Genomic DNA, 53,770 nt, shown 5'->3' on the forward strand with positions numbered 1-53,770 from the left:
ACGACGTACGTCCACCCGATAACGCGAGGACATGGAGGTGTAGTGGCGGACGTTGACCGACGCGCAGAGGAACCCGGCGAGGAAGTCGGGGTCGAGCACCTCGGGATCCGGCCGCAGCAGGGACAGATAGGGGCCGAGCAGGGCGTCGCCCTTCCTCAGCACCCGCGCGACCGGGGCGGCCACGACCTGCGGCACCACGACGTCGCCGGGCCGCGTGACGATCGGCCTCGCCCCGGCCTGCTCAGAGGATCCCGACGCGGGCCGGTCTTCGAGCACGTCCTCGACGGTGAGCACCGGCGCCCCCCGAGGGGGTTCCTCCCCCGGCCGGGCCGGCGTCTGCTGCTCCAGGACGAGCATGCCGCGCCGCACCAGCTCGGGCAGCGGGACCAGGGCGAGCTCGTCCGGCGGCGCCGCCACGGCGGACGGCAGCAGCCCGGAGACGGTCCGCAACACCTCGGCGAGCCGGGAACGGGCTCCGGCGATCCGCTCCGGTGACAGGTCGTCGGCGGCCGTGGACAGGTAGCGGGCGGGTGTGAGGTCCACGTCCTCGTCGAGCAGGTCGACGAGCGGCACCGACCTGCTCACACCCGGCTCGTCCAGCTCGCGCCCCGCGCCGAACTCCCGCCACGCCTCGACGGCCACCCCGGCGTAGTCGTCCGGTCTGCCGGAGGTGTCGACCATCAGCACATGGCTGGGCGTGCCGCCTTCGGCGGGCTGGCACAGGATCCACAGCGTCAGGCCGACCGCCACGTTGGGCACGGCGCCCTGCGGGAGCGTGATGACCGCGCGCAACGCGCCGCGCCGCAGCAGCTGGGACCTGATCCGCCGGCCCGACCTCCGGCTGGCGACGGCCGGGGGCATGAGGAGCACGGCCACGCCTCCCGGCGCCAGGTGGGCGAGCGCGTGCTGCACCCAGGCCAGCTCCGGCTCCACCCGTGGCGGCAGGCCGTACTCCCACCGGGGGTCGGCCGTCAGCTCCTCGTATCCCCAGTTGCGGTCGTTGAACGGCGGGTTGCACACCACCGCGTCCACCAGTTCGCCGGGGAAGGCGTCCGCGCGCAGGGAGTCTCCCGGCCTGATCCGTGCGTTGTCGCAGCGCAGCGCGAGCCGTACGGCGGTGAGCCGGGCGGCCACCGGATCGACGTCCTGGCCGAGCAGCCGGGCCCCGGGCGAGCGCTCCAGCGCGCGGCCGAGGATGCGGCCCGAGCCGCAGGCCGGGTCGAGGACGGAGCCGAACCTGTCGCCCACGAGGTCAAGCGTGAGCGTGACGATCTCGGCGGGGGTGGAGTAGACGCGCCGGGTGTGCACCTCGAAGTACCGCTCGCGCAGGAACTCGAAGGTGTCGCGGACGCCTCGTTCCGCGGCCAGCCGGGCGATCGAGCGGACCAGCGGCACGCGGGTCGCCGGAACGGTCTCGGGGAACGCCTGCGCGCTGACGGTCTTCGCGCACGCCGCGCGCACCCGGGCCGGAAGCTCCCGCGCCACCTCCTCGTCGGTCCCGGCCGAGAGGCTGTCCCAGTCGTCCGCCTCGTGCCGCACGTACACCAGGAAGGCCCCGAGGTCGGCGATCAGGTCGGCGAGGTCGTCGTCGTCGACGGTGGTGCGCAGGTCCTGCCAGAGCCACTCGTCCGGGGGGAGGTCCCTGCCCTCGGCGTGGCCGCGCAGCCACTCCCGGATCTCCGCGAGTGAGAACGCCGGACTGGTGGACGTGCCTCCCACGGGCTCGGGGAAGTCGTCGTGCCTGCGCCGCCAGTTGCTGACCGCCGCACGTCCCACGCCGGCCAGACGGGCGATGTCCGCCGCGGTGACGTGTACGTCTCGCCGCACGCCGCTCCGCCTCCCGCCAGTTCTCCGATCAGACCGGACCATATCCGATGCCTAGGACATGGGCAACGTCGCGCCAAGTACTGGTTGATTGTGTCAACACATGCTCTAATGGACGCCAGGAGTTGACATGGAAGGGAGCAAGGATCGTGAGCACTCCCATCACACGCCTCAGGTCACTGCGTCGCGGGCGCGCGATCCATCTCCTGGACATCGAGAACCTGACCGGGTCCCCCCTCCCGACCACCCACGACGTACGGCGGGTGATGAGCGCCTACCAGCACACGGTGCCGGTCGGGCCGCTGGACCAGTTCATCGTGGCGGTCAACCACAACGCGCTCGTTTCCGTGGGGATCGCGCTGCGCGGGGTGCAGTTGCTGGCCCGCTCGGGACCCGACGGCGCCGACCACGCCCTTGACGAGGCGGCTCGTACGGCCCGGGTGGACCTGCGGTTCGAGCGGGCGGTCATCGGGTCGGGGGACGGCTACTTCGCCGACCTGGCCCTCTGGCTGGCGGGCCGCGGCCTGCACGTCACCGTCGTCTCCCAGCGCGACCACCTGAGCTGGCGGCTCTACACCGCGGTCCCCGACACCGTCACCTTCGAGCTACCCGTCGCCCGGGCCGCGTGAGGCCTACCCTCGCCGGAGCGGCGTGGGCAAGATGAGGGAATGATCGACTATTTGGTGATCGGGGCCGGGTCGGCCGGATGCGTCCTGGCCAACCGGCTGTCGGAGGATCCGTCCGTCCGCGTGCTGCTCGTCGAGGCGGGCGGCGCCGACCGCCACCCGCTCTACCAGGTGCCCAAGGGGTTCGGGAAGCTCTTCGACGATCCGCGGAAGGTCTGGCACTACCGGACACAGCCGTTCGGTCCCGACGGGCAGGCCGAGATATGGCCGCGCGGCCGGGTTCTCGGCGGGTCGAGCTCCATCAACGGCATGGTGTACAACCGCGGCCACCGCGCCGACTACGACGAGCTCGTACGGCTCGGCAATCCCGGCTGGGGCTGGGACACGATCCTGCCGATCTTCCGGGCGATGGAGGACAACGCCCTCGGCGCCACGGCGACCCGCGGAGCGGGCGGCCCGCTGCACGTGTCCCCTCCGCGCGACCCCGATCCCCTGTGCGACGAGATGATCGCCTCCGGTGCGTCGCTCGGCCTGACCCCGATGCCGGACGTCAACGAGTCCGACGACGAACGCGTCGGCCACGCGATGGCGACCATCAAGGACGGCCGGCGGTTCAGCGCGGCCCGGGCCTTCCTGCACCCCGTACGCGACCGGAGCAACCTCACCGTCGTGACCGGGACGACGGTCACCGGGTTGCTGTTCGACGGCGACAAGGTCGTCGGGGTCACCGCCCGGGACGCCGGCGGCGCCGTGGTCGAGTATCGCGCCGCCCGGGAGGTCGTCCTGTCCCTGGGCAGCCTGGGCACGCCGAAGCTGCTGCAGTCGTCCGGCATCGGCCCGGCGGAGGTGCTGCGGGCGGCCGGGGTGGAGGTCAGGCTGGACCGGCCGATGGTCGGCGCCAGAATGCGCGAGCACCGGTGCCTCGCGCTGAAGTTCCGGCTGAAGGACGACCTCGGCTACAACCGCATGCTGTCCACGCCGCTGCGGCAGGGCGTCACCGCGCTGCGCTACCTGCTCAACCACAAGGGACCGCTGGCCGCGCCGGCCTACGACGTGATCGCCTTCCTCAAGACCCGGCCCGAGCTGGACCGGCCGGACGCCCAACTGCTGATGGGGCCGTGGTCGGTGGCCACCTACCGGGCAGGTGAGACGGTCACGGTCGAGCGGCAGCCCGGGGTCTCGGTCGTCGCCGAGATCCTCCGCCCGACCGCGGAGGGCAGCGTGGCCATCACCTCCGCCGACCCCGGCGCGCCGCTGCGCATCGAGCCCAACTACTTCGGCTCGGAGCACGACCGGCGCGTCGGCGTCGACCTGTTCCGCCGGATGCGGGAGTACTTCGCCCAGGAGCCGATCGCCGGACGGCTGGCGTCCGAGACGTTCCCCGGGCCCCAGGTCGGCTCCGACGAGGAGATCATCGACGCGGCGCTGGGCGGCGGCTACTGCGGCTACCACGCCATGGGCACCTGCGCCATGGGCCCGGGAGACGACGACGTGGTGGACTCCCGACTGCGCGTGCGGGGCCTCGACAACCTGCGGATCGTCGACTGCTCGGTGCTGCCCACCATGATCTCGGGCAACCTGAACGGCCCCATCATGGCGATGGCCTGGCACGCCGCGGACCTCATCCTCGGCAGGGCCTGACCGCTCAACGCCGCGCCAACTCGGTGCGGACTGGGGCATCCTCGTCCGGCCGTTCCCGGCTCTTGGCCGATGTCCTCGCTTATGCACTCACTGATCACAACCGTGAGACCGGGCGACAGGAGATACGGAAGGATACTCATCGTGACGGAGACCAAGCGCGCGTTGCTCAGCAGTGATTCCATCGGCGCGATCGCCGACATCACAGGGTCGATCGCGGACGCCGAACGGGTCCTCGCGGCGGTGGGCATAACGCTGAAGCGCAGGCCCATGACGCGACACGAGGACGCGGTGATCGTCCCCAGCACCTCCAGCCACGTGTCGCACACCCTTCGGCTTCTCGATCTCACCGATGTCGGGGTGGTGAGCGCCGTCTTACAGGCGGCGGCCCGGTTCGCGGAGATCTACGAGGCACAGCCGTCGGCGGACCGAGGTCGGCTCGTCCGTCTCCGCCACTGCCTGGCCCTCGATGGATTCCCGCTCGATCCCACCGGCGACCCCATCGCAGCCATCCGTGCCCTGGGCCTTGCGGCGTCGAACGTCCTCGTCGACGCCTCGGCCATCCGGGTGGAGCTCGCCCGCCTGGAGCGGTCGCTCGACGAGGATCCAAGCCTTGCCATCGGCAAGGCCAAGAACCTCATCGAGGCGACCGCCAAGGCCGTCCTTCTGCAGCGGGGACGGCCCGTCCACGGAAGCCCGAATGTGCCGACCCTGGTGAACGACGCGATGACCGCGCTCGGAGTGCACCCCGACCAGGCCGATGCCACAGGCTCTCCGGTGGTCCGTGAGATGCTGGCCGGGCTGCGTGACGTCGCCCTCAAGGTGGGGACCCTCCGCAACAAACTGGGGGACGGCCATGGCCCCACGTCCGCGGTCACGGGCGTCTCCGCCAAGGAGAGCCGTCTCGCCGTCCGCGCCGCCATCGCCTGGTCCGCCTATATGCTGGACGCCCTGAGTGAGCCGGCAGCGAACTCAGTTTGAGGTCATCCGGCGAACGAACTCCTCACGAAGATCGGCGAGAAGCGTCAGGCCGCTCTCCGTCTCGGCGTGCCAGAACTCCCAGCCGTTCAGCTTCCCGCCGCCGGTCGCAGCACCGGCGGCACCCGACGGACTGTCGAAGATCTCACCGTCAAGCTCGATTCTGCCCTCTGACGTGACGATGGCTGTCGTTTCCGTTCCCCGCTTGAGGTTCACGAGCCGGGCCCCGACATCGAGGAGTCCCTCATCGATCAGGTGCGAGAGGGTCGCGCCGAAGACCTCCGTGCGCTTGGGGGCGGGTCCCGGGTCGCCGGGCGCCGGATATTCGGGCTGGTACGAGGAATTGGCGAGTAATGCGAACGCGTCCCGCGTAACCTGCGCCATCAACCGGCGCCTCTCGGCGAGGAACGCCGGGTAGTCCATCTCCGTCCAGCCGTCGGGGAGGGCGTGCAGATAGGACTGCCGGGACAGTTCAGTGGCGGACAGACCCGCCTCGGCGACCTCCTCCGGCCAGTACGCGGACGGCGCCTTGTCGGAGATGGCGATGTTTGTGTGCCACTCCACGAGGGCCATGTTGGCGATCTGATTGATCTTGCCGGTGTCGGCCATCTTGAGGTTCTGACGCAGATGCTTGCGCGGGAACAGGTGGTGACGTTCGAGGCCCTTCTTCGCCGTGATCGCCGGGTCGAGCCGCGTACGGACGCCGATCCGCGACAATAGCGCGGGGGCGTCGTGGATGTTGAGGGCCGCGATGTAGGCCATGAGCGCCGGCGACTTCGACGCGGAGGTGGCCAGGTCGTTGGGGAGCCTGATGGTCCAGAAGTCGTTCGTCAACGTGTCGTTGATCGTCTTGTCGACCACCGCACAGAAACCCTCGGCGTCGCCGGGAGTCACGGCGTCGAGGAGGGCGAAGTCGCGTTCCGCCTGCGTCTCGAAGGATCCCGAGTAACGGCTCGTCATGTGCGCCATGAAGAACCACCGCGCGATGAGCTCGCGGAGACGGCGGATCGGCACCTGGTAATGCACCCTACCGAAGAGCCACATCGCGTAGCTGAAGAGGATGGCGTTGTCGCTAGTGATCATCTTGCTGCCCCGGAAACCGGCGCGTTCCAGGCAGAGAAGGAATTCCTGCCAGTGCGTGAGGTTCAGAACGTGCTTCTGCGCCTCTTCCAGCCGGGCGAACTGGGCCTGTCTGCCTTCCGGTGAAAGGTCTCCCGATGCCAGATCACGCCCGCGCAGCAGGGTGTAGACGTTCTTGAGCACCGCCCGCCGGAACGCGAGCGCGACGGTGACGCGGAGAAGCTGCGGCGGCTGGGGCTGGATGTACCAGTTGAAGGGGGATGCCGTATCGAGCTCCGGTTTCTTGCTCAGCCGGCTGAAGTCCTCCAACTCCCGGCGGCCCTTCTCCCAGAACACGCTCATCAGGGTCAGAATGAAGTCGGCCTGGTTGAGTGTGACGCCCTCGCTGTTGATGCGCACGAAGATCTCGGCCACCCGCTCCTCGTCGACCGACCGGGCGAGCTCCGTCACGTTGAACACGTAGTTGCTCAGTTCATGCACCCGGTGAAGGCGGTCCTCGATGCGGTCGCGCTCCTCGACGTCGATCTCGCGGCGCGACTCAAGCCGGTGGAGGAACTCCCGGACCGTCTGTCGGATGTTGGGGGTCGTCCACATCACGCTGATGTCCGGGACGAACTCGGGGTCCTTCTCGATCGCCGCGTCGGTGACGGCGAACGTCTCGTCGGAGGGGCGGAAGGCGATCCGGATGCGGGTCTTCGTATAGTCCTCCCGCAGGACCTCCTTCCCCTCCATGACGGCGTAGAGCGAGGTGAGCCGCTGCTGGCCGTCGACGATGAGATAACGGGGCACCTTCCGGGCCGAGCCGATCTGCCGGGCGCCTGGATCGGCGTCGGTCTCCCAGAACAGCAGGAACCCCACCGGGAACCCCTTGTACATGGAGTCGAACAGCGAGCGGACCTTCGTCGCCTGCCAGACGAAGGGCCGCTGGATGTCGGGCAGCGCGATATCCCCGTGATCGATGGCCTGAACGAGAAAGCTGACGGAATAAGTGGCGTTCCGATAGAGCACCACGGCCATGATCACCTGCCTTCGAGACGACAAAACACGGTGATCATGACTCTAATTGGCGAACTCCTTACTCTGCCGTGACTGTCTCCGGACTGATCGCCTGGGACTCCAAGAAAATCAGACCTCCGTGACGGCCAGGGAGCGGCCCGGTAGGTCGAGAACGTCGTCGGTCAGGCGGGCGGACTCGTCGGAGGCGAGCAGGATCCGCGACGCGGCCAGCCGTACGGGGACCGGGCCTTCGGCGAAGTTGGCGGCGATCCGCAGCGAGCCGCGTTCGATCACCAGGACGCGCCGCTCCTCGTCCACCTCGACCCGCACCCGGTCGAGACGGGGATCGGTGAGATCGGGATGAGACTTGCGGAGCGCGAGCAGGTCGCGATACCAGCCCAGCAGCGAGGCGTGCTCGTCCTTGGCCAGCTCCTCCCAGTCGAGCTTGGAGCGCAGGAAGGTCGTCTCCTCGCCCGGCTCGGGGGCCTTCCAGTCGTAGCCGAAGCCCTCGAACTCCTTCCTGCGCCGTTCGCCCTCGCCCTCCGCCAGGTGCGGCTCGAAGTGGTCGGTGAAGAAGTAGAACGGGGTGGTCGCGCCCCACTCCTCGCCCATGAACAGCATCGGGGTGAACGGCGAGGTCAGCAGCAGCCCGGAGGCGAGGCGGAGCTGCTCGGGCCGCATGCGGTCGCCCTCGGGCCGGTTGCCGATCTGGTCGTGGTTCTGCGCGCAGCAGACGAACCGGTGCCCGGGAATCCCGGTCGCCGGCCTGCCGTGCGAGCGCCCCCGGAACGTCGAATAGGTGCCGTCGTGGAAGTAGCCGGACGTCAGCACCTTGGCCAGGGACGACAGGGTGGCGAAGTCGCCGTAGTAGGCGTTGGTCTCCCCGGTGACGTTCGCGTGGATGGCGTGGTGGACGTCGTCGTTCCAGCTCGCGTCCATGCCGAGGCCGCCGGCCTCGCGCGGGGTGACCATGCGGGGGTCGTTGAGGTCCGACTCGGCGATGAGCGTCAGCGGGCGGCCGACCGCGGCGGACAGCACGTCGACCTCGGCCGACAGCTCCTCGAGGAAGTGGACGGCGCGCTTGTCGTGCAGGGCGTGCACGGCGTCGAGGCGCAGCCCGTCGATGTGGTAGTCACGCAGCCACTGCAGGGCGTTCTCGATGAAGTAGCGCCGCACCTCGTCCGAGCCCGGCCCGTCCAGGTTGACCGCGTCGCCCCAGTAGGACCCCTTCGCGTCGTGGAAGTAGGGCCCGAACTTGGCGAGGTAGTTGCCCGAAGGCCCGAGGTGGTTGTAGACGACGTCGAGGATCACGCCGAGACCGGCCCGGTGGCAGGCGTCCACCAGGCTCTTGAGCCCGTCCGGCCCGCCGTACTCCTCGAAGACCGCGTACAGGTCGACGCCGTCGTACCCCCAGTTGCGACGGCCGGGGACGGGCGGGACCGGCATGATCTCGACGAAGTCGACGCCGAGGTCCACCAGGTGCTCCAGCCGGTCGGCCACTCCCCGGAAGGTGCCCTCGGGCGAGAACGTGCCGACGTGCAGCTCGTAGATCACCCCGCCGCGCAGGTCGCGGCCGAGCCAGTCCTGGTCTCTCCAGGTGAACCTGTCGTGGTGGTAGACCCGGCTCGGGCCGTTCACCCCGTACGGCTGCCGCCGCGTCCGGGGGTCGGGGAACGGCCCGTCGCCGTCCACGAAGAAGGCGTAGTCGAGGTCGTGCTCGTCGCCGGGGGCGGTCCACCAGCCGCCCTCCCCCCGGGACATCATGTGCCGGGCGCCGCCGTACTCGACCTGGACCCGCACCGCCTCGGGCGCCCACACCTCGAACATGCGCATCTCCCCCTATCGGACGAAGCCGTCAGCCTTCGAGAATCGCGACCGGGTACGCGGACAGCAGGTCGGCCATCCGCACCTCACCCGCGTGCTCGGCGCCGGTGAGCAGGTCGCGCCAGCGCCCCGGCGGCAGCGTGATCGTCTCACTCCCCCAGCCGCCCCTGCGCTCCAGCCCGACCGGCAGCCGGGTCGCGACCACGACCGCGGCCGTCCCCTGCCCGGGAACGCCACGCGTGAACGCGATCGCGTGCTCCCCCGCCTCGACCGGCGCGTACGGCGCCTCGGGGTCGAGCCGCTGCCGCAGGCGGAGCGCGGCGGCGGTGACGCGGATCTTCTGGCCGTCCCAGCTGTCGTCGGGCTCGGCCAGCAGTCGGCGGCGCCGCTCGAAGTCCACCGGCCGCCGGTTGTCCGGGTCGACCAGCGAGAAGTCGGTGATCTCGTTGCCCTGGTAGACGTCCGGGATGCCCGGCATGAGGAGCTGGACGGCCTTCTGCGCCAGCGAGTTGACCCGGGCGTACCGGTCCACGACCTCGGTGAACGAGGCGACCGAGTAGCCGCAGGCGTCGATGGCCCGCCGGGCGAAGTCCCTGATCCCCTCCTCGTACGCCGGGTCGGGGTTCAGCCAGGAGATGGACGTCTTGGCCTCGCGCGCGGCCTTGAGCAGGTAGTCGGTGAAGCGGTCGAGGCCGATCGGCCAGGCCGCCATCAGCGACTGCCAGGCGAGGTAGTCGAGCTTGGGGTCGAACGACACGGCCGCCGTCCAGGAGTCGACGGCCATCGTCCACTCCTCGGGCATCTCCGACAGCACCGCGAGACGGGCGCGCACGTCCTCCGACCGCTTGGTGTCGTGGGTGGACAGCGTGGTCATCGTCCGCGGCGGCAGCCCGGCGCAGAACTCGTGGAACTCGGCGGGCGACACCCCGAACCTGTCGGGCTCCCCGCCCACCTCGTTGAGGCAGGCCAGCGGATACCAGCGGTAGAGCGCGGTGTCCTCCACCCCCTTGGCCATGACCGGCCCGCAGGTCTGCTGGAAGCGGGTGACCGCCTCGGGCGGGCCGTACAGGACGAGGTTGGCGGCCTTGGCCACCGCGTCGGGGTCGGTCCTGGTGGCCGCCAGCCCGGCCGCCTCCTGGATGATCGCCTCGGATTCGGCGGACGGCTGCTCGCCCGGGTTCACGTACGCCCGGTAGACGGGCATCGCGGCCAGCAGTTCCACGACGGCGTCGCGCAGCTCCGGGTCGCCGAGATCGTCGGTCAGCCGGTCGACCTCCCCGCGGAAGAACAGGTCGATGACGTACTTCTTGGAGTCGTGGCGCACGGTCTCGTAGTCGTCGCGTACGCCGGTGTGGCGGCCGAACGTCTCGATCAGCGCGTCGCGGCCGGCCGGGTCGACGAACAGCCGGGTGACCATGTTGAGCGCGTCGTACCCCGTGGTGCCGTCGCACGGCCAGTCGGCGGGCAGCCGTTCGCCGTCGATGAGGATCTTCTCCACCCACAGCGGGCCGGGCACGTGCGGGCGCAGCCACCGCAGGTAGCCGCGGGGGTCGGCCAGGCCGTCCGGGTGGTCGACGCGCAGCCCGTGGATCACGCCCTCGTCGATGAGGCGGAAGGTGACGGCGTGAGTGGCCTCGAAGACCTCGGGGTCCTCCACACGCAGGCCCATCAGCGACGACACGTCGAAGAACCGCCGGTAGCCGGGGCTCTCGCGCCAGTGGGCCAGCCGGTAGTGCTGGGCCTCCAGCAGCTCCGGCAGCGGCAGGTGCTCGGTGCCCGGCCTGATCGGGAACGCGTGGTCGTGGTAGCGCAGCACCTGACCGTCCACGCCGTCGTCCACACGCAGCGCCTCGTCGGCGTCGTCGCCGAGCAGCGGGAGGGTGACCGGCCACTGGAAGTCGAACCACCGGGAGGCCGGCGACCCCGGACCGTCCCGCAGCGCCGCCCACAGCTGGGCGTTGTCCGACTCCGGCACCGGCACGGTCATGTGGTTGGGCACGATGTCGGAGACCAGCGGCATGCCCTCGGCCGCCAGCGCCCGCAGGCCCTCCTCGCCGCCGAACTCCTCGCGTACGCGGCCGTGGTCGGTCACGTCGTACCCGTGCTGGGACTCCCGGCAGGCCTGGAGGATCGGCGACAGGTAGAGGTGGCCTGCCCCCAGGTCACGGAGGTATCCGACGAGGCTCGCGGCCTGGGCGAATCCGAAGTCGGGCGTCAGCTGCACCCGATAGGTAGAAGTCACCGAACCGCCTTTCGCAGCGCGTTTCCGGAGGTCGTGTTCATAGTGCACGTCACGAGCGCGCCCCGGCCAGCACCGCGACGGCCAGGAGAAGCGACGGACGGGAGGAGCGAGGGACGGGAACCCCTCTTGCCCGGTGCGACGCGGACTAACGCCGCATCGCACTCTATTCGGGCATCGGTGCTGGTCAGGACCCCAGCACGGGCCCGACCCGGCGCAGCACCCGCACCGACCGGCCGCTCACGGGCACGGCCTCGCCGGCCCGGCACACGCGCGACTCGCTCAGCACCGGCATCGCCGTGTCCAGCTCGGTCGCCCACAGCTCGCCGTAGTCGTCGGGGATCGTGAATTTGATGACCTCGTGGTGGGCGTTGAACAGCAGCAGGAACGAGTCGTCGCGGATCCGCCGGCCGCGCCGGTCGGGCTCGGTGATGGCGTCGCCGTTCAGGAACACCGCCAGCGCCTTGGCGTAGCCGTTCGTCCAGTCGGCGTCGGCCATCTCGGTGCCGGACGGCGTGAGCCAGGCGATGTCGCTCAGCTCGTCGTGCGATCCGCGTACGGGCCGGCCGTAGAAGAAGCGGCGGCGGCGGAAGACCGGGTGGTCGCGGCGCAGCCGGGCCAGGCGCCGGGTGAAGTCGAGGAGCTGGCGCTTCTCCCTGGTTCCCGCGTCGTCCCCGGTGGCGGAGTTTCGGGCGCCGGCCTCGAGGATCGTGCCCCAGTCGACCCAGCTGATCTCGTTGTCCTGGCAGTAGGAGTTGTTGTTGCCCTGCTGGGTGCGGCCGATCTCGTCGCCGTGCGACAGCATCGGCACGCCCTGCGACAGGAACAGCGTGGCCAGGAAGTTGCGCTTCTGCCGCTCGCGGAGCTGGGCGACCGGGCCGGTGGCCGGGCCCTCCACCCCGCAGTTCCAGGAGCGGTTGTCGTCCGCGCCGTCGCGGTTGTCCTCGCCGTTGGCCTCGTTGTGCTTGTCGTTGTACGACACCAGGTCCTGAAGCGTGAAGCCGTCGTGGCAGGTGACGAAGTTGATCGACGCGGCGGGGCGGCGGCTGTCGTCCTGGTAGAGGTCGCTCGACCCGGTGAGGCGGCTGGCGAATTCCGGCAGCGCGGCGGGCTCGCCCCGCCACAGGTCGCGGATCGTGTCGCGGTAGCGGCCGTTCCACTCGGTCCAGCGGGCCGGGAAGTTGCCGACCTGGTAGCCGCCGGGTCCGACGTCCCACGGCTCGGCGATGAGCTTGACCTGCGACAGCACCGGGTCCTGCTGGACGAGGTCGAAGAACGCGCTCAGCCGGTCGACCTCGTGCAGCTCACGGGCGAGGGAGGCCGCGAGGTCGAAGCGGAAGCCGTCCACGTGCATGTCGCGCACCCAGTAGCGCAGCGAGTCCATGATCAGCTGCAGCGCGTGCGGGCTGCGCATCAGCAGGCTGTTGCCGGTGCCGGTGGTGTCCATGTAGTAGCGCCGGTCGTCCTCGACCAGCCGGTAGTAGTTGGCGTTGTCGATGCCGCGCATCGACAGGGTCGGGCCCAGGTGGTTGCCCTCCGCCGTGTGGTTGTAGACGACGTCGAGGATCACCTCGATGCCCGCCTCGTGCAGGGCCTTCACCATCGCCTTGAACTCCAGCACCTGCCCGCCGCGCTGCCCGGAGCTGGAGTACGCGTTGTGCGGCGCGAAGAAGCCGATCGTGTTGTAGCCCCAGTAGTTGGACAGCCCCCGCTTCTCCAGCATGTGGTCGGTCACGAACTGGTGGACCGGCATGAGCTCGATCGCGGTGACGCCGAGCGAGGTGAGGTGGTCGATGATCTCGGGGTGGCCGAGCGCGGCGTACGTGCCCCGGATCCGCTCCGGGATCTTCGGGTGGCTGATCGTGAGGCCGCGCACGTGCGCCTCGTAGATCACCGTGTCGTGGTACGGCGTGGCCGGCGGCCGGTCGTGCCCCCAGCCGAAGAAGGGGTTGACGACGATCGACCTCGGCACGTACGGCGCCGAGTCGCTGTCGTCCCGGCTGTCCGGCTCGCCGAAGCGGTAGCCGTACACCGCCTGGTCCCAGCTGACCGAGCCCTCCACCGCCTTGGCGTACGGGTCGATCAGCAGCTTGTTGGGGTTGCAGCGCAGGCCGTCGCCGGGCGAGTAGGGCCCGTGGACGCGGTAGCCGTACCGCTGGCCCGGACCCACCCCGGGCAGGTAGCAGTGCCAGACGAAGCCGTCCACCTCGCTCAGCGTGACGCGCTCCTCGTTGCCGTCGTCGTCGAACAGGCACAGCTCGACGCGCTCGGCCACCTCGGAGAAGAGCGCGAAGTTGGTGCCCGCGCCGTCGTACGTCGCCCCGAGCGGATAGGAATCCCCCGGCCAGATCTCCCTCACTGGACCTCCTCGCCCTCCGGCTCGGCGGTCACGCCGGGAAGGTCCCGGAGCCCACCGGCTCTATGGTCGCGCTCGCTCACGGTCCGGCCCCTCCCGGGAACCCCGCCTGCGAGATCGTGGTGCTGGATGTCGTTCACAAGACATCGTGCCTGCCCAGAAAAGGCTTCGACAGTCCCGCCACGTTAACTGCGTGTATGGCAACGGGTGGAACCGCCCATCAACGAGCAAAGCACCGGTGACCTGGACCGACTCTCCGCCTACGGAGGCGGGCGTCCGTCCCGCCCGTCACGGACCGCAGTCGTCCGCGCGGTTGACTCACCCGGGATCGGACCTGCCGGCGAGGCCGCGTACGGCGCCGATCACCCGGGCGACGCGGTCCCCGGTCGCGGTGGGCCCGTGAGCCGAGGCGATCGCGATGATCTCCATGGCCGCGAGCCGGTCGACGTGGCGGCCGAAGATCCGCGGGTCGAGCCAGCGGTGCCAGGGGCTGAGCCCGGCGCCGAAGGCGCGCACGGCCTCCAGGTAGTCCTCCATCGGGAGGTCACCCGCGTCCGCGGTCGCGACCGGCGTCCCGGCCCCGAAGCAGTCGGCCGCCCAGTAAACGCCGCTGCGGTCGTCGTACAGCCCTCGGGTCGCGGGCGCGTCGTAGAGCGGGGGCCGGACCGCGGTCAGCCGCCGGTCGCCCGCGTCGAACGACTCGTCGTCGGCGATCCGGCGTGTACGGCCCGGCGGCGGCACGAAGCCGCGCCCGGGACGCGGGGGCGAGCCGGTGACCAGCGTCGCGTCCGGGCACATCTCCAGGGCGACCTCCAGGTTGCCCGCGTGGTCGGGGTCGTCGTGGCTCAGGAAGATCCAGCGCACGTCGCGCGGCTCCACGACGGAGAAGACGTCCTCGGTCCAGCGCTCGCGGTGCTCGGCCGCGCCGGTGTCCACGATCACCGGTTCGCGCCCGGTGATGACCATCGAGTTGACGTGCGCGTATCCCGCCGCCGCGGGTTCGATCACCGGGACGAGCACCACGTCGGGCGCGATCCGCCAGGGACCTGTCAGCTGTGTCTCCATGCCTCACAGGCTCGGCGGGCGGTCTTGTTCCGAACTTGGCGCGGGCTTGCCGGGGTTCAGCGGCCCTCGTGGCGCTCCCGGGCGGCGACGACCTCGGGCATGCGCTCCTCCGTCCAGGCGATGAGGGGAAGCAGGCGCTCGGCGGCCTCACGGCCGAGCGGGGTGAGGCTGTACTCGACCCGCGGCGGGATCGTGTGCTCGGCCTCCCGCAGCACCATGCCGTCGCGTTCCAGCGCCTGGAGGGTCTGGGACAGCATCTTCTCGCTCACCCCGTCCACGCGGCGGCGCAGGGCGTTGAAGCGGTAGGGCCCTTCGTACAGGGCCGCCAGCGCCAGGATCGCCCACCGGCCGGTGATCGTCTCCAGCACGGTGCGCGAGGTGCACTTCCGCGAGAAGACGTCGGCGACGAGGTCCTCGAACTCCTCCATGGCCGCCAGCTTACGCTCTCGAAGTACTTTCTGATAGAAAGCACTAACCACTAGAAAGCGCTGTGGAGGAGAAACCATGATTGTCGTGACCGGAGCCACCGGGCACCTCGGCCGGCTGGTCGTCGAGGACCTCGCCGCGCGCGTCCCCGCCTCGCGGATCGTCGCGGCGGTGCGCAGCCCGGAGAAGGCGGCCGACCTGGCCGAGCGGGGCGTCCAGGTGCGCGAGGCGGACTACGACCGCCCCGCCACCCTGGAAGCGGCGTTGGAAGGCGCCACCAGGGTCCTGCTCGTGTCCGGCACCGATCCCGGCCGGCGGGTCGGCCAGCACAAGGCCGTGGTGGACGCCGCCCGGGCGGCCGGCGTCGAGCTGCTCGCCTACACGAGCATCCCGCGCGCCGACACCACCCCGCTGGGCCTCGCGCCCGACCACAAGGCGACCGAGGAGTACATCCGCGCGAGCGGGCTGCCCTTCGCCTTCCTGCGCAACGGCTGGTATCACGAGAACTACGTCGCGGCGGCCCGGCAGGGCGCGCAGAGCGGCGTCATCCCCGGCAGCGCCCGCGACGGCCGCGTCGCCTCGGCGGCGCGCGCCGACTTCGCCGCCGCCGCGGCCGCCGTCCTGGCGGGCGAAGGGCACCGCAACGCGGTGTACGAGCTGACGGGCGACGTCGCCTGGAGCATGCCCGAGCTGGCCGCCGTGGTCTCCGAACTGTCCGGTACGCCGGTCGAGTATCGGGACCTGCCCGTCGCCGAGTACGCCAAGGCGCTGGAGGCGGGCGGCCTGCCCGGACCGGTCGCGGCCCTGTTCGCCCAGATCGACGCCGGCATCGCCGACGGCTGGCTCGGCGAAACCCCCGGCGACCTGTCCCGCCTCATCGGCCGCCCGACCACCCCGCTGCGCGACACCCTCGCCGAGGCCCTGAAGAACGGGTGATCACACGCGGTCGAGCAGGGCCAGGATCGGCTTCTCGTACAGGGCCGCCCCTGAACGGCGGACGAGAGCGAGCGCGGCGCGCAGGCGGCGGCCCGCGGCCTCGCGGTCGTCTCGCGCGAGCGCCAGGCGGGCCAGGCACAGGTCGGTCACCGACCAGCCGAGCAGGCGGCCCTGATGCGGCAGGAGCAGGTCGTGCAGCGCCGCCGCCGCGGCCGTGTCGCCCAGGGCCAGGCACGCCTCGCTCAGCAGGTCGGGGACGAACCGGTAGGCGAGATCTCCTCGCATCCCGGCGAAGCCGTCGCGGGCCAGACCTGCGAGGATCTCGGCGGCCTCGTCCCTCCTGCCGAGGTCGAGCAGGGCCGCGCAGCGCAGCACCAGCCATCCGGGCTGGCCGGGCCGCCGCGCCAGCGCCTCCTCGGCCGGCGTCAGCGCCGCCGCCGCGTCACCCCGCGTCCGCGCCGCCAGGCAGCGGAAGACGTCGGCCCGGCTCTCGGCGTGGTCGCGGCCGAACGCGCCCTCAGGATGGAGCCGGGCCGACTCCTCCGCCTCCGCCACGGCGCGGCCGGGGTCGCCGCGGAGATAGGCGTGGATCGCCGACAGCCAGGCGGTGAGGCTGAGCAGGGCGGGCTGCCTGATCCTGCGCGCGGTGTCCGACAGCCACGTCAGCAGCAGGTCCGCCCGCTCCAGCTCGCCCTGTTTGACCAGCTCGACGTGCTCGGCCTCCCGGGCCAGCCATTCGGCCACCAGGTCGCCGGTCCGGCGGGCCACCTCGGTCATCTCGTCGATGGCCGCCTGCCGCTCGGCGTGCCCGGCGACTCCCCGGGAGAGGATCTCGTACGCGCTGAGCGCCCGCAGCAGCGACCCGTCGTCCCCGTGCAGGCGGGCCTCCCGTACGGCCTCGGCCGCGAGCGCGCAGCTCTCCTCGACCGGCCGGGTGAAACAGCCCGTGACGGCGAAGGCCGCCAGGAGCTGCGACCGCCAGGGCGAGCCCTCCCCCTGGCTCCGCAGCGCCCGCTCGATCCGCCCGGTCAGCGCGCCGCCCGCGGCCCACTCCTCGTACATCGCCCACGACAGCGGGTCGGAGAACCCGAGCGCGGCGCGGGCCAGCCGGTCGTCGTCCCCGAGAGCGTCGGCGATCTCGGCCGCCTCCTCCAGCGAGGCGTGGACCTGCGTGCTCATCCCGGCCGCCGACTGCGCCTCGGCGAGGCCGAGCAGCAGGTCGCACCGCAGCTCCCGGCTCTCCCTGGCGGCGGTCACCGGAAGCTGGCCGGTGAGGGCGACGGCATGCCCCAGGTGCTCGACCGCGTCCTCGTACGCGAACTGGGCCATGGCGTGAGCGGCCGCCTGCCGGGCGTACTCGATCGCCTTGGCCGCCATGCCGGAGATGACCAGGCCCTCGCGGTAGTGGTGCGCCAGCTCGGCCAGATGCGTGCCGCGCCGCTCGAGCACGGCCGCGATGCCGGCGTGCAGGCGCCGCCTGCGCAGCGGGGCGAGGCCGTCGCGCAGCACGTCGCGGACGATGTCGTGGGCGAACCGGTAGACCATGTCGTGCTCGGTGAGCAGGCGCGCCCGGACGGCCGCGTCGAGCACCTCGAGCACCTCGTCGCGCGGCACGTCCATCACGTCGTGCACCACGTCGAGCAGCACGTCCAGCGGGGCGTCACGGCCCAGCAGCGCCGCCGCCGACAGGACGCCCGGCGCGCCCGGCGGCATCGCCGCCATCCTGCCGCGCAGCACGTCCGCGACCGCGCCCGGCACCTCGCCGCCGTCCAGGTGGACCAGTTCGCCCAGGAAGAAGGGGTTGCCGCCGGTCCGCCTGGCCACCTCGGCCGCGCGCGTCGCGTCCGCGCCCGCCCGCCGCAGATACTCGGCGATGGCGTCCTCGCGGAGGCCGCCCAGCGTGAGCCGCTCGACCTGCGGGAGCCGTACGAGCGTGGCGAGCGTGCGGGCCAGCGGCCCGCCCACCTCCGTGTCGCGGTACGTCGCGATCACGGTCAGCTCCGGGCACGCCCGCGTGGTGGCGAGGAACTCCAGCAGGCGCAGGGACGAGGCGTCGGCCCACTGGAGGTCGTCGAGGACGACGAGCACCCTGCCGTGCGCCGCCGCGTGCTCGGCGAGGAGCCGGGCGAACGCCTCGTACAGCGCGAACTCCCCGGTCGCGCCGAGCATCTCGGCCAGTTCGCCGTGCCGTCCGGTGAGCTGCCGTACGGCCTGGGCCCAGGGCCAGAACGGCGGCGCGCCCGTGCCGTCCCAGCAGCGGCCGAAGACCGCGACCGGCGCGCGCGCCGCGGCGTCCTCCGCCAGGCTGGTCTTGCCGATGCCCGGCTCGCCCGCCACGAGCACGATCCGCGGGCCGCCCGCGGTGACGGCGCGGCGCAGGACCCGTGATTCGGCCGCCCGCCCGACGAGCGCGCACTCCCGCTGTCCGGCGTCCACCGTGTCCGCCCCGGCGGCGGAAGCGAGGCCGTGGGAGGTCGCGGGCGGGGGCGTCAGCGCGGGGTCCTGCTCCAGGATCCGCCGCTCCAGCTCACGGGAGCGCGGATCGGGGTCCAGGCCGAGTTCGCCGACGAGCAGCCGGCGGCCCTCGGTGAGCAGGGCGAGCGCGTCCGCCTGGCGGCCGGCCTGGTAGAGGGCGTGCGCGCCGAGCCTGCGCAGCCGCTCGCGCAGGGGATGCGCCGCCACGAGCCTCGTCAGCTCGGGCACCAGCGCCCGCCCGAACCCGAGCGCGAGCTCGGCCTGGGCCACGTCCTCGACGATCGAGAGCCTGAGCTCCGCCAGATGGGCGATCTCGTCGCGCGCCCAGGGCTCGTTCTCGAACCCCGACAGCGGCTCGCCCCGCCACTCCTTCAGAGCCAGGCGGAGCTGCCCGGCGGCTCCCGCGTGGTCGCCCGCCTCCAGCAGCCGCCTGCCCGCCGCGACGGCGGCGCCGGCGCGGCCGAGGTCGAAGCTCTCGGGCGGGAGCTCGACCGCGTAGCCGCCCGGCCTGCTCACCAGCACCGACGGCTTCGCCCTGCGCACCCGGCCGGGTTCGAGCACGCGCCGCAGCTTCGACACGTACGCCTGCACGGTGTTGACCGCCCCCGGCGGCGGCTCCTGCTCCCAGAGGGCGTCCACGATCCTGGCCGTGCTCACCGGACGCGGCGCGGCCAGCACGCACAGGGCCAGCACCGCCCGCTGCTGGGAGGGCCCGATGTCGAGCGGCGTCCCCCCGTCGTCGAGCACGACGACCGGGCCGAGCACGCGGAACTCCAACGCGATCCCCTCCGGTTGCGGTCCCCCGAATGTATCCCGCCGCAGGAGGAGTTTTCGGACGATCGGCGGACGATCCACGACAAACGGTCAGTGACGGGAGCCGCGGGCGCGGGTGCGCCGAAGCAGACGGCGACGCGGGTCGGCGGCCCGGCCGTCGGTGTGCAGCCACAGGTTCACGCCGGTCCCCCCGAGCGCCGAGGGCTCGATCCGCACCCCGCCGCCGGTCGACTCGGCCAGGCGCCGGGCGATGTCGAGGCCGAGCCCGGTGGAGCCTGCCCCGCTGTTGCCCCGCCGCAGCGCCTTCTCCGGATCGGGAATTCCCGGGCCCGCGTCCGCGACGAGGATGCCCACCATGCCGCTCCCCCGGTGCAGGGTGACGCGGAAGGCCGTGCCCTGCGGCGTGTGGCGGAAGACGTTGCCGAGCAGCGCGTCGACCACCGCGCCGAGATCGGCCGCGGCGACCGGCACCGGGCTGGGCTCGTCGGCGCCGACGAGCTGCCACGGCCGCGCCTGGTCCTCGGCGAGCGCCGACCAGAAGGCGAGCCGTTCCCGCAGCACGAGCGCGGCGTCGCAGCCCGCCGGCACGGCCCGGGACGGCCGCCGGGCGGCCTCGATGATCTCGTCCACGGCCTGTTCGAGCCGGTCGATGGCGAGCCTGCGCTGCTCGGCCTCGGGGCCGGTGCCGCCGAGGTTGAGCCGCAGCGCGGTCAGCGGGGTGCGCAGCCGGTGCGACAGGTCGGCGGCGAGCTCGCGCTCGGCCGCGAGCAGTCCCTCCACCTGGTCGGCCATCGTGTTGAACGCGCGTCCTGCGGCCACCAGCTCGGGCGGGCCGTCCGGGACGATGCGCACCGTCAGGTCGCCCGCCCCGAGGGCCGCCGCCGCCTGCCCGAGCCTGCGGGCCGCCCGGACGACCCGGGCCCCGAGCCGGTCGGCCACCACCACCGACCCCACCACCAGGGTGACCGCGACGCCGGTCAGCACGGCCCAGGAGGTGGACACGCCCTTCCTCGCGTCCGCCTCGGGCGCGTACACCTCGATGACGGCCCGCCGCCCGCCGCCCAGCGCGACCGGCCTGAGCAGCACGTATCCCTTCCTGACCGGCACGGTCCTGGCGCTTTCCGCCGCGCCCGCGACGTCGGCCGCCGTGACCCGGGAGCGGCCCACCGTACGCCCGCCGGAGAGGTGGACGGCCAGGCGGGAGGTCCCCACCGGGGTGCTGGCCAGTGCGCGCTCCAGCGCGGCCGCGTCGTCGGTCACCACGAGGGCGGGCACGATCGTGGCGGCCTGGCGCTCGGCGTCCGCGAGCGCGCGGCTCTCGGCGATCTCCTTGACCGCCACGGCCAGCGGGATGAGGAAGGCCAGCGCGACCATCGCCGTCACGGCCACCGCCACCAGGGCCAGGCTCCGTCTCACCGCCGCTCCCGCTCAGGACCTCGGGGCTCAGCCCTCGGCAGGGGGGCTGAGACGTACGCCGACACCCCGCACGGTATGCAGATATCGGGGACGGGAGGCGCTCTCGCCGAGCTTGCGCCGCAGCCAGGACAGGTGGACGTCGATCGTCTGATCGTCCCCGTACGACTGCCGCCACACCTCGGCCAGCAGTTCCTTGCGCGAGATCACGCGCTCGGGACGGGCGGCGAGGTAGGCCAGCAGGTCGAACTCCCGGCGGGTGAGGTCGAGCGGCACGCCGTCGAGGCGGGCCTCCCTGCGGTCGGCGTCGACGACCAGGCCGCCGACCCTCGCGACGGACGACGACGCCCCGGGCCTGGCCCGGCGCAGCACGGCCTCCAGGCGGGCGTTGAGGTGGTCGCCGGAGAACGGCTTGACCAGGTAGTCGTCCGCGCCGCCGCGCAGCAGGCGGACGATCTCGGCCTCGTCGTCCCGCGCGGTGGCCACGATGACCGGGACGTCGGAGATCGCCCGGAGCATCTTCAGCGCCTCCGCGCCGTCGAGGTCGGGCAGTCCCAGGTCGAGGACGACCACGTCGGGGGCGGCGTGGGCGATCTCCCGCAGAGCGTCGAGCGCCCGGCCCGCGCTGCGGACCGCGTGGCTGCGCCCGGTCAGGTCGCGGATGATCGCGGACCGGACGAACTCGTCGTCCTCAACCACCAGAACGGTCGCCATGGGGCAGAAACGTACACGCCCACCCGGTACGGCGTCCCGGGAAGAGCGATCCGAAACATAGGGAATTGCGGCTATTTAAGGCATGCACAAATCCATAGAGGTTGCCCGAAAACAATCGAGCGGCCAATCGGATGGCGAGATAGAGTGAGCGGCCACATGAGAAGGGCCGCCGGTTACTTGATCGCCTGGTGCGGGGCCACCGCGCTCGCCGTCGGCGTGTCCTGGCTCGGCGTGCGCGACGTGCTGCGCAGCGCGATCCTGGACGAGGCGCCCCTCGCCCCCGTGGTGGCCGTCGCCGCGTCCCTGTCCGCCTCGCCGGGCGCCCCCGTCCCCACTCCGCGGGGCACGCCGGACGGAGGAGCCTCCGGCGGCACGTCCGAGGAGCCGGCCGATGAAGCGGCCGGGCGGCCGTCCCCCTCCCGGCCCACCGCCACGCCGGCGCGGACCGCGCGGGCGGCGCGGACCACCCCGGCGCCGCGCCCGGCACGTGCCACACCGCCGGCGAGGCCGGCGGAGTCCTCTCCCGCCGCCCGGCAGCGCAAGGCCGCCGGCGGGGAGAGCCTGCACACGTTCACGCTGAAGGGCGGCAGGGCGACGATCGCGGTGACCTCCGAGGACTGCCGCGTGGTGACGGCGACTCCGAACGACGGCTACGAGGTCAAGGTGTGGGAGGCCGACCAGTGGCTGCGGGTCGCGTTCCTCCGGGACGTCCACGAGTCGTCGGCGTTCTGCACGTGGAACGCCCTGCCGCCCAGGCTCGACACGTACGAGAACTGAGGGCCCCGGCCTTCCGCTCGGGAAAGCTCAGTCCAGCAGGGCGCGGTATTTCTTGAGCTCCTTGACCTCGGCGCCCAGCGAGGTGGCGGTGGCGACGGCCAGCGCCTTGGCTCCCCCGAAGGCGCCGCCGGCCTGCTCGGCCCGGGCGAGCTTGATCGCGCCGTTGTCGTGCTCGATCATCAGCGTCACGTACTTCCGGTCGAAGGACGGGCCACGCAACTTGGCGAGCGCCTCGATCTCGGCCCGCGTCTGCGTGCCCGGCATCGCGTGGTCGCGCGGCAGCGGCTCCGCGCCCCACATGTCGAGCCAGTCCTTCAACGTGCGGATGTCGGTGTCGCGGGCCGTCGCGACCTTCGCGGCGAACTCGCCGACCCATGGGTCGCCCGCCCGCGTCTGCGCGAGCCTCGCCATCTCCAGGGCCTGGAGGTGATGCGGGATCATCTGCCGGGCGAACGCCACGTCGGCGGCGTTGTTTTCTGTGGACGGCTCCGCCGCGCCGGTCTCGTCCGGCGTGGCGCTGAGCGCGGACCCGGGGGTCGCCGTGGCCTCAGGGCTCGGCGTGGCCTCGGGGGTGAGCGCCGTCCCAGGGGTGGCGGGCGAGACGGACGCCGGGACCGCGGGGGCGGGCGAGGCGGCCTCGCCCGCCAGGTCCGGCGCGCCGCATCCGGCGAGCAGGGCCGTCGCGAGCACTCCCGTTAACGCGCTCGGTAACGCGGCCGTCACACGAGCCGTCACAGCGGGGAGCCGGCGGATAGTGGTCGTCACTGGAGGGCCTTTCCGGTTCTGGCTCGGGGACGGACGCGACGGCCGCCGGGGCCGGGCGCGATCGGGTCCGTCCGTGATCCCTTGCCGCAGGACCCTACCGCCGGTCGGCGGCTCCGGCCGCCCTCGTACGGCGTTTCGGCATATTTACGGTGATTAACGGACAAGCTGGGCATTGCGTGTCAAAATTCCCATTCGCTTCCCTGGATCACCCCTGTGCTCTAGCCTCCAACTGTGCCAAAGGGCAGCGAAACTCTACGAAAGGTTTCACACCGAGGAAACCTCTGTTGACACGAGCGAAACAGTGATACTTTCGCTTGGGAGCGCTCCCAAGCCGTGTGAACCTTCGGGCCGAGGAGACCGGATGGCCGATCTTCCCACCCTCGCAGAGGTAGCCGCCGCAGCCGGCGTCTCCCCGGCAACAGCTTCCCGGGTCCTGACCGGCTCGGTACGCGTGACCACGTCGACCCGCCGACAAGTCCATGACGCGATGTCGCGTCTGGGCTACGTACGGCGCCGCGCCCCCAGGGGATCCGCGGGCCGGCGGGCCGAGCAGATCATCGCCGCGGTCGTCTGCGAGCACAGTCCACGCCTTTTCACCGAGCCGTTCTACGCCAGGCTCCTGTCCGCCTGCGAGGAGGTGCTGACGACGCACGGGGTCCCGATGGTCGTGATGACCGCGACCCCTGCGACCGCCTCCATCGCCGCACCGCCGCTGGTCGCGGGCGCCGTCGACGGCGTCCTTCTGATCGGGGCACGCGCGCGGCACCCCCTCGCGGTCACGCTGGCGGCCTCGGGCGTCCCGGTGCGCTGTGCCGGGCGGCCGCCAGACGGCATCGACCTCCCGTTCGTCGACATGGACAACCGTGACGGCGGGCGGCAGGCGGCCGAGCACCTGCTGCTCAACAACCGCAAGCACATCGCCACCATCGCCGGGCCGCCGACCCTGCCGGCCGCCCGCGACCGGCTGGAGGGCTTCCGGCAGACGCTCCGCGACGCCGGTGTGCTCGACATGCCCGTGGCGTACGGCGACTTCACCCACGCGTCGGGCGCGCACGCCATGCAGTGGCTGCTGCAACGGGCGCCGCACCTCGACGCCGTGTTCGCGGCGTCGGACGTGATGGCGGCCGGGGCGATGCAGACGCTGCGCCGCGCCGGGCGGAAGGTGCCGGACGACGTGGCCGTCATCGGATACGACGACGCGCCCGTGGCCAGGCACACCTCGCCGACGCTGACCACGGTCAGGCAGCCCGTCGAGGAAATGGCCACGCTCGCCGCACGACTGCTTCTCATGACACTCGGGGACGGGGACAATCCCAAGGGCAATCCGGTGCTGCCCACGGAACTGGTGGTTCGTGAATCGGCCTGAGCTTCGAGAAGGCGACGTCCTGACCCGTCGTTATCTGCTCCAGGAGCGGATAGCGACGGGCGGGATGTCGGTCATTTGGCGTGCCTTCGACCAGTCACTCCAGCGCATGGTCGCGATCAAGGTGCTGGACGGCTCGCTCGACGACGACAATCCCGGGCGGGAACTCATGCGCCGGGAGGCCAGGGCCACCGCCCGGCTGATCCACCCGGACGCGATCGAGGTCTACGACTACGGCGAGACGGTCACGAACGGCGGCAGGCTGGCGTCCTTCGTGGTCATGCGCCTGCTGGAGGGACGGTCGCTGGCCGACCGGGTCGTCGAGGGCCCGCTGCCCTGGGCCGAGGCGGTGGAGATCGCCGCCGGGCTGGCGAAGGTGCTGGCGGCGGCCCACGACCGGGGCATCGTCCACCGGGACGTCACCCCGGAGAACGTGCTGCTCGCCGAAGACGGGCCCAAGCTGCTCGACTTCGGCATCGCCGCGTTCATCGGCGAGGCCGACGACCAGCTCGTCGCCGACTTCGGCACACCGCCGTACGTCGCGCCGGAGCGGCTGAAGGGGACGACGGCCGACCCGGCCGTGGACGTCTACGCGCTCGGCGTGCTGCTGTTCGAGATGCTCACGGGCGCCCTGCCCTACCCGGAGAAGACCTGGGAGGCGATCGAGACGGCACGGCGGGAGGGACCCCCGCCGGCGCCCGAAGGGGTGCCGGGCCTGCCGCAGGAGGTCGCCGACCTGTGCCGGCGCTGCCTGTGCCCCGACCCCGTGGACCGGCCGAGCGCACGCGCGGTCGCCGCCGCGCTGACCGCCGTGAAGAAGCCGCCGGGGCCACGCGGGGCCGGCTGGGGCGCCGCCGCCGTCGGGGCCGCGGCCCTGGGCGGCATCCTCTGGTTCACCCAGACGCACGGCCCGGAGGTCGGAGCCGTCACCGTCCTGCCCAGCCCGTCGCCCGCGTACGCGCAGGCCACCGCCTCGCCGCCGCCGCAGGTCGAAGCCGCCGCCGAACCCCGGCACACGGTCGCGCCCGTCGCGGACCCCGTACGCACCGCCGCGCCCGCCCGGCACCACCCCTCCCCCTCGGTCAGCGTCAAGGTCGTCAAGAAGGACCGGCACGCCGGGGACACCGTCAGGCGGCCGAAGACCTCGGCCACCCGCAAGTCCGACGTGGCGCCGCTGCCCCTGGCCACCACGGCCGCGCCGCTGCGGGTCGACACCGCGGTCAGGCAGTTCAACCTGCTCGTGGACGGCGCGGAGGCCACCCACGACATCGACGACGACGTCGCGCTCGACCTCAAGCAGGTGCTGCGTAACGCCGTCGGCAACGGTCAGGGGCTGTCCACCGTACGTACCAAGATCGAGGTCAGGTATCAGGAGGGACGGCTGCCGCTCACGCTGAAGGGGGAACTGCTGGCCGCGCTCGACCGGGTCGAAGCCGCGGTGACCGAGGCCAGCGACACCTGAAGTGGGAGCGCTCCCAGAACAACCCTCTGTTGAGTTGGGTCAGGACCGAAAGTCCGAACGCGTCCGTTAAGCGTTCAGCTCGCGACCGAAATTATCTTCTACTGCTGTGGGGCCGGCCGACGACGCCCAGCCTCCGGCCGGCGGTCAGATCCGCCTGATCGTCGCGAGCCACGCCGGTGCGCCGTCATCGTGAAATCTCGTCTGGATCCGGTCCGGCTCGATGGCCATGACACTCCATTCGTCGCCGGGAGCGAACGCCGCTCTGAGATCTTCCCGGCTGACGGGGTGCGGGCCGGTATCGGGACCGTCGTCGCTGAAGCACAGCACGTACAGGGTGCCACCGTGTTCGGTCACCGACGCCAGACTCGTCACATATCCGGAGCGCTCGTCGCCGTCGAAGGTGTGGAACAGCCCGCAGTCCAGCACGGTCTCGAACCTGCGCCCCAGACGCTCCAAACGGAGGGCGTCGGCCGCGGCGAACTCGGCCTCGATCCCACGGTCGCCGGCCTTCGCCCGGGCGATCGCCAGTGCCGTCTCGGCCACGTCGACGCCCAGAACCGGCAATCCCAGCGAGGCGACGTGAAGAGCGTTCTCCCCGGTCCCGCAGCCCGCGTCGAGAACCGCGCCGACGAAGCCGCCTTCCGATGCCAGACGCACTATCGCCGGCTGCGGCCGTCCGATGTCCCAAGGCGCGGGACCGTCGTGGTACGACGCGTCCCACGGCAGCCCTGTCATCCGTTCATGGCTGGTCGGATAACGGCCATCGAAAGGCTCGTCGGCGAGGCTTTCCGATCGCTCCGGCAACTTCCTCTCCTTCCTCGTATTGATCTTTTCGGGTATCCCGTCCGGGTCACGCCCTTGCATAGAGAAGGCAAAACCGGATAGGTCGTTGCCCCATGAGCGGATTCAAGAAGTTCCTCATGCGGGGCAACCTGGTGGAGCTCGCCGTCGCCGTGGTCGTGGGCGCGACGTTCAGCGGGCTCATCCAGGCTCTCGTACAGGACCTGATCACCCCCCTGATCGCGGCCGTCACCGGCGGGAAACAGCCCGACTTCTCCAGCTACAAGTTCACGGTCAACGGCGCGGTGTTCAAGTACGGCGACTTCATCAATCATCTGCTGACGTTCCTGATCGTCGCCGCCGTGGTCTACTGGCTGGTCGTCCTGCCGATGACCCGCTTCCTGAACCTCTTCGACACCAAGAAGGAGGCCACCGAGAAGAAGTGCCCCGAGTGCCTGTCGGACATCCCCGTCGACGCCCGGCGCTGCGCGTTCTGCACGGTCGAACTGTCTGCCGTCCCCGCCGCCGAGAAGCCCCCTGCCTGACCTCTCCGCGGGCCCGTCCTTCTCCTCGTCAGGGCCGGAACCGGGTCAGCGTCCGCTCCCCCGTTTCCGCCGGCTCCTGGGGAACCGGGCGGCCGGCGCGCCGCAGCACGTCCACGATGACGAGCGACGTCCGGTGCGGGTCCCTGGTGATCCGCACCCCGCGGGCCAGCCAGCACGCGGCGGCGATCATGTCCCGGGCCCGTTCGAGGTCGCCCGGGCTGGTCCCCGCCCTGCACCACACCCACAGGCGCTCGCCGAATGGCTCCGGCCTCGTACGGAGGATCACGGGCAGCTTGCCCCGCCGGTTGACGATCAACGCCTCGGCGCAGGCCTTCCGTACGCGGTGGGGCGTCACCACGCACCAGAAGCGGCCCGCCACCTCCCGGCGGGCCTGCGGCCACAGCAGGACGAGCAGGCAGACCAGAGAGCCGGTGACGATCGTGACGGCCGGGCCCGCCGTCCGCACGGCGACGACCACGACCACCGGCCCTCCCACCAGCAGCATCGCCTCGTAACGCCATCTCCACAGCACCACCAGCGGTCCCGGCCGCGCGACGGGAGAGGTCTCCCGCTCGATGAAACGCAGGACCAGGTGCGGGTTCCGCCTGACGGGGTGCCTCATGCCCGGCCGCCCGAGGGCCGCTCGGGCCTGCGGGAGGCGGGCGGTTCGAGCAGGTTGACCCGCCCGGTCCCCCGGCATCGGCGGCACGGCAGCCCGGTAGGGCACCGCCCCTTCGCCGAGCAGACCTTGCAGGCGGTGAGAGCATCGAACCGCGTGTCGCGGTAGGTGTGGGTGTGCCAGGTGCGCCGGATCTCCCAGCGCTGCACCCACGCGAACGCGTCGATCTCGGCGAACGCCTCGCCGCTGAGCTTCCACACGAGACCGACGATGCGCATCCGTAATCCGATTGGTGGACGATTACGGGTGTTCTGATGGTTGTATCCCATGGGATCATTCCTTCGCCGAGCAGCGGGTCGGATGGTCTCTCCGCTGGGTCGATGTGCCACCATCGGCCCAGCAGCGCGTCTAGACGAAAAGGGGCCGGAAGACGAGGCCCCCGGTTCGCATCGCCTCCCTCCGGAACTGGCTGTCCAGCCGCCACGTTGAGGCTTATGCGTACTATTCCCGCTTCTTGACTTTGGCAACCCTCCTCTGGCAATTGCCAATGGCACGGCCTTCCGTCTTCTGTCGATCGGGTGCGCCGCTCCGTGGCACCGGGCGGCACGTTGAGACCGTGCGTGCTGCTCCCGCCCTTGACCTCGACCCTCTTTGGCAAGAGCTATCGGATATTGCCAAAGGGAGTTGCCGTCAGACTCCGTTGCGGGGGTATATGATCAGTGCCCTCTCTACAGGGACTACGCCACGTGACGTGGAGCCGAGGCCAGGAAGAGGTGAACGTCAGTGGTCAGTTCCAACCCGACCCTGCGACGTCGCCGGCTCGCCGGCACACTGAGAGAACTTCGTCTCGCCCGTGGCATGACCATCGAAGAGGTCGCCAACGAACTCATGGTGTCGATCGCGAAGATATCGCGGCTCGAGACCGGGCAGCGCGGCGCGAGTCTCAGAGACGTGCGCGATCTGTGCCGTATCTACCAGGTCACGGACGAGGCGCAGATCGAGGCCCTCATGACGTTGGCTCGCGAGGCGAAAGAGCCCGGCCTGCGTCAGGAACTGGGCGACCTGGGGGACGAGGCGGCGTATCCGTACGTCGAACTGGAGTCCGGGGCATCCCGCATCACCGAGTTCCAGTGCTGCTTCCTCCCGGGCCTGCTGCAGACGGAGGACTACGCCCGGGCCTTGATCAGAGGCATGCTTCCGCGCATCGAGGACAACATCCTCAACAGCCGGGTGCTCGCTCGCATGAAGCGCAAGGAGCTGTTACGCAGGCAGGATGCGCCGCATTACTGGACACTCATCGACGAAGCGGCGCTGCACCGGAACGTCGGCGGCGTGCAGGTGATGCGCCAGCAACTTCTCGACATCATCGAGGTCGCCCGGCGGCCCAATGTCGTGGTGCAGGTGATCCCGTTCTCGGTGGGCGCGTACATGGGGCTGGACAACTCCTTCGCGTTCCTGGAGATACCCGATCCCAGCACGCCGGCCGTGGTTTTCATCGAAGGCCTGACGACCATGGAGTACCTGGAGAAACCCTCCCAGCTCGTGCCCTACAAGGAAACGATTGATTACCTGCGAGCGGCGGCGCTGCACCCACAAGAATCCGTGGCACGCATCGCTCGGATCTGTGAAGAGCAATTCCCCTCGTAGACACGAAACAGAAGGCATGGGAGACGATGAAGTCTCAGGGACGGGGCTCTGACGAGCCCCTATGGCGTACGGCCAGCCGCTGCAACAACGGCAACTGCGTCGCCGTAGCCACGCTCTCCGCCGACGTGATCGGAATGCGCGACACCAAGGACGCCAAGGGCCGCATTCTGGAGATACGGCGAGAGCAGTGGGAGCAATTCCTCCAGGAGGTGAAGGCGGGTCTGTTCGACACACACCTCCTGCCACATAACTCACAAAAGCACCATCCCGACCAGATGGATTGACTCTACGTAAAAAGCTACAATCATCATGGCGCGAGATCTTGTGCGAGATCGGCGATCGCCCCGGGAGGCAGCGCGCATGATGCAACCGACGTCGGAAGGCTCCGGCTGGATCACCCCCTGTAACGGAGGCAACTGCGTGGAAGTGGCCTTTCGGGACGGTCGGGTCGACGTTCGCGATGGAAAACGCGGAGAGGACGGTCCCATCCTTTCCTTCACCGCGGAGGAATGGCAGGCATTCGTCCAGGAAGTGAAAGCGGGCCGCTTCGACGCCCCCTGACGTGCGTATGGAATCACATAAGGGCTTCCCCGGCCGGGGCCGGGGAAGCCCTTCTTATGTCGTTCACGCCCACACGGACCGCGGGTCAGGCGACCTACGGCAGGGTCACCAGGGGGACGGGGCGGGTGGGGGGACGACCGGGGGGCGGTCGTCGCAGGTGATGGTGTTGGGCAGCATCCAGGGAGCGAGCCAGCCGCCGTCGTTGCCGCCGAGGTCGGTCAGGGAGAACTCCGACCCGGTGGGCGGGAAGTTGAAGGACCCGCAGTTGTTGACGCCCACCGCGCCGACGTTGCGGGCGTCCACGTTCTCGAAGGACGTCGAGCCCTTCACGCGGGCGCTGAGCACGGAGGTGCCCGTGCCGTCGACCCGGATGTCCTTGAAGCGGACCTTCGGGATCGCGTACAGGTCCTTCACCGACCACTCGCTGACCAGCATGATCGCGTTGTACGTGCTGTCCAGGTAGTGGTCGCCGCTGACCTCGATGTCGGCGTCGATGTCCTTCTCCAGGGCGTAGAACCAGATGGCCCCCAGGCCGATCTTCCAGTTCAGCTCGAACGTGCCGGCCCGTACGGTCGTGTTGCCGGTGATGCGGAGCTTGCCGGCGAACGGCTCGGCGCCGAACCGGGAGCCGACCTGGATGGCGCTGCCCTCCCTGATCGGGTCGGCGATCAGGTTGTTCGCGACCGTGTTGTCCGTGCCGCCGTAGATCGCGATGCCGTTGGCCAGCACGGGCGTCTGGATCGTGTTGTGGTCGAACGTGTTGCCCGCGTCGGCGGTCTTGTCGGACCACATGGCGAGCGCGTCGTCCCCGGTGTTGCGGAAGAAGTTGTTCGACACGACGGAGCCCGTCACGCCGGTGTGGAAGTTGAGCCCGTCCGCGATCTGGTCGACGATCACGTTGTTAGTGATCTTGATGTTGCGCATCGGGCCGTCGAACCACATGCCGACCTTGGTGTGGCGGATGTAGAGCCCGTCGATGGTCGAGTCGCTCATCGCGCCGCCGACGCCGTTGACCTGGTCGGTGTCGATCCGCTCGCGGACGTCGCCCTCGATGGCGAAGCCGGACAGGTGGACGTTGCGGCTGCCGCCCGCCGAGGCGTCCTTGCCGTAGAAGCCGACACCGGTGTGCACCGAGCCGTCCGGGGCCGGGGTGTCCAGGTCGACCTGGCGACCCTTGATGATCGTGTACCAGCTTCCGGCGCCCGTGATCGTCACGTCGTCCACCACGATGTGACGGTTCACCTGGTAGGTACCCGGTGGGATGTAGACCTTCAGGTGCGCCCGCTTGGCGAAGGCGACGGCCTTGTCGATCGCCCCGGCCGAGTCGCGCCTGCCGGCGGGGTCGGCGCCGAAGGCCAGCACGTTCGCCGCGACGACCTCGACGCGCGGCGGGCCGACGAGGTGCGAGTCGAGCAGGTCGACGACCGTCCACGCCGCGTTGCTCCCGGCCGGGACCGTCAGCCGTACGGTGTCGCCCGCCCGGTACGTACGGCCGAGCAGGAGGCGCTGCTCGTCGTAGAAGTGGTTCGGGCGGAACGGCTTGGTGATCTCCGGAGCCGGCGTGGTGGCGTTCGGCACGCAGGAGCACTCGGTGATCCACCAGTCGGGGTGCAGCAGCCCGGCGTTCGGATCGTTCGAGAACGGATACTGGTTGTAGAGCCAGGCGTACTGCGACGTTAGGGTCATGGTGGCCCGTTTGTGGCCGTTGACCGCGACGTCGAGCGGCGCGGTGATGCCGCCGCCCCCGGGAGCGTCCGGGACGCTGTACCGCACGGTGATCGCGTTCGCCGCCTTGGGCAGCGTGAACTCGACGTACTGCCCTGGGGTCAGCTTGACCGCCTTGCGGCCGGACGCCTCCGCGGGCAGCGTGTACGCGTCGCGGCCGGGGCCGATGACCGTGCCGTTCGTGGCGGCGTTCTCCGCCTCCTGCTCGGCGAAGTCGACATCGGCGCCGCGCCCGGACACGAGTGCCGGGTCGAGGGCGGCCCGCGTCACGACGGGGGCCTTCACCGAGGCGGACGCGGGCGTCTGTAAGACCGCGAGCCCGGTGGCGGCCAGGGCCGCCGCCAGCAGAATCCTCATCGGTCCTCCCTGACCCAGACCGCGGTGTCGGACGGGAGCAGGTCGCCGTCGAGAGGACCGCTGGCCAGCAGCACCGAACCCCTCTCCGGGAGCGCGACCGGCTCGGCGCCGAGGTTGACCAGGCAGACCAGGCCGGAATCGCGGCGGAACGCGATCACCTCGTCCCCGTACGGCAGCCAGGTCAGCGTGCCGTCACCGAGCAGTTCCCGGCGCAGGCGCAGGGCCGAACGGTAGAGGCAGAGCATCGAGCCCGGGTCGGCCTCCTGAGCCTCCACGGTGAGGTCGCGCCAGCCGGCCGGCTGCGGCAGCCAGGGCTCGCCCGTGCTGTAGCCGAAGGGCGGCTCGGTGCCCGACCACGGCAGCGGCACCCGGCAGCCGTCGCGGCCGCGGACCGTGTGGCCGGAGCGTTCCCACATCGGGTCGTCGATGAGTTCCTCGGGGATGTCCTCGACCTCGTTCAGGCCGAGCTCCTCCCCCTGGTAGACGTAGACGCTCCCGGGCAGCGCCATCGCGAGCAGCGCGGCCGCCCGCGCCCGGCGGCGGCCGAGCTCCAGGTCGGACGGCATGCCGTCCCGGCGTTCCGCATTGTCCCAGGACGTGACGGCCCGGCCGTAGCGGGTGACCGGACGGGCGACGTCGTGGTTGGACAGCACCCAGGTCGCGGGCGCGCCGATCGGCACGTGGGTGGCGAGGGTCAGGTCGATGCTGGCGCGCAGGGCGGCCGGCTCCCACGCACTCGACAGGAAGTCGAAGTTGAACGCGGTGTGGAGCTCGTCGGGGCGCAGGTAGTTGGCGAACCGCTCCTGGTCGGGCAGCCACACCTCGCCGATGAGGATCCGCCCGCCGTAGGAGTCGGACACCCGCCGCCACTCGCGGTAGATCTCGTGGACCCCGTCGTGGTCGGTGTAGGACTCCTCCACGCTGTCGAGGTCCTTGACGAGGACGGCCGCGGAGTCGATGCGTACGCCGTCCACGCCCCGGTCGAACCAGAACCGCAGCACGTCGAGGAACTCCTCGCGTACGGCCGGGTTGTTCCAGTTGAAGTCGGGCTGCTCGGGGGCGAACAGGTGGAGGTACCACTCGCCGTCCGGCACCTGCGTCCACGCCGGGCCGCCGAAGATCGACTGCCAGCCGTTGGGCGGGCCGTCGCCGACGCCGGGGCGGAACCAGAACCGCTCCCGGGCCTCCGAACCGGGACCGGCCGCCAGCGCCTCCTGGAACCATGCGTGCTGGTCGGACGCGTGGTTGGGGACGACGTCGACGATCGTACGGATGCCCAGGCCGTGGGCTTCCTCGATCAGCTTCTCGGCCTCGGCCAGGGTGCCGAAGACCGGCTCGATGCTGCGGTAGTCGGCGACATCGTAGCCGCCGTCGGCCATGGGAGAGGGATACCACGGGTTCAGCCAGATGGCGTCGACGCCGAGATCCGCCAGGTACGGCAGGCGTGACCGCAGCCCCGCCAGGTCACCCGTCCCGTCGCCGTTCCCGTCGGCGAAGCTGCGCAGGTAGACCTGGTAGATCGCGGCCCCGCGCCACCAATCGGGGGTCGAGGTGTTGCCGGGCATGCTGAATACAACTCCTTACGGGTGAAGGCGACAGATCGGGGCGTCAGCCCTTGAGGCTGCCGGCGGTGAGACCGGCCATGATGTGCCGCTGGAACAGGAAGAACACGACGATGGTCGGGATGCTCGCGATCACCAGGGAGGCGACCAGCACGTTCTGCGGCATCTGCGAGGAGAGCGAGGCGATGCCGATGCTCACCGACATCTTGTCGCTGTCCGGCAGGACCAGCAGCGGCCAGACGAAGTCGCGCCAGACGTTGACGACGGTGAGGATGGAGACGACGCCGAGGATGGGCCGGGAGATCGGGATCACCACCGACCACAGGATGCGGCCAGGCGACGCGCCGTCGATCTCGGCGGCTTCGAGCAGTTCCCTCGGGATCGAGTCGAAGAACCGCTTGAGCAGGAAGACGTTGAAGCCGTTGGCCGCGGCCGGCAGCCAGATCGCCCACGGCGTGTTCAGCAGGTTCCAGTGGAAGAACGGCACGTCCTTCACCGTGAGGTACGCCGGGAGCATGATGACCATGGGCGGGATCATCAGCGTCGACAGCATCAGGGCCAGGACGACCTTGCCGAGCGCCGGGCGGAGCTTCGACAGGGCGTAGGCCGCCGAGACGTCCACCGCGAGCGTCAGCAGCCAGGCGCCCCCGGCGTACAGGGCCGTGTTGCCGAGCAGCGTGCCGAGGCCGAGCAGATCCCACGCCTGCAGGTAGCCGTCCAGGGAGAAGTGCGACGGCAGGAAGGTCGGCGGGATCGCGTTGAGTTCCTCGGTGGACTTCATCGCACCGGTGATCATCCAGTAGAGCGGGAAGACGAACGCGGCGGTGAAGCTCACCACCACGATCACCAGCACGATCCAGTAGATGATCCGGCCGCGGGTCGTGTTGAGCTGGTGCGGCGAGACGGCGGTGCGGAACTGCGTGTTGATCGGCTTGCGGGGCCGCCGCTGCCCGCGGCGCTCGTGCCGGGCGGAGGTGGCCGGCGCCCCGGCCGAGCGGTCGGGCATGACGGTGATGTTGGACATGGTCGCTCCCCTCACACCGTGTTGTCGCGCGAGACGCGCAGGTAGATCGCGGAGAACACCATGAGCACGATCATGAGCATCAGGCCGAGCGCGTTGCCCGCGTTGAGATTGCCGAAGTTGAAGGCGTACTGGTACATGAGGTAGACGACGCTGACCGTGGCGTTCTCGGGGCCGCCGCCGGTGAGCAGGTAGGGCTCGATGAAGACCTGCATGGTCGCCACGATCTGCAGCAGCAGCATCACCAGCAAGATCAGCTTGGTCTGCGGGATCGTGACGTGCCAGATCCGCTTGAACAGGCCGGCGCCGTCGAGTTCCGCGGCCTCGTACAGCTCGCTCGGGATCGTCTGCAGGGCGGCGAGGTAGATCAGCGTGCCGCTGCCCATGTTCATCCAGGTGGAGACGATGACCAGCGAGATCAGCGCGGTGCTCGTCGAGTTGAGCCACTGCAGGCCGGGCAGGTGGAACAGGTCCAGGACCTGGTTGAACAGCCCGTAGTCGGGGTTGTAGAACCACTGGAACAACAGGACGCTCACCGCGGGCGGCAGCATGACCGGCAGGTAGACCACGAAGCGCAGGTAGGCGCGGGCGTGCCGGAGCTCGTTCAGGACGATCGCGGTGACGAAGGGGATCCCGTAGCCGCACAGCAGGGCGAGCAGGGTGAACACCGCGGTGTTGACCCAGGCCGGCCCGAACGCGGGATCGTTGACGACGGTGCGGAAGTTCTCCAGCCCCACCCATTTGGGCGGATCCACGAAGTTGGTCTTCTGGAAGCTGAGGATGACCTCCCGGACCATCGGATACCAGGAGAAGAACGCGAAACAGATCAGAGCGCCGCACAGGAAGCCGTAGGCGGTGACGTTGCGCCGCACGGCGCGCCGCAGTTTCGTCGGCTGCCGCCGCCTGCCGCCCGCTGCCGGGATGCTCGCTGTGGTCATCGTTGTGAATCCGATCTCGACGTGTTTGCCGGGGCGCCGGCCGCGCGAGGGTCACGGCCGCGGGCGGCGCCCCGGATTAGGCCCGGATTATCAGGGCGGTCAGCCCTTCGAGGCCAGCAGGGAGTTGACCTTCGACTCGGCGTCGGACAGAAGCTGGTCGATGTTCGCGTCCTTGCGGGTCAGCACGGCCGACATCGGAGTGTCGAGGATCTTGTAGATCTCCTGGGCGTACGGGCCGGGCTCGGCCTTGGGCGGGATGCCCTTGGAGCCCTCCACCCATCCGGCGAACTGCGAGGCGTCGATGTTGGCGTTCGCCTTGCGCAGCTCATTCACGGCCTGGCCGGACGGCGTGTCCGCGCCGTACAGGTCGGGGTACGGCTGGCCGACGGTCAGGTTCGCGCCCTTGGCCCGCACGTAGTCGAACTGGCCCTTGCCGGGGGTGAGGAACTTGTACTCGATCCACTTGAGGCCGGCCTTGATCTGCTCCGGCGTGGCCTTCGGGTTGATCATGTAGCCGGCGCCGCCGTTGAACAGGGCCTTCGCCTCGGGCTGGGCGGTGATGGCGTAGTTCTCGAACTTGCCGCCGAAGTCGTTGCGCAGCGAGATGAGCACGTCGGGCGCGCCCAGCATCATGCCCATCTTGCCGCCGGCCATGGCCTTCATCAGGGCCGGCCAGTCGATGTAGAGCTGGGAGCCCATGCTGTTGTCGACCCACCGCATCTGGTGGAGGTTCTCCAGCACGGCCTTGCCCTCGGGGGTGTTGAACGCGGCCTTCTTGCCGTCGTCGGTGATGACCGATCCACCGCGACCGTAGATGGAGGCGGTGAAGTGCCAGCCGCCGACGTTGTTGCCGCTGTACTCGCCGTACCCGACGTAGCCGGGGCCGAGCCCGGCGATCTTCTTGGCGGCGGCCTGGACGTCGGCCCACGTCTTGGGCGGGTTGTTCGGGTCGAGCCCGGCCTTGGTGAAGACCTCCTTGTTGTAGACGAGGCCCATGCCGTAGCCGTCGGTCGGCAGGCCGTAGACCTTGCCGTCCTTCTTGAACAGGTCGATCGAGCTGTTGTAGTCCTTGAACGTCTTGATCTCGTTGACGTACGGCGTGATGTCGGCGGCCTGCCCGCTCTCGATCAGGCGGCCGACGTTGGGGAAGTTGACGTAGAAGACCGTCTCCAGCTCGCCGCTGGCCAGCTTGGGCTCGAAGGTACGCGGGTCGTAGCAGGGGAAGGCGTCGGTGACCTTCGAGATCTTGATGTTGGGGTTCAGCTTCTGGAAGGCCGCCAGGTCTTCCTCGAAGGTCGCGCGCTCCGCCTTGTTCGTCTTCGGCGGCTCGCAGTTGACCGAGATCGACACCGGCCCGGCGCTGCCGGCTGCCGCGCCGGCCTTGTCGCCGGTGTTACCGCTGTTACCGCTGTCGTCCGTGCCGCACGCCGCGGCCGCTGCAATGGCAAGTCCCGAGACCAGCAGTATCGAGAGCTTGTGGGATTTCATCCTCGTTCCCTTCTGGAACCGCGCACCACGACCCGTCGAAGCACGCGGCTCGGGGCCGACTGGAGCGCCCCGATCCGCTCGGTTGCGAGAAACATACAGAGGCATGCAGGACTGAGCAATAGTTCGTCATTAACTCTGCAAAAAAGTGACAGTGATCGGTCTGTGACTGGCATGCCATCGCTGTGCACAGGACTCGAACGGCCCGAAGCGCACGCAGGACCGCACGACGGCGTGGGGAGCAGGGACCTGCGACGGCGTGGGGAGCAGGGACATGCGACGACGTGGAGGAGCAGGGACGCGCTCAAGAGCGGGCGGGTGCTCCGGCCGGCCGTGATAGTTGCGGCCCGGTGAGCCGCGGGAGCGGCCATCGCGGGCGCGGTGGTACAGGGCACGGTCTTACGCCGGCCTCCGCACCCGCCCGCCCCCGGCGCTCCGCGCCACACACGTTCACCGGGGTGGAGGGAGCGGAGCGGAAGGGAGCGAGGACCGCAGCGAAGGCCCAGCGGAGCGGGCTTCGCGAGGACCGGAGTTTCCTTCCGGCGCAGTGACCGACTTGCCCATGGTCCATGACGCCGCCCAACCCGCCCCAGGTTCGTGACGGTGACCAGCACGGCCAAGGTTGGTGACGGTGACCAGCCAGCCCACTAGGAGCGGGGGGCGGGGGCGGTCGAGGCGCGGACGACCAGTTCGGGCTCGAACAGCAGCTCGTCCCCGGGCACCACGGCGGCGTCGATCTGGGCCACCAGGAGCTCGACGGCCGCCCTGCCCATCGCGTCGATGGGCTGACGCACCGTCGTCAGCGGCGGGTCCACGCAGTTCATCAGCGCCGAGTCGTCATAGCCGATGACGGAGACGTCCTCGGGCACCGACAGGCCCGCCCGGCGGGCGGCCCTGATCGCGCCGAGGGCGAGCACGTCGCTGGCGCAGATGATGCCGGTCACGCCCCTGGCGACCATGCGCGTGGCGGCGGCGTGCCCGCCTTCCAGCGAGAACATCGTGTGCTCGACGTGGTCGGGGTCGAGTTCCAGGCCGTTGGCGGCCGCGTACGCCCGGAACGCGGCGAGCTTGCGCTGGGACGGCACGTGGTCGGGCGGGCCGAGCAGCATCGCCACCTGACGGTGCCCGAGCGCCATGAGATGGGCGAGCGCGATCTCGGCCGCGGCGACGTCGTCGCACGACACCTGCGGAAATCCGAGGTGCTCGACCGCGGCGTTGACGAGCACGGTCGGCAGCTTGCGTTCGAGGACCCTGCGGTAGTGGCTGTGGGAGGCGTCCCCCTGGGCGTACAGGCCGCCGGCGAAGACCATGCCGGACACGTGCTGCTGGAGGAGCAGGTCCACGTAGTCGGACTCGGAGACGCCGCCCACGGTCCGGGTGCACAGCACGGACGTGAACCCCTGCTGGGCCAGCGCGCCCCCCACGACCTCGGCGAACGCCGGGAAGATCGGGTTCTGCAGCTCGGGGAGGACCAGGCCGACGAGCCGGCCGCGGTCGCCGCGCAACTGGGTGGGCCGCTCGTATCCCAGCACGTCGAGCGCGGTGAGCACCGCCTCTCTGGTGGCGTCGGAGACCCCCGGCTTGCCGTTGAGCACGCGGCTCACCGTCGCCTCGCTCACGCCCACCTTCTTGGCCACTTCCGCAAGCCGTCGTGTCATGGACGCAACTATACGACAGTGAGCGCAAACGCTTTCATTCGCTTGCGCATGTGATCGCGAACAGCACGTCAGACCACTGCCTCGCCCCGCGAGTGGGGCCGCACCGATCGCGATCCCCTGGGCGCCGTCCCGCGCACTCCTCCGGCCGAGGTGCGGAGCGTTCCAGAGGGCTCGGGGCTGGGATTACGTGATGTCGTAACGCGCATGTCATCTTGCGACTTCTCGTCGGAATATTGCAGATGGTTGTTCGTCAACTTATCGTGTGGGCCACTCGCCTTCTTCGGAGGTGTGGCGGTCCAGCGTCCACGCCGCATCTCCCGGGTCTCGCATGCAGAAAGGAACCTCATGAGACGATCCGGAGCCGCAATCGCGGTGGCGGGGGCGCTGATCGCTCTGGGGAGCGTGGTGGCGTTCCCCGGCACGTCGTCGGCCGCGACCTCGCCGTCGCCCTTCTCCGTGCCGGGAAGAGGCGCGACCGTGCCGTTCACGGAGATCGAGGCCGAGGCCGCCGCGACCAACGGCGAGCAGATCGGCCCGGACCGCGTCTACACGCACCTGCCGTCCGAGGCGTCGGGCCGCCGGGCCGTACGGCTCGACGCGCCGGGAGAGTACGTCGAGTTCACCCTGCCCAAGCCCGCCAACGCCATGACCGTGCGTTACAGCGTGCCGGACAACGCGGCCGGAACGGGCATCACGGCACCGGTCGACCTGAGGATCAACGGGACCAAGCTCAAGGACCTGCAGTTCACCTCCCGGTACGGCTGGTTCTACGGCGGCTACCCGTTCGGCAACACACCCGGCGACAAGCCGCACCACTTCTACGACGAGACCCGGACGATGTTCGGGTCCACCCTGGCGGCGGGCACCAAGGTCAGGATCCAAGTGGCCTCCACCTCGGCCGCGCCGTGGGTCGTCGTGGACCTCGCCGACTTCGAACTCGTGCCGGACCCGATCCCCCGGCCCGCCGGGTCGCTTTCGGTCGACGACTTCGGTGCCGACCGCAACGGCACGAGCGACTCCACCGCCGCCTTCCAGGCCGCCGTGGACGCCGGAAAGGCCCAGGGTAAGGAGGTCTACATCCCGGCCGGGACGTACATCCTGTGGGACCACGTGGTCGTGGACGGGGTCACGCTGCGCGGGGCCGGGCCCTGGTACAGCGTGCTCACCGGCCGCCATCCCACCCAGCGCAACCGGGCCGTCGGCGTCTACGGCAAGTACGTCAGCGGCGGCGGCTACACCGGCGGGATCCGGCCGCACGAGGCGGGCGGGCCGAGCCGCAACGTCACCCTGCGGGACTTCGCGATCATCGGCGACATCACAGAACGGGTGGACGACGACCAGGTCAACGCCCTCGGGGGCGCGATGACCGATTCGGTGGTCGACAACCTGTGGATCCAGCACACCAAGGTCGGGGCCTGGATGGACGGCCCGATGGACAACTTCACGTTAAAGAACAGCCGCATCCTCGACCAGACCGCCGACGGCGTGAACTTCCACACCGGCGTCACCAACTCCACGGTGACCAACACCTTCGTCCGCAACAGCGGTGACGACGGCCTGGCGATGTGGCCCGACCGGATCGCCAACGCGAACAACGCGTTCACCTTCAACACCGTGGTCGCGCCGGTCCTGGCCAACAACATCGTGACGTACGGCGGCCGGGACATAAAGATCACCGACAACGTGGTCAGCGACACGCTCACCAACGGCGGCGGCATCCACGTCGCCAACCGCTATCCAGGGGTGAACTCCGGCCAGGGCACGGCGGTCGCCGGCACGATCACCGTCGCCCGCAACACCCTCATCCGGGCCGGCAACAGCGACTACAACTGGAACTTCGGCGTCGGCGCGATCTGGTTCGACGGCCTCAACGAGCCGATCAACGCGACGATCAACGTGACCGACACCGACATCATCGACAGTTCCTACGAGGCCATCCAGTTCATCGAGGGCAGCACCCAGACCGTCAACTTCTCGAACGTGAACATCGACGGCACCGGGACGTACATGATCCAGGCGCAGGCGGCGGCGAAGGCGAGCTTCACCAACGTCCGGGCGGCCCACATCGGCGCGGGCGTGGCGATCCACAACTGCGTGGGCACCGGATTCGCCCCCACGTACGGCACGGGCAACTCCGGCTGGAGCCTGAACTCCACCGTCTGCACCGGCCAGTGGCCCGCGCCGAACTACATCTACGACGGCGGCGACCCCAGCCCGAGCCCGTCGCCGTCCACCTCGCCCTCCGCCTCCCCCTCCCCCTCGCCAAACCCCACGGCGTGCGATCCCGGCAGCGGCGACCTCGCCCGGGGCAAGACGGTCACGGCGACGAGCAGCACGCAGACGTACGTCCCGGCCAACGCCGTGGACGGCGACACCACCACCTACTGGGAGTCGGCCAACAACGCCTTTCCCCAGTCGATCACCGTAGACCTGTGCGCGGTGACCCCGGTCCAGCGGGTGGTGCTCAAGCTGCCGCCGAGCGCCGCCTGGGCCACCCGCACCCAGACCCTTGCGGTCCTGGGCAGCGCGGACGGGACGAACTACACCACCTTGTCCCCCTCGGCGGGCCGTACGTTCGACCCGGCCACCGGGAACACGGCGAACATCCCCTTCACGACCGCGAACGTCCGCTACGTCCGGGTGACGGTCACCGGCAACACCGGCTGGCCGGCCGGGCAGCTGTCGGCCTTCGAGGTGTACGGCACCGGCGCCACCCCCAGCCCCTCACCCAGTGTCTCCCCCAGCCCGCCGCCCACCGGAAACCTCGCCCGGGGCAAGGCGGTCAGCGCGAGCAGCCACGCCGACGTGTACGTGGCGGGCAACGCGACCGACGGAAACGCGGGCACCTACTGGGAGTCGGCCAACAACGCGTTCCCGCAGACCCTGACCGTGGACCTCGGCGCGTCCGTCACGGTCGGCAGGGTGGTGCTCAAGCTGCCGCCGAGCGCCGCCTGGGCCACCCGCACCCAGACCCTTGCGGTCCTCGGCAGCACGGACGGCACGAACTACACCACGATCGCCGGACCCGCGGGCTACACGTTCGACCCGGCGACCGGCAACACCGTCACCATCGCCGTGCCCGCCGCCGCCCGGCGCTACCTGCGGCTGAACGTCACCGGTAACACCGGCTGGCCGGCCGCGCAGATCTCCGAGTTCGAGGCGTACGCCTCGTAACCCGGAACGGGACGCCCGGAGGAGGAGTGGACGCCTCCTCCTCCGGGCTCCCCCACACAGCATGACCCCCGGCAGGCCGTCAGGTGACGGGGACGCCGACGCGTCCGGTGGAGGAGCGGACCACCAGCTCCGGCTCGAACAACAACTCGCCCGTCGCCACCGCGGCGCCCTCGATCTGGCTGACCAGCAGCTCCACCGCGGCCCGGCCCATCGCCTCGATCGGCTGACGCACCGTCGTCAGCGGCGGGTCCACGCATGTCATGAGCGCGGAGTCGTCGTACCCGACGACGGACACGTCCTGGGGCACGCGCCGGCCGGCCCGCCGCGCCGCGCGGATGGCTCCGAGGGCCAGCGGGTCGCTGCCGCAGATGATCCCCGTGACGTCCTGCCGCACGAGCTTCAGCGCCGCCGCGTGGCCGCCCTCCAGCGAGTGCATCGTGTGCTCGACCAGCTCGCCGCCCGCGGCCCGGAACGCCTCCAGTTTCCGGATGGACGGCATGTGGTCGGCGGGACCGACGACCAGGCCGATCCGCTGGTGGCCGAGCGCGCGCAGGTGGCCCAGCGCCTGCTCCACCGCGATCGTGTCGTCGCAGGAGACGCGGGGAAAGTCCCAGTGATCGGCCGCGGCGTTGACCAGCACGGTGGGCAGCCGCCGCTCGACCAGCCGCAGGTAGTGCTCGTGGACGACGCCGGTCTGCGTGTAGAGACCCCCGGCGAAGACCACGCCGGACACCTGCTGCTGCAACAGCAGATCCACGTAGTCGGCCTCCGAGATCCCGCCGACCGTACGCGTACAGAGCACGGGGGTGAACCCCTGCTGTGCCAGCGCCCCGCCGACGACCTCGGCGAACGCCGGGAAGATGGGGTTCTGCAGCTCGGGCAGGACGAGCCCGACCAGCCGGGCGCGCTCGCCGCGCAACTGCGTGGGCCGCTCATAGCCGAGCACGTCGAGAGCCGTCAGCACGGCCTCCCGGGTGGCCTCGGAGACCCCGGCCTTGCCGTTGAGGACGCGACTCACCGTGGCCTCGCTGACCCCGACCTTCTTCGCAACCTCCGCAAGCCGTCGCGTCATGGCGGCAAGCATACGACGCGGAGCGGCCGGGCCAAGGATCTTCGACGACCCCGGTTGCAAGCGGGCTGAAAGCACTGTGAAAGAGGCGATTCCTAGTGTCTGACGCGTTGCAGATCACCCAGGAAGGCATCATGAACATCCTCAGGAACAGCCTCGCCGTCGTCGCGGCGTCCGCCCTTCTCGGTCTGACCGCCGCCTGCAGCGGGAGCCAGACGGCCGTCTGCGAGGAGGCGACCAAGGCGTTCACCGACTACAGCAGCAAGGCCGCCGCCGCGGCCGGCGACATCAAGGGCATCAACACCGCGACCAGCGACCTGGCCGCGCAGCTCAAGGACCTGTCGGGCAAGGCCGACGGCGACCTGAAGGTGACGCTCGCCGGCATGGCCGACTCGTGGGGGTCCTTCAAGATCGACCTGTCGGACCCGGCCGCCGCGACCAAGCTCGCCGAGTCGGGCCAGAAGGCCATCCAGGCGACCCAGCAGCTCGCCTCCGCCTGCTCCTGACCTCCGCGGCCCGCCTCGCCGCCGGCGCGGAGCGCCGGGGGCGGGCGGGTGCGGAGGCCGGCGTAAGACCGTGCCAGGTACCACCGCGCCCGCGATGGCCGCTCCCGCGGCTCACGGGGCCGCAACTATCACGGCCGGCCGGAGCACCCGCCCGCCCGTGAGCGCGTCCGCCTGATCATGAGCAAAGCCCGCCCGTGAGCGCGAAGCGCGGTGCAACGCCAACGCACCAAAGCAGGCTCTTTCACATCTCTCCTCAACGAGCCAAAGCACGTCAACGAGGAGAAGCAGGTCCTCGAGCGCGTGACGCGTCCTCTCCCCGGCCAAGCACCGCCTCCTGAGCGCGCGCCGTCAGTACTCGAGCCCCCAGTCGTGGGTGCCGAGAACGTAGGCGTCTCCCTTGGGCACCAGCCTGCCGCCCTCGGCCAGGCCGGCGAGGCACCGCCGTACGTCGTCCTCCGGGAGACCGGTCATTTCCGCGACCTCGGCGGCGGTCGCGGGCCGTTCCTCCGTGTTCAAAGCGGCGACGGCCTCGTAGACCGTCATGTCCGCCGTCGTCATCTCCTGGACGTCTTCCAGGCTCTCCTCGTCAGGCACTCCGCTGCCTCGCCCCCTCGCGCAACCGCTCCGGATCGACCTGCCGGTCCGGGTAGCGTTCGAGGTACTCGCCTTCCAGCTCCTGCGTCCGGGAGGTGTGGCGCTCCAGCGCGTCGTCCGACCCGTGGAAGAACGTCTCCGACCGGGTCTCGTGCAGGTGGCGCAACTCGCGGATCAGATCCTCGTCGCCCAGGTCCCGCGGGTCGACTCCCATGGTCATGACGGTCCTCCCTCACACCTCTGTCGGCTTGTCCCAGCGTTCGTCAGGGTTCTTGTCGTCCGGCTCCGCGTTGGGCGGATCCGTGGCGGACGGCGTCCACTCGCCGGCGATATCCGGCTCGTCTGCGTCGTCGCGGACGGTATCGATGTATCGGTCGTCTTCCCTTCGCATGCCAGGTCTCCTGCCCGGTGGAGCGCCCGCCATTCAGGGCCGGCGACGAAACGCCGTACGGCCCGCTCCATCCATGACGGAGACGGGCCGTACGGGTACGGGAGCTGTCAGGACAGGTCGAACTCCCCGCCCTTGACCCCTTCGATGAACGCCTCCCACTCGCCGGGGGTGAACATCAGCCGCGGCCCCTGGGGATCCTTCGAGTCGCGTACGGCGACGCCGTCACGCAGGCGCGCGACCTCCACGCACTGGTTGCCGACGGTGTTCGAGCGCGCCGCCTTACGCCAGACGGCGCAGGCCAGGTCGTCCGCCGGTACGAGTCCCCTCATCGTCCTGCCATCTCCTTCTCGACCGAAATGATCATTTCCATGGACTTCTCCGGGCCGAGCGCGGCGGCACGAAGATGATCGAAGACCTGGACGTATCCGCGGATCTCCGCCGGATCCTCCAGGTAGAGCTCGCCGCTCATGTTCTCCAGCAGCACCACGTCGGCGTCGCCGGGATCGGGGAAGGCCAGGATCGCCATCGAGTTGCCCATGCCGAGGTAGGCACCCGCGTCGAACGGCAGCACCTGCACGGTGACGTTCGGCTGGACGGCCATCTCCCGCAGCCTGCGCAGCTGCTCGGCCATCACGGGCGGGCCGCCCACGGGCCGGCGCAGCGCCGCCTCGTCGAGGACGGCCCACAGCTCCAGCGGGGCGGGCCCGGTCAGGCGCCGCTGGCGCTCCATCCGGGCCGCCGCCCGCCGCTCGATCTCCGCCGGGTCCTTGACCAGGGCCGCGCCGATCACCGCGCGAGCGTAGTCCTCGGTCTGCAGCAGCCCGGGGACCAGCAGCGGCTCGTAGTTGCGCACCGACGACGCCTCGGCCTCCAGCCCGACGTACGGCCCGGGCAGCACGTCGTCGTAGGCGCGCCACCAGCCCCGCCGGGTGGCGTCCCTGGCCAGCGCGACCAGCGCCTCCCGTTCCGAACCCTCGACGCCGTAGAGGTCGAGCAGGTCGCGGATGGTCCGGGTCTGCGGGCGGGTGTGGCCGGCCTCGATCCGGTAGACGGTGGAGACCGCCACGCCGAGCCGCCGCGCGACCTCCTCCCGGCCGAACCCGGCTTCACGCCGCAGACGGGTCAGCTCACCGGAAAGCCGGCGGAGCCGGACTGTAGGGCCGCCAACTCCCCTCATGAACCGAACTCTCCCTTTCGCCGCAAAAGGAAACTATGCAATCGTGCATTCGCCATATTGCGTAGTCGTTTTGCAAAGTGCAGGATGAACGAAGTCTTGCACGGACCTCGAATCGCCATCCGCAGACGGGTGCACAGGGAGTTATCACGGGATGACAATTCTCAACCTCTCGGGGAGAATCGCGATCTCACCCCCCTTCTCGGGAGACCCGTCCCAAGTGCGGGCCGCCCGGCGGTTCGTGGCGAGCCGTCTCGGCGACGGCCACCCCTGCCGCGACGACGCCGTGCAACTGATCGGCGAGCTGGTCGCCGAGTCCCTGCGGCACGCCGTCTCCTGCGGACGCCCGCCGGGGTACGGCGTGTCGGTCCTGGCCACACCCGCCGCGGTCCGCGTCACGTTGTCGACCCAGGGCTGCGGGTGCTGGACGTCTCCCGAGCTGACGCCGGGCCGCGGCGTCCACCTCGTGGACCTGTTCACCCGGCGATGGGGGGTGTCGGCCAGCCGCACCGGGGTCTGCGTGTGGTTCGAGCTCGGGCACGACGCCGCCGTACCTCCGCCCAGGGGCGTGGAGAGCGAGAGCACGAGGACGGCCTGACCGCCATTGCGCACCGGTCAGGACCGAGACTGGTGAGAAGCAGAATGAATTTCTGGCCGGATCCGGGGTAGACGGGCGCCATATCTTGCGGAGAAGGGGACGATATGGCGCAAATAAGCACCGACATTCCCGCGCGGCTGGATCGGCTCCCCTGGGCTCGTTGGCACTGGCTCGTGCTCATCGGACTCGGCACCGTCTGGATCCTCGACGGGCTCGAGGTGACCATCGTGGGGGTCATCGGCCCCCGGATCACGGACCCGAGCAGCGGGCTGGGACTCACCGACAGCGAGGTCGGGATCGCCGCCGGCGTGTACGTCGCGGGAGCCTGCCTCGGCGCTCTCTTCTTCGGCCACCTGACGGACCGATTCGGGCGCAAGAAGCTCTTCCTGGTCACGCTCGCCGTCTACCTGGCCGCCACCGTGGCCACGGCGTTCTCGCACGACGCCTGGTACTTCTACCTGTGCCGGTTCTTCACCGGCGCCGGCATCGGGGGCGAGTACGCGGCGATCAACTCGGCGATCGACGAGCTCATCCCCGCCCGCGTGCGCGGCACGGTCGACCTGGTGGTGAACGGCTCCTTCTGGCTCGGCACCGCGCTCGGCGCGCTCATCGCGATCCCGGCGCTCGACACGAGCCTGCTGCCGGCCGGTCTCGGCTGGCGCCTGCTGTTCGGCATGGGCGCCGTCCTCGGCGTGGCGATCCTGCTGGTCCGCAGGACCGTGCCCGAGAGTCCGCGCTGGCTGTTCATCCACGGCCGCGGCGAAGAGGCCGAGGAGATCGTGCGGGACATCGAGACGAAGGTCCGCGAGGAGAGCGGCAAGACGCTCGAACCGGCGCACGGGGAGATCAGGATCAACCAGCGGACGCACACCCCGCTGTCGGAGGTGGCGGCCACGCTGCTGCGCCGCTATCCCAAGCGCACGACCGTCGGCCTGTCGCTGTTCATCGGTCAGGCGTTCCTGTACAACTCGATCTTCTTCACGTACGCGCTGGTGCTGTCGAAGTTCTTCAAGGTGCCGGACGGCAGCACGCCGTGGTACCTCGTCCCGATCGCGATCGGGAACTTCCTCGGCCCGGTCCTGCTCGGCCGGTTCTTCGACACGGTCGGGCGCCGGACCATGATCGCGGGCACCTACGTGCTGTCCGGCCTGCTCCTGCTGGGCACCGCCGCGCTGTTCAACGCGCACGCGCTGACCCCGGTGACCCTCACGGCCTGCTGGATGGTGGTGTTCTTCTTCGCCTCCGCGGGGGCGAGCAGCGCCTATCTGACGGTCTCGGAGATCTTCCCGATGGAGACCAGGGCCCTGGCGATCGCGCTGTTCTACGCCGTCGGCACCGGGCTCGGCGGCATCATCGGGCCCGTGCTGTTCGGCCGCCTGGTGGAGAGCGGGGTCGTCGGCGACGTCGTGGTCGGCTACGCCATCGGCGCCGTCCTCATGATGGCGGCCGGGCTGGTGCAGTGGTTCATGGGCGTGGAGGCGGCCCGGCGCTCGCTGGAGGACATCGCCGCCCCGCTCAGCGCCGAGCAGCGCCAGATGGTCTGACCGGGCGTACCGGTACGGCTCGCACCTTCACAGCGCGAGCCGCACCTGGCCGGGTGTCTCAGCGCTCTCTTGGGTATCAACCCCCTCAGATGCGCACATAAGGCGCATCCTCGTACATTCGGGGGAATCATGGCTGACGACGCTCAGAAGAAGAAGCCCGCGAAGTCCACCGGCAAGGCGAAGAGGACGGCCATCAAGGAAGCCCGCTCGGCAAAGCAGGCGAAGAAGGCCAACCGCCCCGCCGAGGGCGCGAGCGAGTGACGGCCGCACGGCCGGTGCCACCATGATCCGGGCCGGGCCACCGTGGCCCGGCCCTCCTCCTTCACCCGCCCCCGTACGCGATGCCTGCCTCCGTCCTGGATACTCGGAAGGCCATAGAGCCGATCTCGCTTGTTCTGGAGGGCCGCCCGTGAGGCTTGGAGTCGTCTTCGACCGCGACCTGCCGCCGGAATCGCTTCCGTCGTTCGCCGGGGAACTCGACGGCACGGCGGTCTCCGACCTGTGGGTGGTGGAGGACCTCGGCTGGACGGGCTCGATCTCCTCTGCCGCCACCGCACTGGCCACGACCTCGCGCCTGCGCGTCGGCATCGGCATCACCCCCGCGCCCCTGCGCAACCCGATGCTGCTGGCGATGGAGCTGGCCAACCTGGCCCGTCTCCACCCCGGGCGGCTGGCCGCGGGGATCGGGCACGGCGTGCAGGCGTGGATGCGTCAGGTGGGCGCCGCCGCCGCGTCCCCGCTGTCGCTGCTGGAGGAGACGATCACGTCCGTACGCGCGCTGCTGCGCGGCGAGACCGTCACCCTGCACGGACGCGAGGTGAGCCTGGACGGCGTCCGCCTCGTCCACCCGCCGGCCGAGCCGCCGCCCGTCCTCGCCGGGGTGGTGAGCCCGCGCTCGCTGGCGCTGTCGGGACGGGTGGCCCAGGGCACGATCCTCCCCGAGGGTCTCAGTCCGGATCGGTTGCGGTCGATGATCGAGGGGATCGGCGCGACCGGCGATCACGAAGTGGTGGCGTTCGTCCACCTCTACGTCGGCGACGACGCACGCGAGGCCATGCGGCACGCGGCGGAGGAGCAGGCGGGGTTCCTGCAGGTGGCGCCGGAAGAGGTCGTCATGGCGGCGGGTTCGCCGCAGGAGGCGTCCGCCCAGGTCAGGAGGCTGTGGGAGGCGGGCGTGTCCACGGTCGCCGTCCGCCCTGTGGGCGCCGACCCGCTCTCCCACGTCCACAAGCTGCTGTCCGCCCTCTGACCCGCCGTACGGCGCCGGGGCATGACATTTGTCCCGGGGAGAACCAGGATCGGCCCCACTACGCCGGGACGCGCACGATCGGGCAGAGTTGAGGCGTGGACACGCCGACCCTCCGATCCCCTCAACACCGTGTGAGCCGTACCGCCGTCTGGTATTGGGCCGCGCGGGCCGCCCTCGGCTGGCTGGTCATCCTCGCGGCCCAGGTGGTCTGGCTCGTGGCCGACGGCGACGGGACCGCCCTGCCCGTCACCGCCCACGTGGCCGGTCTCGCCGTCACCGCCGTCGTCGCGGTGGCGCACGTCACGGTCATGCCGCAGTGGCGTTATCGGGTGCACCGCTGGGAGGCCACGTCCGCGGCCGTCTTCACCCAGTCGGGCTGGTTCAAGCAGGAGTGGCGCATCGCCCCCGTCTCCCGCATCCAGACCGTGGACAGCGAGCGCGGCCCGCTGGAGCAGATCTTCCGCCTGGCCAACGTCACCGTCACCACCGCCTCCGCCGCCGGTCCGATCAAGGTCAGCGGCCTCGACCGGGACACGGCCCAGCGCCTGGTCGCCGAGCTCACCGCCACCGCGCAGGCGACGGCGGGTGACGCGACGTGATCGACGTCGTCGAGACGACCCTGGCTTGGCGGCGGCTGAGCCCGCGCATGCTGGTGATCCACCCGTTCCAGGAGGTCGTACGGGCCGCACCGGCACTGCTCGGCCTGCTGGTCGCGGGGTCGAGCAGCGGGGGGCAGGGCCATCTGTGGAGCGTCGCGGGCGTCGCTCTCATGGTCGTGCTCGGCATGCTCCGCTGGTTCACCACGACCTACCGCATCACCCCCGAGCACGTGCAGGTCCGCCGCGGCCTGCTGAACCGCAAGGTGGTGACCGTGCCCCGCGACCGGGTCCGCACGGTGGACGTCACCTCCCACGTGCTGCACCGCGTGCTCGGCCTGGCCCGGGTGGAGGTGGGGACGGGCATGTCGGAGCGCAGGCACGAGGGCCGGCTCAAGCTGGACGCGCTGACCGCCGCCGAGGCCGCCCGCCTGCGCGTGGAACTGCTGCACCGCTCCCCCGCCGCCGCCATGGCATCCTCCACGGTGTCCTCCACGGTGTTGTCCTCCACCGTGTCTCCCGTGGCGCCCCCCGCCGGAAGCACGCCGGCCGCGGAGACCGAACTCGCGCGGATGCGTCCCCAGTGGGTGAGGTTCGGGCCGTTCACGATGTCCGGGCTCGTCACCGTGGGCGTCGTCGCCGGGTTCGTGTCCCGCCTGGTCTCGGAGGGCAACGTCGACCTCGGCAGGGTCGGGCCCGTCCAGGAGACCTGGCGGTGGTTCAGCGCGATGTCGCTCCCGCTGGAGATCGCGACGGTGGTGCTCGTGCTGGTGGTGTTCGTGAGCGTCGCCTCCACGCTCGGCTACGTCCTGGCCTTCGGCAACTTCCGGCTCACCCGGCACACCGAGGGCACCCTCCACGTGACCCGGGGGCTGCTGACCACCCGGGCCACCACCATCGAGGAACGGCGGCTGCGCGGGGTCGAGGTCGGGGAGCCGTTGCTGCTGCGCGCCGTACGCGGGGCCCGCCTGTCCGCGGTGACGACCGGTCTGCGGTCGGCGCAGGGCGCTCAGCGCGGCGGGTCGCTGCTGCTGCCGCCCGCGCCGCGCGCCGACGCCGTGGCGGTGGCCCGGCTCGTGCTCCCCCGTGTCGCCGATGCCCCCTCGGTCTCCGCATCCGAGGCCTCGCCGGTCACCGCGAGCCTGACCGCGCACGGCCCTGCGGCGCTGCGCCGCAGGTTCACCCGGGCGTACGGCGTGCACGCCCTGGTGCTGGCCGCGCTGCTCGCGCTGTGGTGGTGGGCCGGGCTGCCCTCCTGGACGTGGGTCACCGCCGCCGCCCTGCTGCCGCTGACCGCTCTGCTGGCCGCCGACCGCTACCGCTCGCTCGGCCACGCTCTGGCGTCGGGCTATCTGGTCACCCGCTGGGGTTCGCTCGCACGCCGCCGGGTGGCCCTGGAGTGCGACGGCGTCATCGGCTGGAACATCGAGCGGTCGTTCTTCCAGCGCCGGGCCGGTTTGGCGACGCTGACGGCGACCACGGCGGCCGGCAAGCAGGGCTACCAGGTGCGCGACGTGGATCTCGCCGAGGCGCTGCGCCTGGCCGCCGCGGGCACGCCCGGCCTGCTCGACCCGTTCCTCGTCGAGGCCGCGGCGCCCCTGTCGCCTAATAGCATGTGATGCCCGATAAGACCGGTTTCACCTGAGGAGTTGGATTGTCCCGCTACGGCCAGATGTTCGGCCCCGACATCACGTTCCTCGGCGTCGAGCGGTGCGACCTCGACGACCCGGCCGGCTACGCGGACGCCGACATCGTCATCCTGGGCGCGCCGTTCGACGGCGGCACCTCCCACCGCCCGGGTGCGCGCTTCGGCCCGAACGCCATCCGCCAGACCTGTTACCTCCCCCACGACGGCTCCCGCCCGAGCCTGGCGCTGCGCGTGGACGCCCTCAAGGACCTGCGGGTGCTCGACGCGGGAGACGTGGAGACCTACGCCGGGGACATCGAGGGCAGCCTGCGCGCGATCGAGGACGCGGTCGCCAGGATCGCGGCCTCCGGGGCCATCCCGGTCGTCCTCGGCGGCGACCACACGATCGCCCTGCCCGACGCGACCGGCGTGGCCCGCCACCACGGCTTCGGCCGCGTCTCGATGATCCACTTCGACGCGCACGCCGACACCGGCGACATCGAGTTCGGCCACCTGCACGGCCACGGGCAGCCGATGCGGCGGCTCATCGAGTCGGGCGCGATCCGGGGCGACCGCTTCCTGCAGATCGGCCTGCGCGGCTACTGGCCCGGGCCGGAGATCCTCGACTGGATGGCCGGGAAGCGCATGCGGTCGTACGAGATGACCGAGATCGTCGCCAGGGGCCTCGACGAGTGCCTCACCGAGGCGTACGCGATCGCGCTCGACGACTGCGACGGGGTCTACCTGTCGGTCGACGTGGACGTCTGCGACCCGGGCCACGCGCCGGGCACCGGCACGCCCGAGCCGGGCGGCCTGTCGGCCCGCCAGCTCCTCGACGCCGTACGCAGGACCTGTTACGAGCTGCCCGTCGTGGGCCTGGAGATCGTAGAGGTGGCCCCGCCGTACGACCATGCGGACATCACGGCGTATCTGGGCAACCGGGTCGTCCTGGAGGCGCTGTCGGCGATCGCCCGCCGCCGCAGGGACGCCGCCGACGGCACGCGCTGGGACCCCACCCAGCCTCTCCTGGACGGCCGCTGACCCGCCCCGGGGCGCGTGCCGGACATTTCCGGCCAAGGCCGGGAGCCGATCTGGTAGGCATGGTCGCGTGACGCGATCGAGAACCGCCGCCGTCCTGGCCGTCGCCGCCGTGCTCCCGGCGCTCCTGACCGGCTGCGCGACCGACGGCCGCGGCACGGTCCCGGACCGGACGGCGGCGGCGCACGCGACGCCGGGCACCGGATCCGGGGGCGACGCCGCGAGCCCGCCCTCCGCGACGGCCCGGGCGAGCGGGCCGGCGACCAGGGACGCGTCCGACGGGGCCGCCCGTCCGCTCCGGTCCCCCGCGAAGCCCGTGCGGGTGCCCGCCGGGGTGACTGCCGGGTATGCCGTGGTCGACGTGACCACGGGCAAGACGGTCGCGTCCCGCCAGGTGCACCACCGGTTCCGGTCGGCGTCGGTGGTGAAGATCCTCATCGCCGTCGACTACCTGGAGCGGCACAAGGGGACGATCCCGGCCGGCGACCTGGCGCTCCTGACCCCCATGCTCCGCGGCAGCGACGACGACGCGGCGACGGCCCTGTGGCGGCGCGGCGGCCAGGGCGAGATCGTGCGGCGGACGGCGCGCAGGATCGGCCTGACCGAAACCTCCCCACCGCCCGCCGCCAAACCCGGCTTCTGGGGCTACACCGCCATCAGCGCGGCCGACATCGCGCTCGTCTACCGGTATCTGCTGCGGCGGGCCGAGCCCCGCGTCCGCGACTTCGTCCTCGGCAACCTGCGCAAGGCGTCCCAGTGCGCCCGCGACGGCTTCGACCAGTTCTTCGGCATCCCCCGCGCCGTTCCCCGGCCCTGGGCGATCAAGCAGGGCTGGTCCGGGTATGGCGCGGTTCCTCCCGTCAGGTGCTCCCGCGCGAAGGCGACGTCGTACCGTATCGGGGCGGTCACAATGGGCGGCAACCCGGTTGATTTCGGCCGTCCGGTGCTCCACACTACTGGCGTGATCGGCGACCGGCTGATCATGGTGGTGCTCACCCTGCAGCCCTCGGGGGCGTCCTTCACGCAGTCGGCCGAGCGGGTGACGAAGCTGGCGAGAGACCTCTATCTCAGCGTCGCCTAGCGGTCCGCTTCGTACGGGGAAGGACCGTTCTGTTTAGAGGCGGGGCCGCCGGGCAGCGATCACGCGTGCTCTCCCTCCTCTCTGAAAGCTGGTCGGCGATGGGTTTCCCGTGGGGATTGCTCGGCCGGGACATGGCGGTCGATCTCGGTACGGCCAACACGCTCGTGTACGTGCGCAAGAAGGGCGTCGTCCTCGACGAGCCCTCGGTCGTGGCGATCAACCTGCACACGGACAGGATCGTGGCGGTCGGGACCGCGGCGAAGGAGATGATCGGGCGGACCCCGCCCCACATCGCCACGCTGCGCCCGCTCAAGGACGGCGTGATCGCCGACCTCGACGCGGCCGAGCGCATGCTGCGGCACTTCATCCAGGTGGCGCACAAGAACCGCTACCTGGCCAAGCCCCGGGTCGTCGTCGCCGTGCCGAGCGGCACCACGAGCGTCGAGCAGCGCGCGGTCAGGGAGGCGGCGTACGAGGCGGGCGCCCGCCGCGTCCACATC

General features: G+C 70.7%; 48 protein-coding genes (1 of these 48 only partly in view). 22 read left to right on the forward strand and 26 right to left on the reverse strand.

Translation table 11 applies throughout. The features are described 5' to 3' along the window. Positions 1-1,827 carry the 5' portion of an N-6 DNA methylase gene (locus Msi02_RS09315; protein WP_239108252.1) on the reverse strand. The gene continues 168 nt to the left of window position 1, outside the view, so 1,827 of the gene's 1,995 nt are visible here — the first part of the coding sequence; the start codon lies at positions 1,825-1,827; its stop codon lies off the left edge, out of view. A gap of 146 nt (positions 1,828-1,973) precedes the next feature. Between Msi02_RS09315 and Msi02_RS09320 the strand changes: the two genes are divergently transcribed. From Msi02_RS09320 to Msi02_RS09330, 3 genes are all read left to right on the forward strand, one after another. Beyond that, positions 1,974-2,453: a PIN domain-containing protein gene (locus tag Msi02_RS09320; RefSeq protein WP_204047954.1), complete on the forward strand. Its 480-nt coding sequence runs from the start codon at positions 1,974-1,976 to the stop codon at positions 2,451-2,453. Between the two features lie 39 nt (positions 2,454-2,492). Then, positions 2,493-4,091, forward strand: a complete 1,599-nt coding sequence (locus Msi02_RS09325) for a GMC family oxidoreductase (RefSeq protein ID WP_204047955.1) — start codon at positions 2,493-2,495, stop codon at positions 4,089-4,091. A gap of 141 nt (positions 4,092-4,232) precedes the next feature. After that, positions 4,233-5,069, forward strand: a complete 837-nt coding sequence (locus Msi02_RS09330; protein WP_204047956.1) for an abortive infection family protein — start codon at positions 4,233-4,235, stop codon at positions 5,067-5,069. Here the strand turns inward: Msi02_RS09330 and Msi02_RS09335 are convergent. From Msi02_RS09335 to Msi02_RS09360, 6 genes are all read right to left on the reverse strand, one after another. After that, positions 5,061-7,163 carry a GmrSD restriction endonuclease domain-containing protein gene (locus Msi02_RS09335; protein ID WP_204047957.1) on the reverse strand — a complete coding sequence of 701 codons (2,103 nt, stop codon included), beginning with the start codon at positions 7,161-7,163 and terminating at the stop codon, positions 5,061-5,063. The two genes, Msi02_RS09330 and Msi02_RS09335, sit on opposite strands and share 9 nt — an antisense overlap. 108 nt (positions 7,164-7,271) lie before the next feature. Beyond that, a complete protein-coding gene (gene treZ / locus Msi02_RS09340; protein WP_204047958.1) occupies positions 7,272-8,969 on the reverse strand; it encodes a malto-oligosyltrehalose trehalohydrolase in 1,698 nt (565 codons plus the stop codon). Positions 8,970-8,997: 28 nt separating this feature from the next. Continuing rightward, positions 8,998-11,208 carry a malto-oligosyltrehalose synthase gene (treY, locus tag Msi02_RS09345; RefSeq protein WP_239108253.1) on the reverse strand — a complete coding sequence of 737 codons (2,211 nt, stop codon included), beginning with the start codon at positions 11,206-11,208 and terminating at the stop codon, positions 8,998-9,000. Between the two features lie 184 nt (positions 11,209-11,392). Then, positions 11,393-13,564 (reverse strand): glycogen debranching protein GlgX, encoded by a 2,172-nt coding sequence (gene glgX / locus Msi02_RS09350; RefSeq protein ID WP_204047960.1) that lies wholly within the window; start codon positions 13,562-13,564, stop codon positions 11,393-11,395. Between the two features lie 315 nt (positions 13,565-13,879). Then, positions 13,880-14,626: an oxygen-binding di-iron domain-containing protein gene (locus tag Msi02_RS09355; RefSeq protein ID WP_204047961.1), complete on the reverse strand. Its 747-nt coding sequence runs from the start codon at positions 14,624-14,626 to the stop codon at positions 13,880-13,882. A 56-nt stretch (positions 14,627-14,682) separates the two neighbouring features. Continuing rightward, on the reverse strand, positions 14,683-15,054 hold the full coding sequence (locus Msi02_RS09360) for a winged helix-turn-helix transcriptional regulator (RefSeq protein WP_204047962.1): 372 nt from the start codon (positions 15,052-15,054) through the stop codon (positions 14,683-14,685). Positions 15,055-15,130: 76 nt separating this feature from the next. Between Msi02_RS09360 and Msi02_RS09365 the strand changes: the two genes are divergently transcribed. Beyond that, positions 15,131-15,988 (forward strand): SDR family oxidoreductase, encoded by an 858-nt coding sequence (locus tag Msi02_RS09365; RefSeq protein ID WP_204047963.1) that lies wholly within the window; start codon positions 15,131-15,133, stop codon positions 15,986-15,988. Here Msi02_RS09365 and Msi02_RS09370 read toward each other — a convergent pair whose 3' ends face one another. From Msi02_RS09370 to Msi02_RS09380, 3 genes are all read right to left on the reverse strand, one after another. Beyond that, positions 15,989-19,240, reverse strand: a complete 3,252-nt coding sequence (locus Msi02_RS09370) for an ATP-binding protein (RefSeq protein WP_204047964.1) — start codon at positions 19,238-19,240, stop codon at positions 15,989-15,991. Between the two features lie 87 nt (positions 19,241-19,327). After that, positions 19,328-20,653, reverse strand: coding sequence for a sensor histidine kinase (locus tag Msi02_RS09375; RefSeq protein ID WP_204047965.1), 1,326 nt, complete (start codon positions 20,651-20,653; stop codon positions 19,328-19,330). A 27-nt stretch (positions 20,654-20,680) separates the two neighbouring features. Continuing rightward, on the reverse strand, positions 20,681-21,364 hold the full coding sequence (locus Msi02_RS09380; protein WP_204047966.1) for a response regulator transcription factor: 684 nt from the start codon (positions 21,362-21,364) through the stop codon (positions 20,681-20,683). A gap of 156 nt (positions 21,365-21,520) precedes the next feature. Between Msi02_RS09380 and Msi02_RS09385 the strand changes: the two genes are divergently transcribed. After that, the gene (locus Msi02_RS09385; protein ID WP_204047967.1) at positions 21,521-22,141 is read left to right on the forward strand and encodes a hypothetical protein; all 621 of its coding nucleotides are present in this window, start codon (positions 21,521-21,523) and stop codon (positions 22,139-22,141) included. Positions 22,142-22,168: 27 nt separating this feature from the next. Here the strand turns inward: Msi02_RS09385 and Msi02_RS09390 are convergent, their stop codons facing one another. Beyond that, positions 22,169-22,831: a DUF305 domain-containing protein gene (locus tag Msi02_RS09390; protein ID WP_204047968.1), complete on the reverse strand. Its 663-nt coding sequence runs from the start codon at positions 22,829-22,831 to the stop codon at positions 22,169-22,171. Between the two features lie 436 nt (positions 22,832-23,267). Between Msi02_RS09390 and Msi02_RS09395 the strand changes: the two genes are divergently transcribed. Together Msi02_RS09395 and Msi02_RS09400 are read left to right on the forward strand one after the other, a co-directional pair. Then, positions 23,268-24,272, forward strand: a complete 1,005-nt coding sequence (locus Msi02_RS09395; RefSeq protein ID WP_030510556.1) for a LacI family DNA-binding transcriptional regulator — start codon at positions 23,268-23,270, stop codon at positions 24,270-24,272. Next, entirely contained in the window at positions 24,259-25,731 is a 1,473-nt protein-coding gene (locus tag Msi02_RS09400) for a serine/threonine-protein kinase (protein WP_275414109.1), read from the forward strand. Before Msi02_RS09395 ends, Msi02_RS09400 begins: the two co-directional genes overlap by 14 nt. Positions 25,732-25,875: 144 nt before the next feature. Here Msi02_RS09400 and Msi02_RS09405 read toward each other — a convergent pair whose 3' ends face one another. Then, positions 25,876-26,535 (reverse strand): class I SAM-dependent methyltransferase, encoded by a 660-nt coding sequence (locus Msi02_RS09405; protein WP_239108254.1) that lies wholly within the window; start codon positions 26,533-26,535, stop codon positions 25,876-25,878. A 92-nt stretch (positions 26,536-26,627) separates the two neighbouring features. Between Msi02_RS09405 and mscL the strand changes: the two genes are divergently transcribed. After that, complete coding sequence (mscL, locus tag Msi02_RS09410; RefSeq protein WP_204047971.1) at positions 26,628-27,056, forward strand: large conductance mechanosensitive channel protein MscL; 429 nt, start codon at positions 26,628-26,630, stop codon at positions 27,054-27,056. Between the two features lie 28 nt (positions 27,057-27,084). On the opposite strand, the gene Msi02_RS09415 is transcribed toward mscL, so the two are convergent. Then, positions 27,085-27,678, reverse strand: a complete 594-nt coding sequence (locus Msi02_RS09415) for a hypothetical protein (RefSeq protein WP_204047972.1) — start codon at positions 27,676-27,678, stop codon at positions 27,085-27,087. Then, the gene (locus Msi02_RS09420; protein ID WP_079319728.1) at positions 27,675-27,953 is read right to left on the reverse strand and encodes a hypothetical protein; all 279 of its coding nucleotides are present in this window, start codon (positions 27,951-27,953) and stop codon (positions 27,675-27,677) included. The genes Msi02_RS09415 and Msi02_RS09420 overlap by 4 nt, the downstream gene beginning before the upstream one ends. A gap of 505 nt (positions 27,954-28,458) precedes the next feature. Here Msi02_RS09420 and Msi02_RS09425 point away from each other — a divergent pair. The 3 genes from Msi02_RS09425 to Msi02_RS09435 all read left to right on the forward strand — a co-directional run bounded on the left by Msi02_RS09425 (position 28,459) and on the right by Msi02_RS09435 (position 29,883). Beyond that, positions 28,459-29,322, forward strand: coding sequence for a helix-turn-helix domain-containing protein (locus Msi02_RS09425; protein WP_204047973.1), 864 nt, complete (start codon positions 28,459-28,461; stop codon positions 29,320-29,322). 26 nt (positions 29,323-29,348) lie between these two features. Next, a complete protein-coding gene (locus Msi02_RS09430; protein ID WP_204047974.1) occupies positions 29,349-29,606 on the forward strand; it encodes a DUF397 domain-containing protein in 258 nt (85 codons plus the stop codon). A 76-nt stretch (positions 29,607-29,682) separates the two neighbouring features. Then, on the forward strand, positions 29,683-29,883 hold the full coding sequence (locus Msi02_RS09435; protein ID WP_079319731.1) for a DUF397 domain-containing protein: 201 nt from the start codon (positions 29,683-29,685) through the stop codon (positions 29,881-29,883). Between the two features lie 105 nt (positions 29,884-29,988). Here the strand turns inward: Msi02_RS09435 and Msi02_RS09440 are convergent, their stop codons facing one another. The 6 genes from Msi02_RS09440 to Msi02_RS09465 all read right to left on the reverse strand — a co-directional run bounded on the left by Msi02_RS09440 (position 29,989) and on the right by Msi02_RS09465 (position 38,629). Beyond that, the gene (locus Msi02_RS09440) at positions 29,989-31,965 is read right to left on the reverse strand and encodes a glycosyl hydrolase family 28-related protein (protein WP_204047975.1); all 1,977 of its coding nucleotides are present in this window, start codon (positions 31,963-31,965) and stop codon (positions 29,989-29,991) included. Further along, entirely contained in the window at positions 31,962-33,530 is a 1,569-nt protein-coding gene (locus Msi02_RS09445; RefSeq protein ID WP_204047976.1) for a glycoside hydrolase family 13 protein, read from the reverse strand. The genes Msi02_RS09440 and Msi02_RS09445 overlap by 4 nt, the downstream gene beginning before the upstream one ends. A gap of 43 nt (positions 33,531-33,573) precedes the next feature. After that, a complete protein-coding gene (locus Msi02_RS09450; RefSeq protein ID WP_204047977.1) occupies positions 33,574-34,551 on the reverse strand; it encodes a carbohydrate ABC transporter permease in 978 nt (325 codons plus the stop codon). Positions 34,552-34,562: 11 nt separating this feature from the next. Then, entirely contained in the window at positions 34,563-35,486 is a 924-nt protein-coding gene (locus tag Msi02_RS09455; protein ID WP_079319735.1) for a carbohydrate ABC transporter permease, read from the reverse strand. Between the two features lie 99 nt (positions 35,487-35,585). Further along, the gene (locus tag Msi02_RS09460; RefSeq protein WP_204047978.1) at positions 35,586-36,974 is read right to left on the reverse strand and encodes an extracellular solute-binding protein; all 1,389 of its coding nucleotides are present in this window, start codon (positions 36,972-36,974) and stop codon (positions 35,586-35,588) included. Between the two features lie 644 nt (positions 36,975-37,618). After that, positions 37,619-38,629: a LacI family DNA-binding transcriptional regulator gene (locus Msi02_RS09465; RefSeq protein ID WP_079319737.1), complete on the reverse strand. Its 1,011-nt coding sequence runs from the start codon at positions 38,627-38,629 to the stop codon at positions 37,619-37,621. A gap of 345 nt (positions 38,630-38,974) precedes the next feature. Here Msi02_RS09465 and Msi02_RS09470 point away from each other — a divergent pair, with 345 nt between their 5' ends. Beyond that, positions 38,975-41,803, forward strand: a complete 2,829-nt coding sequence (locus tag Msi02_RS09470; RefSeq protein ID WP_204047979.1) for a discoidin domain-containing protein — start codon at positions 38,975-38,977, stop codon at positions 41,801-41,803. A gap of 79 nt (positions 41,804-41,882) precedes the next feature. On the opposite strand, the gene Msi02_RS09475 is transcribed toward Msi02_RS09470, so the two are convergent. Beyond that, positions 41,883-42,875: a LacI family DNA-binding transcriptional regulator gene (locus tag Msi02_RS09475; protein WP_079319751.1), complete on the reverse strand. Its 993-nt coding sequence runs from the start codon at positions 42,873-42,875 to the stop codon at positions 41,883-41,885. 131 nt (positions 42,876-43,006) lie between these two features. On the opposite strand from Msi02_RS09475, the gene Msi02_RS09480 reads away from it, so the two are divergent. Further along, positions 43,007-43,378, forward strand: coding sequence for a DUF8711 family protein (locus tag Msi02_RS09480; RefSeq protein ID WP_204047980.1), 372 nt, complete (start codon positions 43,007-43,009; stop codon positions 43,376-43,378). A 348-nt stretch (positions 43,379-43,726) separates the two neighbouring features. Here Msi02_RS09480 and Msi02_RS09485 read toward each other — a convergent pair whose 3' ends face one another. The 5 genes from Msi02_RS09485 to Msi02_RS09505 all read right to left on the reverse strand — a co-directional run bounded on the left by Msi02_RS09485 (position 43,727) and on the right by Msi02_RS09505 (position 45,540). Beyond that, on the reverse strand, positions 43,727-43,972 hold the full coding sequence (locus tag Msi02_RS09485) for a helix-turn-helix domain-containing protein (protein ID WP_204047981.1): 246 nt from the start codon (positions 43,970-43,972) through the stop codon (positions 43,727-43,729). Beyond that, the gene (locus tag Msi02_RS09490; protein WP_079319741.1) at positions 43,965-44,192 is read right to left on the reverse strand and encodes a DUF6158 family protein; all 228 of its coding nucleotides are present in this window, start codon (positions 44,190-44,192) and stop codon (positions 43,965-43,967) included. Before Msi02_RS09490 ends, Msi02_RS09485 begins: the two co-directional genes overlap by 8 nt. Positions 44,193-44,204: 12 nt before the next feature. Further along, positions 44,205-44,363, reverse strand: a complete 159-nt coding sequence (locus Msi02_RS09495) for a hypothetical protein (RefSeq protein ID WP_204047982.1) — start codon at positions 44,361-44,363, stop codon at positions 44,205-44,207. Between the two features lie 107 nt (positions 44,364-44,470). After that, positions 44,471-44,692 carry a DUF397 domain-containing protein gene (locus Msi02_RS09500; protein WP_030510575.1) on the reverse strand — a complete coding sequence of 74 codons (222 nt, stop codon included), beginning with the start codon at positions 44,690-44,692 and terminating at the stop codon, positions 44,471-44,473. Next, a complete protein-coding gene (locus Msi02_RS09505; RefSeq protein WP_204047983.1) occupies positions 44,689-45,540 on the reverse strand; it encodes a helix-turn-helix domain-containing protein in 852 nt (283 codons plus the stop codon). The genes Msi02_RS09500 and Msi02_RS09505 overlap by 4 nt, the downstream gene beginning before the upstream one ends. 151 nt (positions 45,541-45,691) lie before the next feature. Between Msi02_RS09505 and Msi02_RS09510 the strand changes: the two genes are divergently transcribed. The 9 genes from Msi02_RS09510 to Msi02_RS09545 form a co-directional block, all read left to right on the forward strand. Further along, positions 45,692-46,135, forward strand: coding sequence for an ATP-binding protein (locus Msi02_RS09510; RefSeq protein WP_143737780.1), 444 nt, complete (start codon positions 45,692-45,694; stop codon positions 46,133-46,135). A gap of 104 nt (positions 46,136-46,239) precedes the next feature. Then, a complete protein-coding gene (locus Msi02_RS09515) occupies positions 46,240-47,679 on the forward strand; it encodes an MFS transporter (RefSeq protein ID WP_204047984.1) in 1,440 nt (479 codons plus the stop codon). A gap of 129 nt (positions 47,680-47,808) precedes the next feature. Then, positions 47,809-47,940, forward strand: coding sequence for a hypothetical protein (locus tag Msi02_RS43890; RefSeq protein ID WP_256863183.1), 132 nt, complete (start codon positions 47,809-47,811; stop codon positions 47,938-47,940). Between the two features lie 148 nt (positions 47,941-48,088). Then, on the forward strand, positions 48,089-48,928 hold the full coding sequence (locus Msi02_RS09520; RefSeq protein WP_239108255.1) for an LLM class flavin-dependent oxidoreductase: 840 nt from the start codon (positions 48,089-48,091) through the stop codon (positions 48,926-48,928). A gap of 131 nt (positions 48,929-49,059) precedes the next feature. Further along, positions 49,060-49,527, forward strand: a complete 468-nt coding sequence (locus tag Msi02_RS09525; RefSeq protein WP_239108256.1) for a PH domain-containing protein — start codon at positions 49,060-49,062, stop codon at positions 49,525-49,527. Beyond that, positions 49,524-51,143 carry a PH domain-containing protein gene (locus Msi02_RS09530; protein ID WP_204047987.1) on the forward strand — a complete coding sequence of 540 codons (1,620 nt, stop codon included), beginning with the start codon at positions 49,524-49,526 and terminating at the stop codon, positions 51,141-51,143. The genes Msi02_RS09525 and Msi02_RS09530 overlap by 4 nt, the downstream gene beginning before the upstream one ends. A 35-nt stretch (positions 51,144-51,178) precedes the next feature. Next, the gene (gene speB / locus Msi02_RS09535; RefSeq protein ID WP_239108257.1) at positions 51,179-52,192 is read left to right on the forward strand and encodes an agmatinase; all 1,014 of its coding nucleotides are present in this window, start codon (positions 51,179-51,181) and stop codon (positions 52,190-52,192) included. Between the two features lie 67 nt (positions 52,193-52,259). Then, positions 52,260-53,270: a serine hydrolase gene (locus Msi02_RS09540; RefSeq protein WP_204047988.1), complete on the forward strand. Its 1,011-nt coding sequence runs from the start codon at positions 52,260-52,262 to the stop codon at positions 53,268-53,270. Positions 53,271-53,368: 98 nt separating this feature from the next. Next, on the forward strand, positions 53,369-53,770 hold a 402-nt coding region (locus tag Msi02_RS09545), incomplete at its 3' end, for a rod shape-determining protein (RefSeq protein ID WP_505745417.1).

Source organism: Microbispora siamensis (assembly GCF_016863095.1).
Taxonomy (GTDB): Bacteria; Actinomycetota; Actinomycetes; order Streptosporangiales; family Streptosporangiaceae; genus Microbispora; species Microbispora siamensis.

Bases quoted from the DNA above. Each gene is read 5' to 3' on its own strand.
- Msi02_RS09325 (WP_204047955.1), top strand. From the start codon at position 2,493: ATGATCGACTATTTGGTGATCGGGGCCGGGTCGGCCGGATGCGTCCTG.
- Msi02_RS09335 (WP_204047957.1), bottom strand. From the start codon at position 7,163: ATGGCCGTGGTGCTCTATCGGAACGCCACTTATTCCGTCAGCTTTCTC.
- treZ (WP_204047958.1), bottom strand. From the start codon at position 8,969: ATGTTCGAGGTGTGGGCGCCCGAGGCGGTGCGGGTCCAGGTCGAGTAC.
- Msi02_RS09355 (WP_204047961.1), bottom strand. From the start codon at position 14,626: ATGGAGACACAGCTGACAGGTCCCTGGCGGATCGCGCCCGACGTGGTG.
- Msi02_RS09360 (WP_204047962.1), bottom strand. From the start codon at position 15,054: ATGGAGGAGTTCGAGGACCTCGTCGCCGACGTCTTCTCGCGGAAGTGC.
- Msi02_RS09365 (WP_204047963.1), top strand. From the start codon at position 15,131: ATGATTGTCGTGACCGGAGCCACCGGGCACCTCGGCCGGCTGGTCGTC.
- Msi02_RS09380 (WP_204047966.1), bottom strand. From the start codon at position 21,364: ATGGCGACCGTTCTGGTGGTTGAGGACGACGAGTTCGTCCGGTCCGCG.
- Msi02_RS09385 (WP_204047967.1), top strand. From the start codon at position 21,521: ATGAGAAGGGCCGCCGGTTACTTGATCGCCTGGTGCGGGGCCACCGCG.
- Msi02_RS09395 (WP_030510556.1), top strand. From the start codon at position 23,268: ATGGCCGATCTTCCCACCCTCGCAGAGGTAGCCGCCGCAGCCGGCGTC.
- mscL (WP_204047971.1), top strand. From the start codon at position 26,628: ATGAGCGGATTCAAGAAGTTCCTCATGCGGGGCAACCTGGTGGAGCTC.
- Msi02_RS09415 (WP_204047972.1), bottom strand. From the start codon at position 27,678: ATGAGGCACCCCGTCAGGCGGAACCCGCACCTGGTCCTGCGTTTCATC.
- Msi02_RS09420 (WP_079319728.1), bottom strand. From the start codon at position 27,953: ATGCGCATCGTCGGTCTCGTGTGGAAGCTCAGCGGCGAGGCGTTCGCC.
- Msi02_RS09430 (WP_204047974.1), top strand. From the start codon at position 29,349: ATGAAGTCTCAGGGACGGGGCTCTGACGAGCCCCTATGGCGTACGGCC.
- Msi02_RS09435 (WP_079319731.1), top strand. From the start codon at position 29,683: ATGATGCAACCGACGTCGGAAGGCTCCGGCTGGATCACCCCCTGTAAC.
- Msi02_RS09440 (WP_204047975.1), bottom strand. From the start codon at position 31,965: ATGAGGATTCTGCTGGCGGCGGCCCTGGCCGCCACCGGGCTCGCGGTC.
- Msi02_RS09445 (WP_204047976.1), bottom strand. From the start codon at position 33,530: ATGCCCGGCAACACCTCGACCCCCGATTGGTGGCGCGGGGCCGCGATC.
- Msi02_RS09450 (WP_204047977.1), bottom strand. From the start codon at position 34,551: ATGTCCAACATCACCGTCATGCCCGACCGCTCGGCCGGGGCGCCGGCC.
- Msi02_RS09455 (WP_079319735.1), bottom strand. From the start codon at position 35,486: ATGACCACAGCGAGCATCCCGGCAGCGGGCGGCAGGCGGCGGCAGCCG.
- Msi02_RS09460 (WP_204047978.1), bottom strand. From the start codon at position 36,974: ATGAAATCCCACAAGCTCTCGATACTGCTGGTCTCGGGACTTGCCATT.
- Msi02_RS09465 (WP_079319737.1), bottom strand. From the start codon at position 38,629: ATGACACGACGGCTTGCGGAAGTGGCCAAGAAGGTGGGCGTGAGCGAG.
- Msi02_RS09470 (WP_204047979.1), top strand. From the start codon at position 38,975: ATGAGACGATCCGGAGCCGCAATCGCGGTGGCGGGGGCGCTGATCGCT.
- Msi02_RS09475 (WP_079319751.1), bottom strand. From the start codon at position 42,875: ATGACGCGACGGCTTGCGGAGGTTGCGAAGAAGGTCGGGGTCAGCGAG.
- Msi02_RS09480 (WP_204047980.1), top strand. From the start codon at position 43,007: ATGAACATCCTCAGGAACAGCCTCGCCGTCGTCGCGGCGTCCGCCCTT.
- Msi02_RS09490 (WP_079319741.1), bottom strand. From the start codon at position 44,192: ATGACCATGGGAGTCGACCCGCGGGACCTGGGCGACGAGGATCTGATC.
- Msi02_RS09495 (WP_204047982.1), bottom strand. From the start codon at position 44,363: ATGCGAAGGGAAGACGACCGATACATCGATACCGTCCGCGACGACGCA.
- Msi02_RS09500 (WP_030510575.1), bottom strand. From the start codon at position 44,692: ATGAGGGGACTCGTACCGGCGGACGACCTGGCCTGCGCCGTCTGGCGT.
- Msi02_RS09505 (WP_204047983.1), bottom strand. From the start codon at position 45,540: ATGAGGGGAGTTGGCGGCCCTACAGTCCGGCTCCGCCGGCTTTCCGGT.
- Msi02_RS09510 (WP_143737780.1), top strand. From the start codon at position 45,692: ATGACAATTCTCAACCTCTCGGGGAGAATCGCGATCTCACCCCCCTTC.
- Msi02_RS09515 (WP_204047984.1), top strand. From the start codon at position 46,240: ATGGCGCAAATAAGCACCGACATTCCCGCGCGGCTGGATCGGCTCCCC.
- Msi02_RS43890 (WP_256863183.1), top strand. From the start codon at position 47,809: ATGGCTGACGACGCTCAGAAGAAGAAGCCCGCGAAGTCCACCGGCAAG.